Raw genomic sequence first — 53401 nt, 5'->3', positions numbered from 1 at the left:
ATCTTGAAGTTAGATTATGAGGCTTTCGGGTGTCTAGTAAAGTCTGGGAAGTCAAACTTTCCCCCCAATCAAAATAATTTTTACGACAGACCGGTATTGGTCAATTTATTGTTTTTCTCTTTATGGATGTAATAAAGCTAAATATCCGTTTTGGGCACTTTTCCGCCCTCACCCCACCTTCCCCAACAAAACCTCCAACAACAAATGACTCACCTTACCATCCACAACCATTTCATTATCCACCTGAAAATGCTGTATCGCTTTTATAGATTGTTTTCCCAAAACACCGTCAGGATTACCAGCGTTGTAACCAAGTTTGTTTAATGCGGATTGCGTTTCTAAAACCAATTTTTTATACGCAGCGAGATTGGTTTCTCGCATTTGGGAATTTGCAGGCTGGGTTTTTAGGGATTGTGGTCTTGTGGAATTTGTAGCTGCTGAATTATCCGATGCGCGGAAATTCTGAGTTTGAGGAATTGTGCCGCTGTTGTGGCAATAGTAGCCGCCGTTTTTTCTGTCGTTGTGGCATCCGTATTTATCTGTTCTGCCGCCGTGGGCGAGAACGAGTGAGGGGATTAGGAACAGGCAGAGGAGTAGTGCGTTTTTGATTTCCATAATTCCATCGCAGCAAAACAGAGCTTATCCAGATTTCCCTGATGCAATCCCTGCATTGCTGATACCGCTCTGGTCGATCCTGTGACTGGAGTCGCAGAGACTATGCAAACTGGAACGCCAAAAATATTACATGACATTACACGGGAAACAATGAGCGTTTAAGTAACACTTTGTTTTGGTGGTTTACCATTGAGCGGGATGACGTTGCACTACGCGGATTTGCGCTGGGCGAACCAGAGTGTGCGCTGGAGGTCTGTTAGAAAGTGATGGCGATAATGTGAGTCGTGGTGCTGATGATGCTCGATAGGAAAACCGGATATGTCCTTCGCAAAATTTAATTATTCACTGGATTACAAAAACCTGAATCTGCGTGAGCAACCAGAACTTTACCGAACCGGTGTTGGTGAACAAGGTGTGTTATTGGTTGAACCTTACAAAAGCGAAATACTGCCCTACTGGAAATTCAAAACGCCTGAACTGGCAAAAAAATCCTCACAGAAAATTTATACCTTGTTTAAACAATATTTAAGCGATGATGATTTTGTGGGTGCAGATATGGCCCGAAAATTTTTGCAAATGGGTTATACCCGCAGCCGCCGCTATGCCAACCATAAAAGTGGAAAAAAATATGACGGACCGGTACCGCAAGATAAAAAGGGACAAAGCGGTGCACATGGAAGGGAAATGTTGCCTCTTGTACCCGATGACGAAAAAGTCCGTAGCGCAGAAATTTTTTACCAATTTTGGCAAAAAGCAAAAGCCAACAAAAAATACCAATCCCTGTTAACCACACATAAAAATTTATACAAAACAATATAAATTAATACATGGCTGGCTCGACCCGGATGGTTAGTTCACATTGTCCATCTATCCAGATAATGACGATTTTTCCGCTGAAAATGAACATAATATGAACGGTGGAATCCAAATTGGACGCATTTTTTTAGCATTTTTTATTTACAAATACCGAAAATTTAATTTTTTGGGATTTGGATCTCCTTCGGATTTGAATTTCTGGCAATCAACGCAATCTATACCATTGTAAGCGCTTTCGTTACACCGGCTCATGTACAACCCGGCCCCCGTAACATCCAGAAAAAGGAAACAAACATGGTTACTCAAAATACTGTGAGCAAAGATTTTATCTCTACCGGTATCCCCGGCCTTGACCATATTCTGGGCGGTGGCCTGACGAAAGAACGGCTCTATTTGCTGGAGGGTGACCCCGGTGCAGGCAAGACCACCATGGCCATCCAATTCCTGATTGAAGGTGCGAAGCAAGGTGAGAAAGTTTTATATATCACGCTTTCCGAAAATGAAGTTGAACTCCGCGCGGTTGCACAGGCGCATGGTTTTTCATTAGAGGGCGTGACTATCCATGAAGTTATTCAAGAAGCTAACTTGCTCGATCCCGCTGAACAATACACAGCATTACATCCGTCAGAAGTTGAACTGGGTGAGACAAACAATCTTATCCTTGAAATGATTGAGCAAATGAATCCAACGCGTGTTGTGCTGGATTCATTGTCAGAACTGCAATTGCTATCCGGCAATCCTTTGCGTTATCGTCGGCACGTATTGGGTTTGAAACAATATTTTGCGAATCGTTCTTGCACTGCGCTATTGTTGGATGATAAATCGTCCGTGCGACAGGATTTGCAGGTGCGCAGCATTGCGCACGGCGTTATTTCGTTGCAACATTTTGATTCTGATTACGGCGCTGAGCGGCGTGTAGTGCGTATTCTGAAATATCGCGGAATTAATTACCGACGTGGCCCACACGATTACAGTATTATCACTGGCGGTATTGTGGTGTACCCGAATGTGATTGTTGCTGAATCACGACACCTGGCAGAACGCAATCAGATTCGAAGCGGGCTAGCAGGATTCGATGCGTTATTGGGTGGCGGTATTGAAGAAGGTTCAAGCACGTTTATTTCAGGGCCACCCGGTACCGGTAAATCCAGTTTGGCTTGCCAATTCGTAAAATCGATTACAGCACGCGGCGAAAAAGCGGCCATCTTTTTGTTTGAAGAATCGCTGAATACACTGCTTAACCGCAGCAAAGGAATAGGCCTTGATTTACACGAGCCCTATGAATCCGGTTTGTTAACGGTTAACCAAATTGATCCCGCTGAAATGTCGCCGGGAGAATTCACGCACAGTGTGCGAGCACTGGCCGATAACGGCGCGAAGGTGATTGTCATTGATAGCTTAAATGGATATTTGAACGCGATGCCGGATGCACGTTTCCTAGCAACACATTTACACGATGTGCTGACCTATCTGGGGCAACGCGGTGTATTAACGTTCCTTATCGGTGTGCATCAAGGTATTGTGGGGCCTATGTCAACGGGTATCGACGTCAGTTACATGGCGGACAATGTATTGATCCTGCGCTACTTCGAAGCGCGTGGAGCCGTTGAAAAAGCAATTTCTGTATTCAAAAAACGCGGTAGCGCGCACGAAACCGCATTGCGGCGTTTTGAAATTACCTCGCAGGGAATTACTGTGGGTGCAGTGCTTAATAATTTCCAGGGAATATTAACCGGCGTACCCAGTTTTATAAATGCGTCGGATGTTCATATTCAGCATCAGGTTCCATACCAAAGTCCGTTGGAGTAAATAAAATTTTATTTAATTATATTGATGGCCTATTAGAAGCGGTTGCGTAAGGCGTGATGAATATGGGAATGGAAAATCGTTTACTAATTTACGCACCCACTGGTAAGGATGGACGGCTCCTGGCCGGCGTTCTGGAACGTGCACAAATGACTTGCCAAGTGTGCACGCACATTAATGAAACCTTTGAAGAGATAAATAAAGATGCCGGAGCGCTAATTGTTGCGGATGAGGCGCTTACACATGAATTCTTAAAACGGATTCGTCCATTTCTGGAGAGCCAGCCCAGCTGGTCTGATTTTCCATTTCTGGTGCTACGACAAATAGCACCCGATACCCCCGATATGCGCAGGCGCTACGCATTATTGGGAAATATCACTTTATTGGATCGACCTGTTAGCACGGTAACGTTAGTGAGCGCGGCAGCCTCTGCGTTGCGAGCGCGAACACGGCAATATGAAATGCGGGAAATTGACCGACGTAAAGATGAATTCCTTGCAATGCTTGCGCATGAATTACGCAATCCACTCGCACCGATTAGCGCCGCGTCCGAATTACTGCGTGTTCCAACACTGGATCGAAAAAAAATCCAGCAGACCAGTGAAATTATTTCGCGGCAAGTGCGCCACATGACCGGCCTTATTGATGATTTACTGGATGTATCCAGGGTCTCGCGCGGTCTGGTTACACTGGATGAAGGCGTGCAGGATGCATGGCAAATTGTCGCGAGTGCCGTCGAACAAGTGCGGCCATTAATCGATGCACGGCAACATCAGTTAACCGTACTGGATTTACCCTTAACCGCATCCATTTTTGGCGATCAAAAACGATTGGTGCAAATCATCGCCAATATTTTAAATAATGCCGCTAAATATACGCCGCCCGCAGGACAGATCTCCCTCAGCGTTGTAGTCGATGATACCAACGTTATTTTTTCGGTGACGGATAATGGAATTGGTATGGAGCCTGAAGTGCTCGCCCATGTTTTTGATATGTTTGCGCAAGCGGAAAGGAGCTCAGACCGCGCACAAGGTGGTTTGGGAATTGGGCTCGCTATTGTCAAAAGCCTGGTAAATTTACACGGCGGCCAGGTAACCGCACACAGCGCGGGCTTGGGCAAAGGCAGCACGTTTACAATAACGCTGCCGCGCGTTACCGAGGCACCGGCATCAACCCAAACCGTTTATTCTGAATTGAAATCCGTGAAGACACCGCAACACATTATGATTGTGGACGATAATGTTGACGCAGCGGTAACACTGGGGACAATCCTGGAAATAGCAGGATACAAAGTCAGCATCGCGCACAGCGCTAAAGCGGCATTGGATCAGGTTAGCATTAACGCACCGCGCATTTGTTTACTCGATATCGGTTTACCCGATATGGATGGAATTACACTGGTAAAACTATTGCGCAACCACAGTGAAACTTCAACCGCGCTGATTATTGCGATTACCGGGTATGGGCAGGATAGCGACCGGAAAAAATCATTACACGCCGGCTTCGATCATCATTTGGTAAAGCCGGTCGACCTCCAGGAATTACTTGGAATTTTGGCGGCGTTGTAACAACAATTAAAATCCAGCCATACCTGAATGTTTTTGTAATCAATGCCTGGGAATTTTCATACACTTTCACACCAACGCGATATGTATTCTTTAATCTTGTTTGTGCGTGAAAGGCAAACATAACGTAAAACATGCACCGGACCCCGGTGTATTTCTGACAGTTAATTTCCCACCGTGGGCTTCTGCCAATTGCCGTGCAATGTATAGCCCCATGCCCAGCCCTTCTTTCACCTGGTTGTTACCCAGGCGTTCGAACTTTTCAAATATACGCTGCTGTTCACTTTCGGGAATACCTGCGCCCTGATCCTGAACATGAATTTCTACATAATCATCGGTTAATGAAAAACTGATTTTTACCGGTTTGCCACCACCATAGCGCAACGCGTTAGTGATGAGATTAACCAGCACTTGTTCAACACGGAATTCATCCCACTCACCAATAACTTCCGGGACGGGATCGAGCCTGAAACAACAGCCGGCCAGATGCGCTTGCTGGGAGAAATCACCGACGATACGCGTTACCAGTTGCGCGAGGTTAACGCTGCCGGGGCGGATGGACAGTGTACCGGTTGTTGCACGGGAGACGTCCACCATGTCATTGATCAAACGAATCATGCTTTGGATTTGGCGGCTATCACGCTCCACCATCGAATTTAATGATTCCTTATTAAATGCAGCGATATCTTCGCGTTGCAACCGCACGCGGCGCACCTGGGTTTCCAGATGCAAAGTATTCAGAGGTGTCCTTAATTCATGTGCGACCAATGACATAAAATCATCGCGCATTTTTAACGCCCGCTCTAACTCAAGCTGGGTTGCATGTAGTTCACGCTGGCTTTGTTCCAGGGCTTCCACTTGTTGTTTTACTTTAATCCGTTGTTGGTAGAGCGAAACAAACACATTCACTTTGCTTTTGACCGCAGCAATATCCAATGGCTTGTGGAGAAAATCTACCGCGCCGGTTTCATAACCTTTGAATGCGTAATTTAATTCCTTGCCGCCGGCGCTGACGAATACGATGGGAATATGGCGGGTTTTTTCCGTGCCACGCATTAGCTCCGCCAATTCAAAACCATTCATATCCGGCATCATGACGTCGAGAATTGCTAATGCAAAATCGTGTTCAAGCAATAATGCCAGCGCCGCTTCGCCGGAAGAGGCTTGATAAATTTCACGATCATCCTGTTCGATAATCCGCGTCAGTGCCAGCAAGTTTTCTCGCAAATCATCAACAATGAGTAGCTTGGTGCGTTGCATCAAGATATCTCCAATTTAAATATTAGCTGCCGGATTTCTTCCAACGGCAAAACGAAATCCGGCGTAAATAAATCAAGCGCTGCTTGCGGCATAATTGCCATTTCCGCTTCATGCGGGTCCTGGATAATCGTGAGCCCGCCAGCCTTATTAATACAGGCCATACCTTCTGCGCCATCCTGGTTGGCCCCGGTTAATAAAATACCCGCCAGTGATGCGCCGTACGCGTCCGCCGCCGATGACATTAAGATATCAATCGAGGGCCGCGAATAATGTACCGGCTCTTCACAACTCAGGGAAAAGCTGCGGTCGCGCTCAATCGACAAATGATAACCGGACCCGGCAAAATAAATATGCCCCGGTGCAATACGGTGCTTGTCCTCCGCCATCCTAACAGCCATCGCAAAATGATGCTGGAAAACTTCCGCCAGGCGCGACTCCCGCGAGTCCGGCATATGTACAACAATAATAATCGGCACCTGACAATGCGCCGGCAAGGTGCCGAGGATTTTCATCAATGCCCGGATACCGCCTGCTGAAGCGCCAATCACAATGGCATCGATGCGCCGATTACCTAACTTTTTGGTGAGCGTATCGACACTCAGTGTGCGATCAAAAAATTTTCCGGAGTACGCGTTAGCCATAGCAATGACGCCTTAACATTTGCGATAAATGCGCTGGGGTTTTACCAAAGGCTCAAAATGATTTGCATGGCTGGAAAAATCAATGCTCTCCTTGCTGCCCAGGCCAAGGAAGCCACGATGGCACAATGATTCATGAAATAACCCCAGCGCCCGCTCTTGCAGTGCAGGGTTAAAATAAATCATGACATTGCGGCAACACACCAAATGCGTTTCAGAAAATACACTATCGGTCGCGAGGCTGTGATCGGCAAAGCTCACGTTTTCACACAAACTGCGATCAAATAACACTCCATCGTATGCCGCAGTGTAGTAATCCGAAAACGATTGTTTGCCACCGGCGGCCTGGTAATTCGCGGTGTAATTACGCACGCGCTCTAACGAAAAAATTCCCTTCCTGGCTTTTTCAAGTGAATGAGGATTAATGTCTGTGGCATAGATAATACTGCGCTCCAGTAATCCCTCTTCTTTTAACAGTATCGCCATGGAGTAAAGTTCTTCACCGGTGCTGCAACCGGCAATCCAGATTTTTAATGACGGATAGGTTTTTAAAAACGGCACGACATGTTCGCGTAATGCGAGGAAATATTCCGGATCGCGGAACATTTCGGTCGTCGGGATCGTGAGGTATTGCAGCAACTCCATAAAGGTATCAGGGTCGTGCAATACTTTTGCCTGAAGCTCTGAAATCGATTCACAGTGCAATTGCGTCATCGCATGAAAAACGCGGCGCTTTTGTGAAGCGCCAGCGTAATCGCGAAAATCGTAACTGTATTTCAGATAAATCGCTTCGATTAATAACTTCAGTTCGATGTCAATACTGGTAGGGTTATTCATTAATCAGGCTCATCTCTAGATACGATCCATAGTGGGCATCCACACCCGTAATAATGAATAGAGCCTGTCAATATCAATTGGTTTCGCCAGATAATCCGATGCTCCCGCTTTTAAACATTGCTCCTGGTCATCTTTCATCGCTTTGGCGGTGATCGCAATAATCGGTAACTTCTGGAAACGCACATCCGTGCGGATGCGACGCATGGCCTCAAGCCCGTCCATTATCGGCATCATCACATCCATCAATACCAGATCAATTTCCGGAACTTCATTCAGTTTTTCAAGCGACTCCAACCCATTGCGCGCAATTTCCACAATTGCGCCTTTTTGTTCGAGCGCACCGGTTAACGCAAAAATATTGCGCATATCGTCATCCACCAGCAGCACCCGACGACCTTCCAATACACGGTCACGGCTACGCACGGTTTTCAACATACTTTGGCGCTCACTGGATAATTCCGATTCAACCTTGTGCAAGAACAACGTGACTTCATCTAACAAGCGCTCCGGCGAGCGTGCACCTTTGATAATGATCGAACGGGAATATTTCAGCAGTTCATTTTCTTCCGCGCGCGTCAGGTTGCGGCCGGTGTATACAATCACTGGCGGGAAACAACAAATATCTTCCGTGGACATGCGTTGCAACAATTCATGGCCTTGCATATCCGGCAATTTCAAATCGATGATCATGCAATCAAAAATGGTGGTGCGTAATAACTCAATGGCTTCTTCGCCCAACTCAACCGCCGTGATATCAATATCTTCATCGCCAATTAATTTCACTACGCTCTGGCGTTGTAACGCATCGTCTTCCACCAGCAGTACACGTTTTACTTTGCGCGTGAGTTTGTCTTCCAGTTTATCGAATACGTCTTTCAAACGATCGCGGGTTGTAGGTTTACTCATATAACCTACCGCGCCCATCTGCAAGGCAGCTTCACTGCGATCCGCCGCAGACACAATGTGCACCGGTATATGGCGCGTCAGCGGATTTGCTTTTAATTTTTGCAACACATTCAAACCCGAGGTATCCGGCAAGCCGATATCGAGCAATATCGCATCAGGGATAAAATCACTCGCAATCTGTAAACCTTCCCCTGCGGTTTCTGCTACCAGGCAACGATATTGCAATTCGTGCGCAAGGTCATAAAGAATGCTGGCGAAATCCGCATCATCTTCAATGATAAGTACACTGCGAGTGGCATCGGTGTTTTTATCGCGATCATCATTAAAGAAACGTTTTTCGGTTGATGGCTGTTGCACTTTATTGTCAGCAATTTTTTCTATCGCTGGAGTAGCAGCCTGTGGTTTTTCTGGCACGGGTGTTGGAACGGGCTCATCAAGCGCAAGCGATAATTCCGCCGGCAATACCAGCGTAAATGTACTGCCCACTCCCGGTGTGCTGCTCACGCTGATACTGCCGCCCAGCAAACTGGCGAGGTCACGCGAAATCGATAACCCCAAACCGGTGCCACCGTAGCGACGACTGATGCTGCCATCCGCTTGCTGGAAGGCTTCAAATATTAAGGTTTGATGCTCGATGGCAATACCAATTCCTGAATCGGTTACTGCGAATGAAATTCCATTATCCGGCGCGGGGGCGATAGCAATACTGATTTTGCCCTGCTCGGTAAATTTGATGGCATTGGAGAGCAAATTTTTAAGGATTTGTTCAAGGCGTTGATGGTCGGTAAAAATCGACGGCAATGTGCCCGCTTCAATCGCGGCCGAAAACTCCAGTTTTTTTTGCGTCGCTAATGGTTCAAATGTGAGGCGCAATGAATCGACCAAACGCTGGATTGGAATCACCTCTGGAGCCAATTCCAGTTTACCGGCTTCGACTTTGGAGATATCAAGGATGTCGTTAATCAAATTCAGCAAATCATTGCCAGCAGAGTAAATACTGTTGGCGAACTGTACTTGCTCCGGATTGAGGTTGCCCTTGGCATTTTCGGCCAGCAATTTTGCCAGGATCATCGAGCTGTTTAATGGAGTGCGCAATTCGTGCGACATATTGGCCAGGAATTCAGATTTGTATTTACTTGCGCGTTGCAGCTCGGCCGCACGCTCTTCCAATTCCACCTGGATGGTATTGAGCGCAACATTTTTTTGATCCAGCACGACAGCCTGGTCCAATAATTTTTCGTTGGTTTGTTCCAATTCTGCTTTTTGGTTTTCCAACAATGCCTGCGACTCTTCCAATATCCGCGATTGTTCTTCAAGTTCTTCATTGGCGGTGCGCAATTCTTCTTGTTGTACTTGCAACTCTTCGTTGAGTTGTTGTGTCTCTTCCAATACATCCTGCAGGCGACGGCGATTAATCGCCATTTCCAGCGAATTGCCGATATTCGGGGCAACGAGTTTCAGGAATTCAATATCGCGTGTTGCCGGCGCATGCAAAAAACCTAATTCAATAACACCGTTGGTTTGATCATCGTGGGCCACCGGCACCATCACAATATGGCGCGGTACAGCTTCACCCAATCCGGAATTAATTTTTACGTAATCCGCAGGTACATCGTTTAATTCAATTATGCGGTTGGATAACAGAGCCTGTTCCACCAGACTCTCACCCGCTTCCAGGGTTTGCTGCGCATCGGCCATATCATGGCGGAAACCGTAGCTCGCGATCCGTTGCAATGCATGGTGACCGCTGCGGCGCGAATAAAAAGCGGCAGCCGATGCACCCAGGTAATGGACAAGGAAATCCAGGATGATTTGCCCCAGCGCGCCCATGGAAGCCTGGCCAATACTTTGTTCCGCAAGGCGTGCCTGCCCTGCGCGCTGCCAATTTTGTTGTTCAAGTGTTTCGGCATGGCGGCGACGCTCTTCAAGGGAGTCGTTGTAGGTATTGGAAAGCTGGACTAACTCGCGACGCCCCAAATAACTTAATAATCCCGTAACCACCACCATCACGGCCAGGTAAACAATTATCGAAATAATGGTTACATTGCGCGCATCTTCGCGGCGCTCTATCAGAAAATTATTTTCCATATCCTGGAAATCAGTAATTTCGCGGCGAATTTCATTAAATTCCTGTTGCCCGCGACTGCTCACCAGCTTCGCGTAATCACCATTATTACGGCGCATCTCGATGGCGCGCTCACTGTAGGCAACCCATTCAGCATGCATCGCTTCAATGCGTAGCAAGCGCTCTACCTGAACTTTGTTATCGCCAACCATTTCCTTCAGCATGGTTAACTCAGGGCTAACCTTGGGGCGCGCAAGCCGATAGATATTCAAAAACGGTTCTTCACCGGTAATAAGGAATCCGCGCATTCCAGTTTGCATATCTACCATCAACCGCGATGATTCATGGGATTTAGCCAGTACCGCCTCTGTGTGTTCAACCCACCGGAAGGCATTGAGTAAAAACAGAATCAGCACAATAAAAACGGCGGCATTAATCAAGCCGAATACCAGGGGGAAGACGATATTGCGCGCGAGGATGCGACGGAATGTGCTTTGATCAACAGGAGATGAAGGAGCCATTGTTAGTCCATGAGTTAAGGTGTCGATTTTTATCGTTTTAAACCAGCGACATTGATAAACAAAACGAAATTGCTAAGCAACAGAAGTCATTAGCACGAGCCGCGCCAACGTTTTTATAATCTGAAACCGGGAAAGAATCGCCTTAAATGCTGATTTTTCCAACATCCAGCGGTAGCAATACACTTTTTTGTCGAATATTCGATCATGCGATTGTCGCCAAAATTGCAAATTTAACAATTTTGCAAATTTGACAAAATTGCTGGCATATAAGGGGATCGCTACGAAAAGGCTGCTCAAAAATGCTATAGTGCGCGCCCAATTTTTGCCTTGCGCCCTGCCTTCGGCGTTGACTTCTGACTGTTACAGGTTGTAATCCTATGACTCAATCATCCCGTAAGATTCTCGTTACCAGTGCATTACCCTATGCCAACGGTTCGATCCACCTCGGCCACCTGGTGGAATATATCCAGACCGATATTTGGGTGCGCTTCCAGAAAATACGTGGGGTGGATTGTACTTACGTCTGTGCCGATGATGCCCACGGCACTGCGATCATGCTTAAAGCCGAGCAGTTGGGTCATTCAGCCGAACAGCAAATCGCCAATGTCAAAGCCGAACATGAGGCTGACTTTGCAGCGTTTAATATCAATTTCGACAACTACCATTCAACCCATTCGGATGAAAATCGCGAGCTGTCCAACCTGATTTACAGCCGTTTGAAAGCCAATGGTCATATCGCCACCCGCGCCATTACCCAAGCCTATGACCCGGAAAAGCAATTGTTCCTCGCTGACCGTTACATCAAAGGCACTTGCCCCAAATGTAAAACCGAAGACCAATACGGCGATAACTGCGAGAAATGCGGTGCAACTTATTCACCAATGGATTTGATCAATCCAAAATCAGCGATTTCCGGTGCGACGCCGGTAGCGAAAGATTCCGAACACTTTTTCTTCACCCTGCCCGCGTTCAGCGATTTCCTGAAAACCTGGACGCGCGCCGGTCACTTGCAGGATGAAGTTGCCAACAAAATGGCCGAATGGCTGGATGCCGGTTTGCAGGAATGGGATATCTCCCGCGATGCACCTTATTTCGGTTTTGAAATTCCCGGTGAACCCGGCAAATATTTTTATGTGTGGCTGGATGCCCCCATCGGCTATATCGCCAGTTTGAAAAACCTGTTAGATAAAACCGGTGGAGATTGGCAGGAATATTGGAAGCTGGACTCCACTGCCGACGTGTATCACTTTATCGGCAAGGACATCGTAAATTTCCACGCGCTCTTTTGGCCGGCGATGCTGCACTCCGCCAATTTGCGCACGCCGACCAAAATTTGCGTGCACGGATTTTTAACCGTGAACGGCACCAAGATGAGTAAATCGCGCGGTACTTTTATTAATGCGCGCACTTACCTCGACCATTTGAATCCGGAATATTTGCGTTATTACTTTGCCGCAAAACTCACCAGCAATGTGGATGATATCGATTTGAACCTGGAGGATTTTATCCAGCGCGTGAATTCGGATCTGGTTGGTAAAGTAGTGAATATCGCCAGCCGCACGGCGAAATTCATTAACAATGCTGGTGGTGTATTGGCAACTGAAATTGCTGATAAGGCGTTGTGGCAACAATTTATCGATGCGGGCGAAACTATCGCCAACTATTATGAAAGCCGCGACTACAGCAAAGCCATGCGCGAAATTATGGCGCTGGCCGATGCCGCTAACGAATACATCGCCACACAAGAGCCATGGAAACTTGCCAAGCAAGCAGGCGCCGAAGCGCAAACGCAAGCGGTATGCACACTCGGCATTAATATGTTCCGCGCGTTGCTGACCTATTTGAAACCCGTGTTGCCGGCATTAACAAAAGACGCAGAACAATTCCTTGGTGAAACATTAAGCTGGAATGCGCCCATCAGTTTCCGCTCTGGTGGAAAAATTAACGAATTCAAACCACTGTTAACGCGCGTGGAAAAAGACAAAGTGGATGCGATGATTGAAGCGGGTAAAGAATCTTTAGCCGCAGCTGCCCCGGCAAAAACATCGGCAAAAGCACCTGCTGCTGAAAAATCCGGTGAACCCATCGCAGCAGAAATTGAATTCGATGATTTCGCTAAAGTAGATTTGCGTATCGCCCTGATTGCGAATGCAGAACATGTGGAAGGTTCAGATAAATTATTGCGCCTGACGCTGGATCTCGGTGGCGAAACCCGCAATGTGTTTTCGGGAATCAAAGCAGCGTATAAACCGGAAGATTTGGTAGGCAAACTCACTGTGGTTGTTGCGAACCTCAAGCCGCGCAAAATGAAATTCGGTATGAGTGAAGGCATGGTGTTGGCGGCAGGCCCTGGCGGTAATGAATTGTATTTACTGGAGCCGCACAGCGGTGCGAAGCCAGGGCAACGGGTGATGTAAATCCCCATAAATGTTTGGGGTTCGCTCCTTGTCGGAATACACCGCTATTGTAGGTTGGCGGTGAGGAACGAACCCCAACATGCCCATCGCCCCGCGCAAACCGAAAGCCCGATCCTTGCGATTGTGATTTAAAATACATTGTGCCGCTTGCGAGGACGAATGTTGCGGTTCGTTCCTCACCAGCAACCTACAATTTATAACACCACAAACAACCTCGTTTATTCCCGGCAGAACACATCATGACTCTTAGCGAATTGGCCATCATTCTGCTTAGCACGGTACTGGTGAACAACTTTGTGCTGGCACAGTTCCTTGGCTTGTGTCCATTTATGGGCGTTTCCAACAAACTGGAAAGCGCTATCGGGATGGGCGGCGCAACCATGTTTGTGATGACCCTTGCCTCTATTTGCAGTTATCTGGTGGATACCTGGATTCTCGCCCCACTGGGTTTGCAGTATTTGCGTACTATCGCGTTTATTTTGGTTATCGCCGCCGTCGTGCAATTCGTAAAAATGTTTATGGAGAAAACCAGCCCGCTGCTCTATCGCATGCTGGGAATTTTTCTTCCGTTGATTACTGTGAATTGCGCGGTACTTGGTGTTGCATTATTGAATACCCAGAAAGCACATAATTTCTTTGAATCGACGCTCTACGGTTTCGGCGGCTCACTGGGATTTGCAATGGTGCTAATCCTGTTTTCCGCCATGCGCGAACGCCTTGCTGTTGCCGATGTGCCAGCACCGTTTAAAGGTGCATCAATCGGGATGATCACTGCCGGCCTTATCGCCCTTGCCTTTCTCGGCTTTGGCGGATTGGTCAGTGCACAGTAATTCCGGGCCAGCATCATGATCGACGTTATCCTGCAAAACCCGATTCTCAGCGCGCTCCTGGCGTTAGGTGGATTATCCGCTGCCTTCGGGGCGATCCTGGGTTTTGCGGCGGTAAAATATAAAGTGGACGGTGACCCACTGGTCGAGCGCATCGATGCGTTGTTGCCACAAACCCAATGCGGCCAATGCGGTCATCCCGGTTGCAAGCCTTACGCACAAGCCATCGTTAACGGCGAAGACATCAATAAATGTCCACCCGGCGGCCAGGCGACGATTAATGCCCTCGCCGATTTGCTTGATGTACCTGCCCCGTCACTGGACACTGAGCACGGCGAATATTCCGAGGTCAAGAAAGTCGCGTTTATTCGCGAGGAGGAATGCATAGGCTGTACTAAATGTATCCAGGCCTGCCCAACGGATGCGATCCTCGGCGCAGCTAAACAAATGCATACGGTAATCGCCGATGAATGCACGGGTTGTGATTTGTGCGTGGAGCCCTGCCCGGTGGATTGTATCGATATGATTCCAGTGCAAACCGATCTCAATGCCTGGAAATGGACGCTGCCCACCACTAACCAGAAACCGCTATTCCATGTAGTGGCCAACGAGCTCAATTTGATCGCTTCTGACCGCCGCAACAGCGACGACGAAAAGGCCGCGTAATGACCAGTTTAACCAGAGTTTGGGATATTCCCGGCGGCATTCATCCACCGGAAAATAAAAACCAGTCGCTGCAATTACCGCTGGGCGAAATTCCCCTGCCGCCGCTACTAGTCATCCCATTGAACCAGCATATGGGCACCCCGGCCCAACCGGTGGTGCAGGTTGGCGATTCAGTGTTAGCGGGGCAATTAATCGGCGCTGCCGATGGCACTTTTAGTGCGAATACCCACGCCTCCACTTCTGGAACGGTGATCGCGATTGAAGACCGGGCAATTCCCCACCCTTCCGGAATTGCCGCGCAATCCATTGTGATCCAGCCCGATGGTTTGCATGCGTGGATTGAAAAAGAAGAGTGCGCTGATTTTCGCGCGCTGGATCGCCTGGAATTGCTCGATAAAATTCGCGCTGCCGGAGTGGCCGGATTAGGTGGCGCCGGTTTTCCCACCGCCGTAAAACTTGCCCCGAAATCCACACAAGTCATTGATACATTAATTCTCAACGGCGCCGAGTGCGAACCCTACATCACCGCTGATGATATGTTGATGCAAGTACGCGCCAATGAATTAATTGCGGGCACGTTATTGCTTAGCCATATTTTGCACCATCCCGAAAAATTATTGATCGGTGTGGAAGACAACAAACCCAAGGCCATCGCCGCGCTAAAAATGGCAATCGCGGCGGCAGCGGTGACTGATCCCGAAGCAAAAAAAATCCAGGTCGTTTCTTTCCCGACAAAATATCCGTCGGGCGGCGCAAAGCAAATCATCCAGATATTAACCGGACGCGAAACACCGAGCGGACATCACTCGGCGGATATCGGTGTGATTTGCGTTAACGTCGCAACCGCAGTTGCCGCATGGCGCGCAGTGCGCTACGGCGAACCGATGATTTCGCGTGTGACGACGATTGTGGGTGAAGCATTGCAAACCCAACGCAATATTGATGTGTTATTCGGCACTCCAATTAGCTACGTATTAGAGCAACACGGTTTTGATGCGAATCGCGCGTCACGCGTCGTAATGGGCGGCCCGATGATGGGTTTCACGTTGTTGGATCTGGATGCGCCGGTCATTAAAACTACCAATTGCATTCTCGCACCGGGAAAGCAGGAATTGCCGCCGCCCGCACCGGCACAAGCCTGCATTCGCTGCGGCCTGTGTGCAGAAGTGTGCCCCGTCAGTTTGTTACCGCAACAATTATTCTGGTATGCACAAGCAGAAGATTTTGATCGACTGGAAACACACAATTTATTTGATTGCATTGAATGCGGTGCATGTTCCTACGTGTGTCCAAGTTCGATTCCGCTGGTGCAATATTACCGCGCCGCCAAAGGCAGCATTCGCCAGCAAGAAATAGAAAAAGAAAAAGCGGATCGCTCTCGCCAGCGGTTTGAATTCCGTCAGGCGCGTATCGCTAAAGAAGAAGCGGAAAAAGAAGCCAAACGTTTGCTTCGCCAAAAAGCAGCAGAAGAAGCGAAGAAAAAACTGGCGGAAAAAACTATCGCTACTTCTGAGCCGCTGGAAGCGCTTGCAACAACAACTGACATTGTTGCTGCGGCAGTTGCCAAAGCAAGTGCAGTACAAATATCTGCTGACGAACAAAAGATAAAACTCGAACGCATGGTCAATGCGGCGAAGAGCACACTTGAGTTTGCGCAAAAACCCCTGGTGCCAAATAAAACCAATCCGGTAATCAGCGAGGAACAACTTGTTAAACAGCAAGTGCGTGTTAAACAAGCTGCATTAAAACTTGCTGAAGCCGAGAAAAAACTGGCGGACTTTATAGCGACCCAACCGGAGCTAGCTGCCCCGGAACCATTACCAACTGCCACCACACCTGCAGTGGCAACCACCACCGCAATAGACGATCCGATTGCAGCGGCGATCGCGCGTGCACAAGCAAAACTGGCAATTTCACCTGCCGATAGAATTCGTAGCAACATCGAATCCTTGCACTCGCGTTTGGCTAAAGCCGAAGAACGCGTTGCTGAAGCAAAAGCTGACGGCAGTATCAATGTGGCCGCGCTACAGCAAGGTGTGGACAAACTGCGCGAAAAAATTGCTGAAACAGAAGCGCAATTGACGGAACCCGGTGCAAATGAGCCAGTAGCGGTGAAAGCGGAAAAAACTGCCGCGCAGATTGCCATCGAAAAAGCCAGACAAAAAGCTACAGCCATGGCAAACAAAAGTGATGGGCAAAAACGGGCCGAACAAATCCAGGCATTGCAATTGCGCCTGCAAAAAGCGCGCGAGCGTTTGGCTCAAGCCGAAGCAGAAAATGATCCCAACATTGAAGCCTTCCGTCTTGGCGTCACCAGGCTGGAAGAAAAACTGAACGAGATTGCCTGATGGCATTATTAAATATCACCTCCCCCCACACCCACGGGGCCAATCGCACCGGGCGCATTATGCGTTTGGTTGTCTATGCCACATTTCCCGGCATAGCGGCGCTTACACATTTTTTTGGCATCGGTGTATTAATCAATGTTTTTTTAGCAAGCATCACCTGCCTCGCATTTGAAGCAGCAGTGATGAAGCTGCGCCAGCGCCCGATTATGTTTTATTTGCGCGATTGCAGCGCATTGGTAACAGGAATTTTAATCGGTGTTTCATTACCGGCTTATTGCCCCTGGTGGTTAGTGATCAGCGCAAGTTTTATTGCGATTGTACTTGCGAAACAATTGTATGGCGGCATGGGTTTTAATCCGTTTAATCCAGCAATGGTCGCTTATGCGTTATTACTAGTTTCTTTTCCTTTGCAAATGAGCGCATGGCCAACACCATTACCTTTATTGTCTGATGGTCAAACGACACCGAGCCTCGTTGCGGCACTGGAAAAAATATTCTTCGGCACACACATTGATGGTTACAGTTCGGCAACGGTGCTGGACATCATGAAACAAAATGCCGGTTTAACGCTGGACGATTTATACAAAAAAGAAGCTGTATTTAATGGCCGTTGGGCTGGCGCCGGTTGGGAATGGGTGAATATTGCGTTTTTGATTGGCGGTATTTATTTGCTCTACAAAAAAGTATTTACCTGGCACGCACCAATTTCCATGCTCGCCGCACTCGCCATTATGGCCACACTCTTTTATGACAGCGGCAGCTCCAACTCCAGTGGCTCGCCGATTTTCCATTTGCTATCCGGTGCAACCATGCTCGGTGCATTTTTTATTGTGACCGATCCGGTGACATCAGCGGTCAGTAATAAAGGGCGTGTCATTTACGGCGCGCTGATTGGCGTTTTGATTTATGTGATTCGCAGTTGGGGTACCAGTTATCCTGACGGTGTTGCTTTTGCGGTATTACTGTTAAATTTCGCGGCACCGTTTATCGATTACTACACCACACCGCGCACCTATGGCCACAAAAAACCGCGCCGTGCGACCGATAGCACACCGCGCGATGGCCATTGAGCCGATGTGAAATAAACAAAGAGCAAATCATGCTTGGTAGATCCATCAGCAAAAACAGTTTAATTCTCACCGCCTTTGCGCTTGCCACGGCAGGGGCACTGGCATTGACCAATCTCGGTACGCAAGATCGAATTGCCAGCGCCGAACGCGCGGCACAACAACGCGCGCTCTATGAAATTATTCCGCTCAGCCAACACGATAACGATTTATTAACCGATACCATTCCCGTTCCGCAATCCGGGTGGAGCGATTTGGGGGTGGATGCCACCGGCAAAATCCATCGCGCACGCCGTAACGGTGAAATATCTGCATTGATTATTCCCGCAGTAGCACATGATGGCTACTCGGGTGATATCAGTATGATCGTGGGGGTGAACCGCGATGGGACTATTGCCGGTGTGCGCATTTTATTGCACAAGGAAACACCGGGGTTAGGTGATAAAATCGAATTGAAAAAGAGCCAGTGGATTTTAAATTTCGATGGCAAGAGTTTGCAGGTGCCAGTCATTGAAGAATGGAACGTTAAAAAAGACGGCGGCACTTTTGATCAATTTGCCGGGGCAACAATTACACCGCGTGCAGTTGTCGGCCAAATAAAACGCGTGCTGGAATTCGTCGCATTGAATCAGGAAAGTTTATTTAGCAGCGTACAACCCCCGGCAACAACATCGTCAACCGGTGAATCCCATGAGTGACGTTAATTACAAAGATATTATTGAAAAAGGCATCTGGAGCAATAATGCGGCGCTGGTACAAGTGCTCGGCCTATGCCCCTTGCTCGCGGTTAGCTCCACGGTAGTCAATGCCCTGGGTCTTGGCCTGGCAACATTACTGGTGTTAACCACTACGAACTCGGCAGTATCGCTGTTGCGTCATTATGTTAGCGATGCTATCCGCCTGCCCGCGTTCGTAATGATTATCGCCTCTGCCGTAACTTGTATTGAATTGTTGATGAAAGCATTTACTTACGAGCTTTATCAAATCCTCGGCTTATTTATTCCATTGATCGTCACCAACTGCGCGGTGCTTGGTCGCGCCGATGCATTCGCCAGCAAACATAAATTAACACCCGCGGCTGTCGACGGTTTTATGATGGGCCTTGGTTTCTTGCTGGTGCTGGTATGCGTGGGAGCGGTGCGCGAATTACTGGGTACTGGCCATATTTTTTCTGATATGCATTTACTATTTGGCGAGCCAGCGCGTAACTGGCAACTGAATGTGTTTGGGGCCGATTATCCCAATATGATTTTTGCGCTCTTGCCGCCCGGGGCATTTATTGTGGTGGGTTTTTTGATTGCATTGAAAAATATCATCGATGCGCAAATCAAAAAGCGCGTCGAATCACGTAAGACAGAAACAGTAAAAGGCAGCAAGCGCGTTCGCACTACCGGTTCAGTTGCCTGATTCAATCCTGTAATGCCAGGGTCATACCCTGGCTTTAGGATTAGTCGCAAAATTCTATTTCCCATTTAATGCAATTATGGATATGAGGTTGCCCATGTTTGGTATCGAAGAAGCTAAAATGATTGTTATCTACGACAAGTTTATTGTGCCGTGGAGTTTGAAAATCCTGGTTGCATTACTGATTTTTCTGATCGGTCAATTAGTAGCAAAAATTATCGCGCGCGTATTAGGCAAAGTATTAAGGCACACCAAGCTGGATAAAATCCTGGTGGACTTTATCCAATCATTAGTGAATGCCCTGTTACTGGTATTTGTGATTGTCGCCGCGCTTGATCAGCTTGGAGTAAATACCAATTCGGTTATCGCGGTATTGGGTGCGGCCGGCCTGGCAATTGGTTTGGCGCTACAAGGTTCCCTGCAAAATTTCGCCGCCGGATTTATGTTATTAATTTTCCGGCCGTTTAAAGATGGCGATTTTGTAGAAGCAGCAGGAACGTCCGGCATTGTGGAAAAAATCGGTATCTTCTCCACCACCTTGCGCACCGGGGATAACAAAGAAGTCATCATTCCGAATGGTTCTATTTATAGCAGCAACATTACTAATTATTCCAAGCGCGCTACCCGCCGTATCGATATGATTTTCAGCATCGGTTACAACGATGATATCCGTCTCGCTCGCGATGTTATCGCGGCAATCATTAAAACCGAATCACGTATATTGTTTGAACCGGAGCCACAAATTGTAGTTGGGGAATTGGGCGCAAGCAGTGTGAATTTCTTCGTCCGCCCCTGGGTAAAAACCGACGATTATTGGGATGTACGATTTTCCCTGAACGAAAAAATCAAAATCGCATTTGATGAACACGGCATCACGATTCCGTTCCCGCAAATGGATGTGCATTGGAATAAACAACAAACAGGAAAAGCCTTATTGGCAAAACAGGAAAAATGAAGCTTGACATAAAACCAGTGCATCTTTAGGCTCTACGGTGAGTCGGGAGTGCTGACCTTTTCGCAGTGCGCCTGGAATATTTATTCCGCCTGGCTTACCAATTTACACAGGCCGCCTTAATGGCGGCCTGTTTCATTCAAATGGAATTGAAAATATGCATCTGATGTATGTTGATGAATCTGGCTCAGTCAGCGATCCCGCCCAAAAATACTTTGTTCTTGCCGGAGTTTCTATTTTCGAAAGAAGAACCCATTGGATCGAACAAAACCTTAATGAAATAGCAAAACAATTCTCGCCTGAAGATCCTCACCTAATCGAATTACATGGATCACCTATGCGTTCCGGACGAGAAGGCTGGAAGGCGTTCTCATTAATTGATCGATTAACTGCAATCAAAACAGCATTAAAAGCAGGTATTGCAGATTATCATTCGAAGGGGGTTAACTTGTTTGGTGTGGTTATTAGGAAACAAATTCTGGTTGGTGTAGATCCTGTCGAATATGCATTTGAACAGCTATCGAGCAGGTTTGATTTGTTCCTTAAACGCCAGCATAACAAATACAACGATCCGCAACGAGGCATAATCATTTTCGATAATTCCACTACTGAACAGCGCATTCAGACCTTGGCCAGGGAATTCAAATACACTGGTCACACCTGGGGGAAAACCAGTAATTACGCTGAAGTGCCAGTATTTCTTGATTCAAAAGCCTCAAGGTTAATTCAATTAGCAGATTTGGCAGCCTACGCGTTATTTCGATTTTATGAATATGAAGACCCATCTTTCTACAATGTGATTAAACATTGCTTTGACTCTGAAGGCGGTGTTTTGCATGGGTTACACGTTAGGCAATAGCGCACCCATTTGCCCCACAGTGGTGCACTTGAGGCGTCGTCAAAAATTGCCTTGACGCTGATTTGGCCTGCTCTTAACCTAGGCGCCCTTTTTTCTCCGAGCTCCGGTTGTAGTTATGACCTATTGTGTCGCCATCAAAGTCAACGCAGGTGTCGTTTTCTGTTCCGATTCCCGCACTAATGCGGGTGTCGACCAGGTCAGCACCTATAGCAAGATGTATCACTTTGGTATTCAGGGCGACCGTCAGCTGGTGATCAACTCCGCCGGAAACCTGGCTACTACCCAGTCAGTTATCGCCAAGATCCGCAAAGACATTAAAGATGGGGCAGATGTAAGCCTGGAAACCGTAACCAGCATCCATGATGCCGCCGACTATGTAGGCGAAATCAGCGTGGCGATCCAGGAAAAACATGCCCAGCACAACAGCAACGTGAGCTTTGAAGCCAGCTTCCTGCTGGGAGGTCAAATTGGCCTGGATACCCCGGCCGTTACCTTGATTTACCCCCAGGGGAATCACATCACCACCTCGGACCAAACTCCCTACCTGCAAATTGGCGAGAGCAAATACGGCAAGCCAATCCTGGATCGCATTATCAAACCGGAAACTGCGCTGGATACAGCATCACTTTGTGCGCTGGTTTCCATGGATTCCACCATGCGTTCCAACCTCACTGTTGGCCCGCCGATTGAATTGGTGGTTTATGCCACCGATAGCGGCGCGATTAAACACAGTTCGTTCTCTGCTGATAATGAATATCTGCGTAACCTGACCAAATCCTGGGATCACCAGATAGTACAAGCGTTCTTACAATTACCTCCGCCGCCGCAGAGTTAATTGCATAACATCTCAAAAAAAACGCCGCAGCCTTTGCGGCGTTTTTGTTTCTGCGCGACTTAAATAAAAACGGCGCAGTGCACTCATGGTGCAGATATTGCCTTACCTAACCTGAACCACGAAAAGGTCAGTTAACCCGCATGAAATGTGAATGTCACAGCATCACAACGATTACGGATGATAATAATTTGCCCTTTTCCCGACCTGATGCACACTTGAGTGCACCAGCATGGTCCACATTACGGTTACTGGAAGGAAATTTTTATGGCTATTCGTGTTGCCATTCACCATAAGACTGAATACCACTTTGATCGTTTAACGAATCTTTTTCCCCACGTACTGCGCCTGCGCCCGGCACCCCATAGCCGCACCAAAATTCATAGCTACTCATTGAAAGTTGAGCCCGAACATTTTATTAACTGGCAACAGGACCCGTTCGGCAATTTCCAGGCGCGCCTGGTTTTCCCCGAACAATGCACGCATTTAAAAATTGAAGTGGAAGTTATCGCCGAGATGGCATCCATTAATCCGTTTGATTTTTTTGTAGAAGATTATGCGGAGCACGTGCCGTTTGAATATGACCCTCAACTCAAACGCGAATTAATTCCCTACCTGGAAATCAGCGAAGCCGGCCCATTGTTAAGCAAGCTGGTGAATAAAATCAAAACCGAAATCCGCCATCGTCAGGTCACGGAAAAGCCCTGGCACATTAACGATTTTATGGTGAGCATCAACCAACAATTGCAACAGGATATTGGTTATGGTGTACGCCTTGAACCAGGGATACAAACCTGCGAAGAAACATTAACGCTAGCAAAAGGCTCATGCCGCGATAGCGCCTGGCTGCTGGTACAAATTTTTCGTCACCTGGGTTATGCCGCGCGTTTTGCGTCGGGGTATCTGGTGCAACTAACAGCCGATGTAAAAGCACTTGATGGCCCCAGCGGCCCGGAAAAAGATTTCACTGATTTACACGCATGGACAGAAATTTTTGTACCCGGTGCCGGCTGGGTTGGCCTCGATCCCACCTCCGGTTTATTAGCGACTGAAGGGCATATTCCACTCGCGTGCACACCTGATCCCATTTCCGCCGCACCTATCACTGGTGCCACCAGTAAATGCGAAGTGGAATTCAGTTACAGCAACGATGTGTTTCGTATCCTTGAAGATCCACGCGTAACCAAACCTTATACCGAAGAACAGTGGGCGACCATTAATGCACTGGGCGCAGCAATCGATAAAGAATTAATTGAACAGGATGTACGCTTAACTACCGGCGGCGAACCCACATTTGTTTCTATCGATGATATGGAATCCGAGCAATGGAACACCGGCGCACTGGGCACCGATAAATTACACCTCGCTAAAGATTTATTACTGCGCATGCGCAGCACCTTTGCGCCTAATGGTTTATTACATTATGGACAAGGAAAATGGTATCCCGGTGAAGAAGTACCGCGCTGGGCATTAGGTTGTTTCTGGCGCACTGATGGTGAAGCCCTGTGGCGGAACCCGGCGTTAATCGCACGTGTGGATAAAAATTATGGTTTAACACATCTGGATGCAAAAAAATTCGCGCACGCGCTCTGCGATAAACTGCAAGTAAACAGTGAGCACATTATTCCCGCATTTGAAGATACCTTGTACTACTTGTGGGCTGAACAAAAATTACCGGCCGATATAGATCCATTAAAAGCAGATTTAAAAGATGACCTGGAACGGCGCCGTATCGCCAGGTTATTATCGCGTGGATTAAATACCGAATCCGGTTATGTATTGCCGCTTGAATGGAATTATCTGCAACAAAACTGGCTCACGGGCCGCTGGAAGTTACGTTCGGAAAATTTATTATTGATTCCCGGCGATTCACCACTCGGTTTGCGTTTACCGCTTAATTCGCTGGAGTTTCCCGAGCATGAGTACGAGCGTTATCACCCGGAAAATGATCCGCTGGAAATTCGCGCACCGCTCGCGCCCAGTGGCCAGCAATACACGCAATTGATTGCCGAAAAAGCATCGGCATCACCAATAACCAATCCCCAACCGCAAGCAGTGCAAACAGCGTCGAAAAAACTTTATACCGAAGCCGGTTATGTCATTCGCACTGCGTTGTGTTTTGAAGTGCGCGATGGTCGCATGCATTTATTTATGCCCCCGCTCACCTACCTCGAACATTATGTTGCCTTGATTGAAGCAATTGAAGACACGGCGTCGGCCCTGGGAATACCGGTCATTATTGAGGGTTACGAACCACCGAAAGATTATCGTTTGAAGAAATTTTTAATTACACCTGACCCGGGCGTTATTGAAGTGAATATTCATCCGGTAGAAACCTGGAATGATCTGGTAAAAAATACCGAAGCACTTTATGAAGACGCGCGGCAATGCCGTTTGGGTACCGAAAAATTTATGCTCGATGGCCGCCACTCAGGTACGGGGGGCGGTAACCACGTCACCTTTGGCGGTTCAACACCGGCGAATAGCCCGTTTTTGCGTCGCCCCGATTTATTGCGCAGCCTGGTAACTTACTGGCAACACCATCCGGGTCTTTCCTATTTATTTTCCGGATTATTTATCGGGCCAACGAGTCAATCACCGCGTGTCGATGAAGGCCGCGATGAAATGCTCTATGAATTGGAAATTGCGTTTAAACAAATGCCCGATGGTATTGTAGAGCAACCCTGGTTAGTCGATAGATTAATGCGCAATTTATTAATTGACATTACCGGCAACACCCATCGCTCGGAATTTTGCATCGATAAACTATATTCACCGGGTAGCGCCAGTGGCCGCCAGGGCATTCTGGAATTTCGCGGTTTTGAAATGCCGCCCCACGCGCGGATGTCGTTAGTGCAAATTTTATTGTTGCGCTGTTTGATTAGTCGCTTCTGGAAAAATCCGTATCGCCAACCGTTAGTGCGCTGGGGTACGTTATTGCACGATAAATTTATGTTGCCACATTATGTATGGGAAGACCTGCGCGATGTCGTGAATGATTTGAATGAAAATGGCTATCCATTTCAACTTGAATGGCTCGCCGCGTTTGAAGAATTTCGTTTCCCCCATTATGGCCGCGTACAACTGGATGATATCCAGATTGAATTACGCTGGGCGATCGAACCCTGGCATGTGTTGGGCGAAGAAATTAGCAGTTTTGGTACATCGCGCTATGTGGATTCTTCCGTAGAAAGATTGCAAGTCAAAGTCAGCGGTTTAACGCCAGGCCGTTATGTGCTCGCCTGCAATGGTCGTCGCGTTTGTTTAAGCCCCACAGGAAAAAACGGGGAATATGTTGGTGGCGTACGCTATCGCGCCTGGCAACCGCCATCGGCATTGCATCCAACTATCGGCATTCATTCGCCGCTGGTATTTGATTTGATTGATACCTGGAATGGCAAAAGTATTGGCGGTTGCAGCTATCACGTCAGCCACCCGGGTGGACGCAGCTATGACCGATTCCCTGTGAATGCTAACGAAGCAGAGTCGCGCCGTGGTAATCGTTTCTTTGATATTAACTATACGCCCGGTGCATTACCTATCACACCAGCAGGGAAAATATTGCGCGAATTTTTTGAGCATAAACATCCACCGCGCCCTATGGCCCCGCCACCGGAGGAACCGGCGGATGAATACCCGCACACCCTGGATTTGCGCCGCTGATGAACCCTTCACCGCTTAACATTGTCACAGGTTGCACGCCATGCAATCTGTGACAAATATTCAAGGCAGCAAATCGCGTTACAATAATCGCGTTGATAACAACAACGGCTCAACACCAACGAACCATCACCAACCAGATAAATGCAATGAATTCCACACTTATGGAAACCCGGGTCGATACCAGCCAAGGTGCTTTTAGTTATCCATCACCACAACAAGGGGTGGATGAAGCCTACGATGCAGAGGGACAAATTCGTCCCTACTGGCGATATTTGTTGCACAGCTTGGAAAGCCTGGGGCACGACACCATTGAAGAGCGCCAGAAAAAAGCACGGCGGATTCTGCGCGATGATGGTGCCACCTATAAAATTTACGACGAACCTGATGCAAACCAAAGTTGGCAACTCAACCCTATTCCACTGCTCATTAATAGTGAGGAATGGAATCAAATCGAAACCGGTTTGATTGAACGCGCCGAATTATTTAATTTATTACTGCAAGATATTTACGGTGAACGTAAATTAATTCGCCAGGGAATTATTCCGCCGGAATTATTATTTTCCCATCAGGGGTTTTTGCGCCCTTGCCACGGGGTGAAGTTGGCCGGTGCCCACCAATTAATTTTACACGGTGTCGATTTAGTTCGCGCGCCCGATGGTCAGATGCGCGTGATGGGTGACCGTACCCAGGCGCCTTCCGGTGCGGGTTATGCGTTGGAAAATCGCACAGTGATGAACCGTGTATTTCCCAGTTTATTTCGCGATAGCCATGTGCATCGGTTGTCATTATTTTTTGCGCGTTTACGTCAACGCTTGCATGAATTAAATCCGAATGGTGGCATTGCACATATCGTGGTACTCACCCCGGGCATCTATAACGAAGCCTATTTTGAGCATGCCTATCTCGCTAATTATTTGGGATTTCAATTAGTGCAAGGCAGTGATTTAAGTGTGCGCAATGGTTACGTGTGGATGAAAGCGCTGGATGGATTAAAACGTGTCGATGTTATTTTACGTCGCGTTGATGATGTGTACTGTGATCCGGTGGAATTAAAAGGGGACTCCCGTTTGGGTGTACCCGGATTATTGGAAGTTGCGCGTATCGGCCATGTAGCAATTGCGAATCCGCTCGGCTCCAGTGTGTTGGAAAATCCGGCACTCTTGCGTTACCTGCCTGCAATTGCGCGCACGTTTTTTGGTCGCGAGTTACAAATACCCTCAGTAAAAACCTGGTGGTGCGGCAATCCGGATGACCTTGAGTATGTGTGTGCAAATTTAAAAGATTTATTGATCAAACCAACCTATCGCCGTCCCGGTTTATACGAAGCCTACGGTGCCGATCTGGACGAAACCAAACTGCTGGCCTGGCAAAATCGCATTCGCAAAAATCCTTACCAATTTGCTGCACAGGAATATGTTGCCGGTGCGCAAACACCTACCTGGCACCAGGGAAAAATTTTACCGCGCGCGTCAGTGTTGCGGACTTTTGCCGTTGCGAGTGAAAGCTCTTATGCGGTAATGCCCGGCGGGCTCACGCGCGTTAACCTTGATACCGGTAAAAAAATTATTTCCAACCAGCGCGGTTCCGTTTCCAAAGACACCTGGGTACTTGCATCAGAGCCGGAAAAACAAATTAGTTTACGCCCTGTCGATGTACAACCGATCAACGAATCCGGCAGCGCACTGCCCAGCCGTGTGGTAGAAAATTTATTCTGGATGGGTCGCTACGCAGAGCGTGCTGAATCCGCGTTGCGTTTATTGCGCACGGTATTTATCCAACTCAATCGCACCGAGAAATTACCCGATACTGTACAGCGCACCTTGCTCAGCGCCGTCACGCATGTAACGTCAACCTATCCCGGCTTTACCAGCTTGCAACCAGCGTTGTTGAAAAATCCGGAACCGGAAATGATTTCAATTATCCTGGACCAGCAACGCATGGGCAGTGTTGCCAATAACCTGACTGCGATGATCAATTCTGCTGAACAAGTGAAAGAACAATTATCCAGTGACACCCAGCGCGTAATTAATGATATTGGCGATGAATTGGAGTTGCTGAAAACCACCCTGGAACCCAATGCATTATCTGCACCGGAAGAAACGCTTGCGCCCCTGATTACTACGTTGCTCGCCTTTGCGGGTTTAATCCATGAAAGTATGACGCGCGGCAACGGTTGGCATTTCATCGAAATTGGCCGCCGCCTTGAGCGCGCATTGCAAATCACCAGTATGTTACGCTCGATGTTAACCGCGCGCCTTGATGAGGTTGACCAGGAGAGTTTAATTGAGTCCAGCTTGTTATGCGGCGAAGCATTAATTCCTTATCGTCGTCGCTATCAAAATGGAATTCGTATCGACCAGGGTTTGGAAATGATTATGCTGAACCCCAGGAATCCACGTTCACTGATTTACCAATTAATCCAATTGGAGCATCATTTTGCTGAATTACCGGACGATCACGAAACCTTCAGTACCGAACAAAAATTATTATTGGAGGCCACCACAGCATTGCGGCTGAGCAATATAAAAACACTGGTAAAAACTACTAGCGGTATTCGCGCAGAATTGGATCAACTGTTATCGCGGACACAATATTTAATTTCCAGCATAGCCAAAACTATTGGCCAACGCTATTTTGATCACACCGAGGGCCCACAATTGCTGGTAAAAAATACTCACTGGCAGGATCAACTCTAGGGCGCTCATTATGAAATATCGAATTCACCATAAAACCCGCTACCAATACACACTGCCCGTGAGCCATTGTTACAACCTTGCATATGTATTGCCGCGCGCAACTGAACGCCAGCGAATTGATGACATCAAGATTGAGGTATCACCAAAAGTCAGCACTCGCGTCCAGCACACTGACTATTTTGGTAATCACTTTTTGCAATTTTCGATTGAAAAAGATCACAGCGAATTGGAAGTCAGCATCACCAGCGAGTTATCGATTAAAGATAACACCGGCAATATTAATCTGGACTTTGGGACACCCTGCGCCTACGTAAAATACTTACTGCAAAATAGTAAAGATTGGGAGACCTTGTGCGCGCGTGAATTCATGCTCGACTCACCCATGGTGCAACAACATCCGGATCTGGCCGACTATGCAGCATCCAGCTTTAGCGATGATCGCCCGTTTTTATCGGCGGTTATGGATTTAACCCAACGGATTTATAAAGATTTTACCTACGACCCGCAATTTTCCGACGTCGCCACCCCACTTGCCGATGTATTAAAACATAAACGCGGCGTATGCCAGGATTTTGCACATCTCGCGATCGGTTGTTTACGTTCCCTGGGTTATCCGGCACGTTATGTGAGCGGCTACCTGGAAACCCTGCCACCACCCGGGCAAGAAAAATTAGTAGGGGCAGATGCTACACATGCATGGTTTGCCGTTTATTCACCGGGCGAAGGCTGGTATGAGTTTGATCCCACCAATAACACCATCACCGGTGCGCAACATATCACTACTGCCTGGGGACGGGATTATTCGGATGTCACCCCGTTAAAAGGCGTTATTTTTGGCGGAGGCCATTTACCGCAGTTATTGGTATCGGTGGATGTGCAACGAATAGCAGATAATTACATCTTCGGTTTATAAAAAAGCAGTGGTTTTTTTGCGTCCACTGCTGTTTCAACATTTCAAAAAACATTATCCGGTCTAAAAATTAGCCGCCATTGCGGAGCGCCGCAGCATTAAATTTTTTGCAGCCCGTACTGTTTAATCTTGTTAACAATTTCGCGGTGCGTTGGCAGGATCTTTATAACCTCGTTAGTCTTTTTATGATTCGCCCTGAAAAATCCATTCGCCCGCTCAAGTGTTTCCGGATTCACTTTTTTAGTGGCTGGCCGCTGTGCAGTTTCGTAACCCATTCCATAAAGAATGTATTGGAAACTCGCTAACGGAAACAATTCCTCTGAATGAACTTCATCGTAGAACCAGGGCGCCTGGTATTTCCATAACGCTTGCAGCTCCTGCAAGCTTTGCGGGATGCTGGTGGGATCACGATGATCAAGCCAATATTGGGAGCTTGTGCGCTTACTCAATACGTAATGCAACTTTAAGAAATTAATAATATGGTTCCAGCGATAGGTAAACACATCATTAAACCGTTTTGCCACAAGGGTCATTGCAGCCCTATCTGCCGGTAATTGTTCGCTAATCATTCTCGCGGAAAGCTCAATCAAAATGATGGCGGATGCTTCCAGCGGCTCAATAAACCCCGCTGCCAGGCCCACAGCAACACAATTATTTTTCCAGAATACTTCGCGATGCCCGGGTGTAAATTTAATTTTCTGGAACTCGGTTGCATCAGCTTTTTCGCGGCCAATTGTCAGAGTCAAATAATCGCGGAATTCCTTATCCGCTTCTTCATCGGAAATGTGGGTGCGCGAATAAACATAGCCAACACCGCGGCGGGTTTGCAAACCAATATCCCACACCCAACCGGCAGACTGCGCAGTAGAAATAGTATTGGATGAAATCGGGCACTCAGGATCCAGATAAGGAACCTGCGCAGCAAGTGCTGCATCATTAAATAAGAATTGTTTTTTGCTGACCAATGGCACCTGGTAGTGTTTACCTAACAGTATTGACGCTAGCCCGGTGCAATCAACAAACAAATCGCCATGAAGCTCGCCGGTATTTTGGGTCGCCAGTGAATGGATATCACCATTCCCTGCTGAATTGATGCCGATAACATTATCGGTAATATGTTTGACACCCAGTTTTTCTATACAGTGTTTACGCAGGAACTGTGCAAATTTGGCTGCATCCAGATGATAGGAATAATTGGCTATAGCTTCAAATTCCGGCGTGCTAATCAATTTTGGTCCCATATGGTTTGCGCAAATCCGGCTTTGGATACAAACCGCATCGGAAAAAGATATTTCGTTGCGATGTGCTTTCCAATACTCAGCCAGGTTCAAATCGCGATAACCTACCGGTAACGTAAAGGGATGGTAATACTCATCGTCGTCCTCACCGGTAGTCCATTTGCAAAATTTGGATGCCTGTTTGAAAGCAACATCGCACTCACGAACAAATTCTGTTTCTGAAATGCCCATTTTTCTGATGGTGCTGCGCATGGTCGGCCAGGTGCCTTCACCTACCCCGACCAATTTAATATCTGGCGATTCAATCAAGGTAATTTGCACACCTTCATCACCATTACCATGCTCGGCGGCGAGTGTTCCGGCTACCAACCACCCGGCAGAGCCTCCGCCAACAATAACGATGTGTTTGACTGCTGTATTCATGGTGTTTTCCACTTATTATTTATTAATGTAAACCGAAAGGTGCCGTAGCTTGCCTGCCACATATCCATTAAGCTATTCGCTTTCCATTAATTTTCTCTATTGCACAATGGCTAAAAACCGATGGAATACATGTTGATGGTCACCCATACTGATTTGCGTTTCACTGCCTGTGCCTTCGCTCTTAAGGAAAAATAATGAACCGTTTTCTTGCCGCCTTATTAATTGCTTTTTCCAGTACATCGGTATTTGCATTGGATTTACCGGTTGTATTACAGGTGAAATATTCGCCATGGGGCGGAATAGATGCCGATGAAGACCAATTCGAAACTGATGAAAATTTCAGTCAATACGACATGACGTTTAATAACAGCTATAGCGGGCGCGCGTTAATCGGCCCTGTGTATATCTCCCATCAAAAAAGCAACGCCGATATTAAAGGTGACAATAATGTTGAGGTAAAAACCTTTGCAATTGGTTTGGCAGGCATCAATTATGATGCGCTTGACAGTCAATATAATGCTTACCTGATAGGCGGTATTGGTATAGGCAGGGGCACATTCCGGTTTAATAATAGTACCGAAACAACAGAGGATATGTTCGAGGCCAGTGCGGAAATAGGCATTAAACCTGCGGAACATTTAATGCTTGGTGCGGGCGTGGATTTTCAACATTTTGGGGAATTTCGCGAGAGCAAAGCATCCTCATGGACTTTTTACATCAGCAGTGGGCTAACTTTTTAAATGACACATATATCTATTCCATTAAAAGACAGTTACAAATTATTTAACCATGGCCCGGTCAGTATCATCACCAGTGCCCATGGTGAAAAACGCAATATCATGGCCGCCGCCTGGACAATGCCGCTGGATTTTTCACCCGCCAAAGTGGCAGTAGTGATTGATAAAAATACATATACCCGTGAATTAGTAGAGGCAAGCGGCGAATTTGGTTTGCAATTTCCCATGCGCAAAATTGCCAGGCTCACACTGGATGTTGGCGATATTTCCGGGCGCGATGCGGATAAATTTTCTCGTTTTAATATCAGTACATTTCCCGCTACGAAAATCACTGCGCCTTTTATTGAAGATTGTATCGGGTGGCTGGAATGTAAAGTTATCAAACAAGGTGCAGAAGAGATGGATCTAATTGTTGGCGAAGTTGTAGCTGCTTATGCTGATGCGGAACAATTCCTCAATGGTCGCTGGAGTTTTTCTGATGATCCGCAAAAGCGGAGTATTCATTACATGGCGGGTGGAGAATTCTATGCGACCGGTGACGCATTTCATGTCCCTGATAGTCCTTCAGAATAATTGATTAGGGGTTTTACTGATCTACTTTGAAATAAAATAGTCATTTAAAACATGAACAGATCAATGATTAACACGCGTGTGACTATCCTCAATGAAAAACGCCATTAAAAATAATGAAAACCTATCTGCCAAAAGACTGTTGATTTTTAAAAATAATAATAGTCAATTGTCGCCATAATCATAAAAATAAATTCGTTAACATTTTGGCATAAAAAATAACAATTAAAATACCATGTTCACAAAGCCGCAATAAATCCTGCGTATTAAGATGCCTTTGCCTGGTATCAATAAAAAATAAATTGGAATTGCATTGCAAAAAATCATAAAAAACTAATTCCAGCTATTTACTTTTTCCAACATAAAAATATGATCACCAGGATTTTTTCCTAACCAGGGTTGTGGATGCTCGTTAAAACACATCTACCACCACAGACATAAGGATAATTTATGGCTGTTGAATACAGGATTGATACGCCAGGGAATATCACTGAATACCTTGACCTGCACGCAAGGTCACAACCATTTTCCCTTGCATTCACATTTTTAGAAAAAGACGGTGTTGAGCAATCATCCGTTACGTTCGGTGAGCTGGATTTTTCAGCACGAAAAATTGCGTGGGCATTAAGTTACCTTCCATTCCAGTCCAGAATTATTCTAGCATTACCATCAGGGATTGAATTTATCCAGGCATTTATGGGATGCCTTTACGCGGGGATGGTTGCTATACCAGCCTATCCACCTGAAGGATCACAAAAAAGAAATCGCCTTTACGCTATTGCAAAAGATAGCGACTCAGAACTACTTATTACCTCCCGCACCATCAAAAATAAATATGAAAATCGCGTTGATGATACCGGATTAAATAGCGCCCAATCGCTAAAAAAAATACCCTGGATCGCGATTGAAAATTTATTACAAACTGTACCACTGCAACAAACGTCACTACCTGTTTTAGCACCACAAAATGCTGCTTTCCTCCAATATACATCAGGTTCAACAGGTTCCCCTAAAGGGGTTGTGATCAGCCATGAAAATTTATTAGCCAACCAACACATGATTGCGGAAGTATTCCAGCACAATAAAAACACTGTATTTGCTTCGTGGTTACCGTTATTCCATGACATGGGATTGGTCGGAAATATTTTACAGCCGTTATATTTGGGAATCCCCTGTTACTTTATGAGCCCGTTGACTTTTATCGAAAAACCGGCTCGTTGGTTAAACGCAATATCCAAATACAAAGTCACCACAACCGGGGCACCCAATTTTGGTTACGACCTGTGCGTAAAGCGTATTACAAAAGAACAATTTGCATCGCTGGATTTAAGCAGCTGGACTATCGCCTATAACGGTGCCGAACCTGTTAAAGCAACAACTATTGACACATTTTCTTCCAAATTTCGCGACTGCGGATTTTCCCGTACTGCCATGTTTCCGGTGTATGGTATGGCCGAGGCAACGTTATTAATCAGTGGTGGGAAGCCTTGTACAGAACCGGACATTCGCTATGTCAATAAAAGTGCACTGGCCGCGAATCGGTTTGAATGGATGGCCCGCGATAACAATGTTGGCGATGTGAATTACCAGGCATTAGTAGGAAATGGATATGCAGCAGATGGCCTCACTATAAAAATTATTGATCCTGATACATCCATTGAGTGCGCTGCCGACACTGTTGGCGAAATCTGGCTAAAAGGCAAAAGTATCTCTACTGGTTACTTCAATAAAAGCGATGTTAACTCCAAATTTTTTAAGCAACATATTGTTAACGGCAATATAGACCAGCAGTATTTTCGAACAGGAGATTTGGGAACCTTAAGTGGTGGCCAGCTTTTTATTACCGGCCGCCTGAAAGATATTATTATCGTTCGCGGAAAAAATTATTATCCGCAGGATCTGGAGCAAACGATAAGCACATCAGCAAGTGAATTATGCCTCGATGGTTGCGCCGTTTTTTCATGGAACAATCAAGGAACGGAGCGAATTATCGCGGTCCAGGAAGTTGAAAAGCGCTGGGTTCGCACCTTCAATACAGACCTCACAACAATAAAAATCCAGAATGAATTGCACGATGAACATGGTCTTCACCTGGATGCAATATTGTGGGTAAAACCAGCCACCATACCACGCACGACAAGTGGAAAAATTAGCAGGACATTATGCAAACAAAAATATCTTACAGGACAATTACATTATTTTTCTGTTTCCTGTAATGCCAACGTCCGGGTAATACCTGAACAGGAAAAGGGCTTATGTTAAACGATACGGCAATACCAGCAGATAATTCGCTTGCAAATATCACCACTATGGATGATGGGAACAAATACATATCCAGTTATGTGATAAAGAACCATGGACTGGATGTATTTCAAAAAATCCATGCAACAGCCATTATCGTTTTACCATTTATTGGTTTTATTGTCGCTTGTGCATTAATTCCTGTTTACGGATTTAGCAACCTGACATTCATCCTGTTTTTGGTATTTTATTTCATGACCATGGTATTGGGCATTACGGTTGGCTTTCATCGCATGCTCGCACACCGAAGTTTTACCACATCCAATAGTATTCGTGCACTACTCACGGTATTCGGTTGTATGGCGGCGCAAGGCTCACCAGTTTATTGGGTCAGCAATCATCGTCGCCATCACCAATTTAGTGATAAACCATTGGATCCGCATTCACCACATTACAACCAGGAAAAAAACCTCACACATTGGCAAGGATTTTTTCACAGCCATTTTGGCTGGATGTTTAATCACGATTTAACCAATAGCGCGCGTTATGCCAAAGATATCCTGAAAGATAAAACGGTTATGTCAGTGGGACGGCACTATTTTTTTTGGGTAGCACTGGGCATTTTACTACCACCAGCAATCGCAGGAGCAATTGAAGGAACGTTATCTGCAGCCATCATGGCATTTCTATGGGGCAGCATGGCGAGATTGTTTTTATCGTTCCATGCCACCAGCAGTGTTAATTCAATTTGCCATTTAACCGGCCATCAACGCTATAAAACAATGGATGGCAGCCGGAACAATGCCTGGCTATCTATCATCACTGGCGGTGAATCATGGCATAACAACCACCACGCCTTTCCATATTCGGCGCGTTTTGGGTTGCGCTGGTATCAACTGGATATTGGATATTTATCAATAGTGCTAATGGAATCCATTGGCCTTGTTAGCAATGTAAAACGTGTTAAATAACTGTCATTAATTTTTATCGTTCAAAAGGAAAATTCTATGAGTGATTTGCTAATTGATACCCCTGCACCTGGAGCCGAAGCGATTCAGAATTGGCTGTACGATTATATTGAGAATGTATTGGATTTTAATAAAGCAGACATAGTTTCTGATGTTCCATTGCAAAATTTGGGTTTGGATTCTTCTTCTGCTGTCGGATTAATTTCCGATTTGGCTGCATGGTCGGGAGTTCCCCTCGGGGTGAAAGTGCTCAGAACGCACAATTCGATTAAATCCCTGGCTGAATATGTAGCCCGGAACCACTAATAGGAAAGCAAAATCCTGGGGAAGTGTAATGAACACAAAACTATCTGATCCAATTCAATCCGTACCGGAAACAGCATTTGAAAATCCACGGGAAAAACGTGTTGTGCGCGTCACGTTAAATGATCCCGACGTAATATTTGCTCAAAAAATACTTGCTTCTGCCACCATTGTTTTACCTTTCCTGGGTGTAATTGCCGCGATTTATTTAATGGTTGTCGACGGTGGCGTGAGTGCATTGAATGTCGGCTTATTAATTGGAATGTATATATTAACTAACCTTGGTATCGAAATGGGATACCATCGATTGCTGGCTCATAGAAGCTTCCAAACAAGTTCATTTTTAAAATACCTGTTAACTATTCTTGGACAAATGGCTGGCGAAGGCGGCGTTATTTATTGGGTAGCAACTCATCGCCGTCATCACATTCATAGTGATACCGAACTCGATCCACATTCACCACATGTTCGCCACACCCACGCAAATCCGGAAAACCTTGGATTGGCAAAAGGGTTGTTGCACGCACATCTCGGCTGGATGATTAACGACAAAGTGACCAATAGCAGTGCCTTCGCCAAAGATCTCATTCAGGATTCTACTTTAAAAAAAATTAATGATTTGTATGTTCCGATTTTGATTCTTGGATTAATTATTCCCGGTGTTATTGGTGGACTTGCAACCCAGACATGGATGGGTGCATTAACAGGATTTATCTGGGGTGGCCTTGTGCGTATGTTTTTAGTGACCCAATCAACCTGGCTCAATGGTTCATTTGCGCATCGTTATGGTAGTAAGCCATATGAAACCGGAGATCACAGCGCCAATAATATGTGGTGCGCATTACCAACCTTTGGGGCCTCCTGGCAAAACAATCACCATGCTTACCCCACCGCAGCAAAATTGGGTTTTAAATGGTGGCAGGTGGATATCGCCTGGTATTTTATTTTTGTGTGCAAGAAAATCGGACTCGTCTGGAATGTAAAACACGTTGTATTAAGTTCGTTAAAACCCCGGCAATAAGGAGAATGGTAATGAGCAATACAACCAATTTTTCAATACGTATAATTTCCGGCGCTATTCCACAGGGTTTATATGAATTAAGGCGAGATATTTATTCTATTGAAAAAAAGTTCCTCAAAGAAGAATCACTGATTTGCCAGGAGGATTATGATGGGCAACACATTTGTATTTATCACAATGACAAATTAGTGGCCTCCATGTTTGGAATTGATGCACAACGATCGCCTTTTCCCACTTATACCGGCGTCCCTTTATCCGATTTAAAAAATTGTTACTATTCAACGCGCGGGATGATTCACCGTGATTATCGCAGCCGCCATAATTTGTGGGCATTGATTACCTACCTCACTTTTTTGACAGGAATAAAACTGGGATTTATTAATAACGTCAGCTTATTTGAAAATAAAGTCTTTGTTGAACTCATTATGGATGTGGAATGGATGGAAAATATTCCACGTGTCCTGGTGGAAGGTATTGATAAGCACTACGAAGTAATGCCTGCAATTGTTAATTTACGCTATGGATGCGCATCGGCATGGGAGCAATTGGATGAAGATGTTAAGCATTTATTGTCTGAACAGGATCTGCTGGTTCCTGAACTATCCCAAGCTGAATTAATTTAAATGAATACAGTCGCAAATAGTATCCAGCTTTTTATTACTGCTGTTCAAGATATCAACGACTCACCGGTTATTGTGCAAGGTGATGCACTGGTATCGTTTCAACAAAATACATTGGGTTTGTTACGCAAATTACAGGCGGTAATTAAGGTTACCAACCCGCACCAGATAGTTGCCATTGTCCGCCTCGCCAACTTTTATAAAATTGCACTTTATCCTGTAAGCACTGGAAAAAATTGGGGATTAGGTTCGCGCACGCCTGTCACCGACCATTGTGTGTTATTGGATATGCATGCAATGAACAAGGTTTTGGAGATTAACACTGAATTTGGTTACGCGTGTGTCGAGCCAGGAGTAACCCAGGCGCAATTAGCGCAAGCGCTGATTAATATTAACGCGCCCTTTTTTATTGATGTAACTGGCTCAGGGCGGGACACAAGTATTATCGGTAATACCCTTGAGCGCGGCACAGCTTATAATTCCTTGCGCGTTGAAACATTGATCACGATGGATGTAGTTTTAGGGAACGGAGATACCATCACCACTGGATTTGACTCCGCATTTAAGGTTGCTAATTTATATCCTTATGGTATTGGCCCGGATATGCTGGGTTTATTTTTACAATCCAATTTCGGTATATGTATTTCCGCTTGTGTCAAATTGCAGCCGAAACAGGAATCCCACACGGCGTTTATTGCCAGTGTGAACACCCGGAACGAATTAACACAACTGGTTGAATATTTGCGGGAATTATTTGATGCAAAAACGTTAAGCTGCGTAGTCCATATTGGCAATGAGCGCCGCAGGGATATATCCCTTACGCCGATTATTTTCAACCAGCTTAAGAATGACAATGCGCTTCAGCCCAGGGAAGTAGTGGAAAAAGTGGTGCGGGAAGAGTCCCAGGGAACATGGTCCGCCGTCGGATCAATTATGGGAACCAAAGAGCAGGTTAGACTCACGCAAAAAATCCTGAAAAGGACACTGGGTAAAACTGCAAAAGTATCCTTTATGGATGAAAAAAAATATTTATTATTATCATCCATTGCCAAGTGGTTATCGCTCCACCGGAAAACCTGGTTCTTGCAAGCCATAAAACCATTAATCGGGCTTACCCGGGGTATACCAACCGACGAAATGCTACGCAGCATTTATTGGCCCACACGCGACACTGAAGAAAAATGGCTTACCCCTGATAACAGCGATAACGGGATTTATTTTTGCGCTCCAATATTACCAATGAATGCAACCGCGATTAATACAGCGTTAAAAATAATTGAACAACATGCAAAGGAGTTTGCGGTCCAACCGGCGGTAACAATGAACACCTTGCGCGGTTGTGTATTGGAATGTGTTATCAGTATCGACTTTATAAAATCTGTGGATGCATCAAGGGATTCTGCCCATCGCTTTATCAGTACTATTCTGGATAACTTTATCGCTGCCGGCTTTCCCCCTTACCGGATTGATATTGGTAATATGGATAAAATTTTTACTACCAATCAATCTCTCTACCCGATCACTCGCCAATTAAAATCCATTTTTGACCCTAATAATGTTATTTCGCCAGGACGTTACAATTCTCTGTAGCCCTGGTTGTTTTCCTGCAAGCGAGCGCAGCACCGCCTGATTCTCGCTCATATTCTTCAGTCTTCGGCCATTTACTGCAGGCTTAAAAGCGAATGTAACCCAACCTTATTCAGCACCCATAAAGCCTACTGTACTACTATTAAACTCGAATACACCCGACAAATGTATTTTCCCCTCTGGTACTCATCAAGGATTTAATCTGGACTATGCGTAAATTAATCATTTCAGGTTTGACCTGCCTGCTTTTAGCTTTCAGCCTGAGCGGCTGTGAATACAACAGCGACAATAAAGCCGTGGAAAGCCCAACCGCCATGATGAAAGCTGGCTTGATTGCACAACGCCAAACTAACCCCTACCTTTCCTACGAACATAATTTAAGTGTAGAGCTGGCCAAGGAAGCACTTGACGCAAGGTATAAAGTGTTGACAGATTATTGTGCTGCCGACAGGGATAACAACTGTACTATCCTGGAATCCGAGCTTTCGGCGGGTAACTATAGCTACGGCAAAATCCGGGTGCGAATCAAACCGGCAGGTGTGGAGAAGTTTCTCGCACTTGCAGGTACTGACAGTGAAATTACCAACGAATCCACAGTAGTAGAGGATCTTTCAACACAGATTTTCGATACGGAAAAACGCATCAAGTTATTGCAATCCTATCAGGAAAATTTGCTGGATCTGCAAAAGCAAGCAAAGGGTGATATCGAATCGCTTATTAAGGTTTCACAAGAAATTGCCAACACACAATCGCAATTGGAGGATTTAAGCGGAAATAACAAAGCGCTAATGCAACGTGTAGAAATGGATATTATTAATATCCGATTATCCAGCCGTAGTGAAAACTCTTTCTGGCAACCTATTACCACTGCACTGGATGAGTTCAAAACTAATTTCGCTGAGGGCATTGCCGGTGCAATTACTATTACGGCCTACCTGATTCCCTGGTTGATTATTTTTATAATTTTATTTTTTATCTTGCGATTTTTCTGGCGCAAGCTCAGGGCCAAATCGCCAAAGCCGTAATCGTTTTTTAGCAACAACAGAAAACAGCTATTAGATAGTTGTTTTCTGTTGCCTGAAATAAAAAAGGCCCGAACAACGGGCCAGGTCTCAGAGAGACAACACGCAAGACGGTTGTGCCGATTTATATCGACACCGTTAACTCAAAACATCAGGCAGACTTCTGTTCCTGGGCCATCACCACTGGCAGGAACCAGGTTTGGGCGATTTTGAAATGCAGGTTTCCAATTTCCAATTGTAGTTCATCAATGTATTCATGTAATCCGGATTGCAATAACTGGTCCAGGTTTGCTTCATCCAGCTTTTGTTGGATATTGACAATGGATGACAACACATTTTCACTATTGGGCAACGCCCACAAACATTGCTCCAGTTGTTTTAAACAATGGGCAACAGCGCGCGGAAAATCTTCGTTTTGCAACAGGAAAGTTACTACTGCATTGGAGTTAACACGATCGCGCACATGCTGGCGATACATTTGGTAAGCACTGAGCGAACGCAATACGCTCATCCACAAAATATTATCGTAAGGTTCCAGAACTTCGGTACCACCGATAGATAAATGCGGCAGTAAATTCACCAGGCCAACATCGACAATACGCGTACTCATATCAGCACGTTCAAGGTTGCGCCCGATGCGAATTAAATCGTAAGCATTGTTGTGACTCATACAACCCGCAAGCAGGCCGGTAAATTGCTGCACACTGCTAATCACATGCAACAGAATAATATTGCGATCGCGACGCGATGTAACTTTGTCAGCGCGATCGCGAATATAGTGGTACAAATCATTAATTAATTCCCATGCTTCCATGGGCATAATTTCGCGTGTAATACGCGAATTTTCACGGGCAAAACTGAGAGAATTAATTAAGGAAGCGGGATTGTTTTTATCGGCCAGCATAAAATGCACAACCGTTTTTTCATCGGCGAGTTGGGTATCGCGCTCAAAATATTTGCCAGTGCCGCTAATATCAATTAATGAGCCCCAACCAACACGCACACCGCTGGGCAAATCCAGTAATAAATTGGAGTTTACATTCACCAGGCGCGCAGTGTTTTCGCTGCGCTCCATATAGCGCCCCAGCCAATAAATTCGTTCTGCAACACGGGACAACATAATTTAGTCCTCCACCACAATCCAGGTATCTTTACTGCCACCGCCTTGCGATGAATTCACCACATAGGAACCTTTGCGCATGGCGACTCGCGTTAAGCCTCCTGGTGTAACGCAGTGTTCCTTGCCTTGCAACACAAATGGACGCAAATCAATATGCCGCGGTTCGGCATTGCCATTGGTTAAAATCGGCGCAGTAGATAATGAGATTAATGGCTGTGCCATGTAGTTACGCGGATTGGCTTTAATGCGCAACGCAAATTCTTCCAATTCTTTTTTGCTCGCTTGAGGTCCGATGATCATGCCGTAACCACCGGATTCATTTGCCGGCTTCACCACCAATTTATCGAGGTTGGCGAGCACATGGTCGCACTGTTTTTTATCGACACATAAATAACTGGGCACATTGGCAAGAATAGGTTCTTCACCCAAATAATATTTGATCATGTCCGGCACAAAGGTGTAGATAACCTTATCGTCAGCAACACCGGCGCCAGGCGCATTGGCAAGGGCAACATTTCCCTTCAACCATGCACGCATTAAACCACGCACGCCTAATACCGAATCCGGGTTAAACATTTCAGGATCTAAAAATAAATCATCGATACGGCGATAAATAACATCGACACGTTTTAATCCATCAATACTGCGCATATACACGCAGTCATCACTATCCACTACCAAATCACTGCCTTCTACTAATTCCACACCCATTTGCTGGGCGAGATAAGAGTGTTCAAAGTAAGCAGAGTTATAAATGCCAGGAGTGAGTACCACAATTTCAGGACGATCTGATTTACGCGGTGAGAGCGATGCAAGTGTGTCGAATAACTGGTTGGGATAATCCGTGACCGGAACAATGTTGTGATTTTCGAATAATTCCGGAAATACCCGCTTGGTTACTTTGCGATTTTCCAGCATGTAGGAAACACCGGAAGGCACCCGCAAATTATCTTCCAACACAAAAAATTCGCCGTGGTTATCGCGAATCAAATCGCTGCCACAAATATGCGACCACACACCATACGCGGGCTTCATGCCCATGCATTCCTTGCGGAAATTGACCGAATCCTCAAATAAATAAGAGGGAACGACTTTATCTTTGATAATTTTCTGGTCGTTGTAAATGTCGTTAATAAATAAGTTCAGCGCAGTTAAACGTTGGATTAATCCACGTTCAGTTTTTTGCCATTCGCGTTGCGGAATAATGCGCGGAATAATATCGAAGGGCCATTCGCGATCAATGTTGCCGGCATCGCTGTACACCGTGAAGGAAATGCCCATGGTTTTAATGGCCAACTCCGCCGAGAGCTTGCGTTCTTGCAACTCCTCTCCCGAGAGGGAAGCGAGATATTGGGTAAGGTGTTTGGTTTCAGATCGGGGTTTGCCGGGCGCACTGATTAACTCATCATAGAAATGGCCAGAATGGTAATTCTGCCAATCTATTTTCATTTCACTCATAGTGACTTCCTTTAACATGCGCGGCCTCGCTTATCGTTTCTCTGAGCATTTTTCATTGTTATAGTGCCTGCCGAAAAACGCTTCCCTGGTTTCCATTTCTCCCCTCCCGGAAGAATTTCAGCAAGCTACGCCCAGTATCTTGCAAAAGCATTGCCAACTGCCAAAACAACAATTGCCCGCTATTTATAATGTCCATTACCTCGTAAATACCACCAAGCCATCCAACCGCTTTTAAAATAATTCCTAAGGATTTATCGCCTAAAAATATTCAAGGATTAGGTCAATACACCTTTTCAATCGCCAAAAATATTACGCGTTAATCCGAAACCATCCAGCGATACTCTGGCGCGAATGTCGTGCAGGCAAAACCTCATGGGGAAAGTCTTCACTGAGAAACAGGATTAGCCTGCCGCATTCTGGTGCAACACGAACAAGTTCCTGCTCTTCTGCTTCATCATAGAGCACCAGTTCGCCACCCGCCGTTAAATCCCAATCCGGATTCAAATAAAAAACACTGGAGACCTTGCGCCCCGGCTTGCCTCGAAATGCATCCCTGTGCTTTTTATAGAATGCACCTGGTGCATAACTGGCGAAATGCGCCTCATAATCGGCCAAACCGAGATATAACCGTTCATTGAGTGCCTGCCGGAGTTTATCCATGGCAGATAAAAATTCTGTGGCAGCCGCATCTCCCGCTTCCAACCATTGGATTGCATCACCGCGCACCAAATCATTGAGCTGATAATTACCTTCACGGCCAATACCGGCGCGTTTCAATTGGCTTTCACGTTGCCCGATAAGTGCTACCAAACCCTGGGTAAGGCTCTCAGGAAAAACGTTGTCGAGGATAATAAAGCCGGGGCCCACTAATGCATCAGCTATTTCATCGTAACACTCTGGTAAAAACCGTGGGGTTGGTGAAAATGGTTTGGTGCCGGACATAAAACTCATCGCTATTTTCAAAAAGTCGCATCATCAATCGAAGTGGCCATTATAGGCTTGATCCATGTCAATTCGGTGAGACCAACAAGTTTTTACCATGGCGATAAGCAAGCCATAGGTTTATCTGACCATCACAGGAAAAGCGCCATGTCCATTTTTGAAAAACCCATTGAGTGGGATGAGCAACTTCTCCAACGTTATGATCTGGCGGGGCCACGCTATACGTCTTACCCAACCGCACCACAATTTTCAGAATCATTTAGCCAATCAGCGCTGTTTCGAGCCATAGTGCGCAGCAATCTCGCCCACCGGCCATTGTCGCTGTATTTCCATATCCCGTTTTGCGAAAGCCTTTGTTATTACTGTGGTTGCAATAAAATTGTGACTAACAATAAAGGCCGCGCCCTGCCCTATGTGCAACGCATGATCCAGGAGTTGTCGCTTTATGCAGACATGTTTGAACCCAATAAGGAGGTTCAACAATTGCATTGGGGCGGCGGCACCCCGACATTTATTAGCGATGAAGAAATGTCGCTTTTGATGAACGCGAGCCGCCGCTTGTTTAAATTTGCCGATGATAAAAGCGGTGAATTTTCGATTGAAATCCATCCCGGAAAAGTCAGTATTAATACCATGGGGCATTTACGCCAGCTGGGATTTAACCGCGTAAGTATGGGTGTGCAGGATTTTGATGCGCAAGTACAAAAAGCCGTTAACCGCTACAACACCTATGCGCAGGTAGCAGAACTCGTAACTTCATTGCGCAATCAACAATATCAATCTATCAGTATGGATTTAATCTACGGCCTACCGCTGCAAAGCCAACAATCATTGCACGAAACATTACAGCAAGTGATTGATTTGGGGCCTGATCGATTATCACTTTTTAATTACGCCCACATGCCACATTTATTTAAAAGCCAACGATTAATTCGCGCTGAAGATTTGCCCAGCCCGCCTGAAAAACTGGCAATGCTGCATTTTGCGATAGAAACACTGCAAAATGCTGGTTATATCTATATCGGAATGGATCACTTTGCAAAACCGGATGATGATTTGGTAATCGCGCAGCAACAGGGAAAGCTACAACGAAACTTCCAGGGTTATTCCACTCACGGCAATTGTGATTTGCTGGCGCTGGGTGTTTCTTCAATCAGCATGATTGATAACGTGTACGTGCAAAATGCAAAGGATTTAAACAGCTATCAACAAAAAATGGATATGGGATTATTACCTATCACCAAAGGTTTTACACTAAACCAGGAGGACTTGCTGCGTCGCTTTGTGATCAACCGTTTGATTTGTTATTGCGAATTGTCTTTCCACGAAATTGCGCGCGCATTTGATATTGATCCGCAACAACATTTTCGCCATGAGCTGATGCAATTGCAGCCGCTGGTTGAAGATGGTTTGATTTATATTGATAACGGTGGAATCAAGGTGCTCAACAAGGGGCGCCTATTGATTCGCCGGGTTTGTATGGTTTTTGATGAATACCTGCAAAAAGCGGCAAATAAAGTGCAGCCAATTCGTTATTCAAGAATCATTTAAAAAAATAAACTGATCAAGAAAGCGGAAGGTGGTCCGGTAATTTTTTTATCGTGTAGATGTCATATCGGCTGGATTTTCCTTCCAGTTGATAAGACGGTGTTTGGTTATTCAAGAAAGGAGCCTTGCGCGGGCGCTTGACGACTACACGGTAATTTACATGTGCCAACGCTAACGGCAACAACGCATCCGCGTCTTCATCTTTACCGACTATTGAATGAAATGCTGCCATTTCTTTTTTTACATCAGCGGTTTTTTGCCGCTCGGGAAACATCGGGTCAAGGTAGATAACGTCGGGAAATGTAGCGGGAGTTAGTGTTGATAAATATTCACGACTATCCTGAGTAACCAATATTATTTTTTGCAGTAACGAAAACAGTTCACCATCCTGCTCGCGCGCGAACTCCTGCGCACGCATCAAGCCATCTTTCAATAACACTTGAACAATAGGTGATCGCTCCAACATAGTTACATTGCAGCCAAGGCTCGCCAGCACAAAACTGTCTTTGCCAAGGCCTGCCGTTGCATCTAGAACTTGCGGATAACAGCCGGCTTTAATGCCCACCGCCTTTGCAATCATCTGACCTTTACCGCCGCCGAATTTACGCCGGTGATCGACAGCACCGTCGGTAAAGCCTGCACGAACCGGCCCCGGCGCCTTGCGCCCGGTTTGCTGCAAAACGACACCGTTTTTATCAAACAATACAACGAACTCAAATTCAGTAATTGCTTCCGGGGATTGTTCGCACAATAAAGAGACCTGCAGTTGGGTAGCAAGTAATTCGGCATCTGCACGCAACGATAAATCGTTACACAAAACGGCAATAGGTTGGATCATGGGCAATCACTGAACGAGAATTGAAACGGTATTATCCACGCTGCAGATAGTAGTCGCAATTACACTTTTCTTTACTACACTACAGCCAATAAAAAAAGCCGCTGCGGTCTCCCGAGCGGCTATTGTGAAACAGAATATTGCAGTTTGAATTAATTACTTTCGTTAGGGACCAATTCAAGTTCTACACGACGGTTTTGCTCACGGCCAGTTGCAGTATCGTTGCTCGCAACCGGGTAACGCGAACCGTATCCATAAGACTGAATACGTGCACTGTTAACTTTTTGGCTGCGCAGATACATTGCAACACTGTCAGCGCGACGCTCACTCAACGGCTGGTTAATTTTATCGCCGCCCGTTGAATCGGTATGGCCAGTGACACGAATTGAAGTCTGGTTAAACTCGGCCAGGACTTTGGCAACCGAATTTAAAACATCATAGAAATTGGAGCGGATATCAGCACTGTTAGAGTTAAAGGTAATGTTGCCAGGCATGATCAATGTCAGATTGTTACCATCGCGTTGGACCTGTACGCCAGTGCCTTGCAATTCAGCACGAAGCTTGGCTTCCTGACGGTCCATATAATTACCTACACCACCGCCAATTGCGCCGCCAATCAAACCACCCTTGAGCGCACGCTCACGGCGGTCTTTCGCATTATCACCGGTTGCTGCACCCAATACCGCACCAGCGATTGCGCCAATACCTGCACCCTTTGCTGTTTTACTGGTTTTTTGCTCACCAGTGTAAGGATCGTTGGTAGTACAACCTATTAGACCAACAAACAAAATCAAGGCAAGTAGATATTTCATAGTGAACCTCCAATGGAACAAACGTATTGTTTTTGTCAGACCAGTAAACATCATAAACGTTTACAGCAGGCAGCAAAATCATAGCTGGCATGGGTGGATTGTCGATGAGAACAACTGAACCCATACTGAATTATGGATTCTAACATTGCTGTATACAGCCCATCTGTTTAAAGTGAACACCAATTCACATTTTCGGGAATCGTCAGGATTTCTATTCCGGTAACCATAAGGTATGCATTATGCAAATTAAATTTTCTTTAATCGCGCTCACTTTCATCGGTAGCGCCTTTTTAACCGCGTGCAACAATTACTCTGTTAGCGTAAATGACAAAACGGTTTATACCCCCGCACCATTATTCAAAGATTACCAGTTGGCAGATGCAAAATTAAAAGATTGTGTGGAGCAAACTATTTCCGATTTGAATGTTACAAAAGCCGATGACTTGATTCGCCTGAATTGCAGTGATGCGGGAATCACTTCAGTTGCCGGGCTCGATAAATTTTTTGCATTGGCCGAACTTAATCTGGCTAACAATCAATTAAGCGATATCAATGAATTAGGGAATCTGGGGCGGCTGGAAGTATTGGTATTAAACAATAATCAGATTAAAAATCCTGCACCGCTACTGAGCTTATTACATTTACAGACACTTGATCTGACTAAAAACCCGAATATGGCATGCAAGGATTTATACCAACTCGCCCAAAATTTGAGCCCCAACAAACCACAATTAAAATTACCGGAACAATGCAATAAAGGTTAAGAGGAATTAAAGCGGTAAAGGAAAGATAGCGCCCCTTTACAGGGGCGATAACAAATATTAAATAGCGCCGCGCACAAACATTAAGCCAATCGTATTACGCAATTGATGCACAACACGCATACGCACAGGCTCCGCATTAATTGCACCCACCGCTTTTTTAAATTTCACTGATACCTCGGTACCTACGGGCGGGCAAACCTGATTTTCAATTTGCACCTGGGCACCACCATCGGAAATATCCTTGGCAAAACCAACAATAGTTCCAAAGCTCGGATGAGACATTTCCACACGCACCGAAGTAGAGGTACGTTCAAACAAGCGGCGTTCATTCACAGTCGATTCTCCATATTTGGAAAGCCTTACGGCTTGGCCAAGATTATTATTGAGTATAGATAGGATTCGTCAAAATTCACTACGGCATCTGATTACACATAACTCTTGTATAAAAAAAAGGGGCTATTGCCCCTTTTTTTTGCTGCCGCCGGGCAAATTAAAACGTTAAACCCAAACGCTGGCCGACCAGCTCATAGGATTCAACCACATTACCCAAATTCTGGCGGAAGCGGTCCTTATCCAGTTTTTCACGGGTGTCTTTATCCCACAAACGGCAGCCGTCTGGTGAGAACTCGTCCCCAAGAATGACTTCACCTTTATGAATACCAAATTCAACTTTGAAATCTACTAACAACATATTGCCAGCAGCAAACAAATCTCTCAGCACGGCGTTGATCTTGAAAGTTAATTCTTTCATACGCGCCAACTGTTCAGCGGTTGCCCAACCGAAAGATTGCACATGATATTCGTTAACCATGGGATCACCCAATGCATCGTTCTTGAGGAACAATTCAAATGTAGGTGGATTCAACTCCAAACCTTCCTGCACACCCAAACGGCGCACCAGAGAACCAGCAGCAAGGTTGCGCACCACACACTCCACCGGAATCATTTTCATGGTTTTTACCAATGACTCGGTATCGGATAGTTGTTTGACGAAATGAGTAGGAATACCGGCTTCTTGCAATTTGGTCATGATGAACGCATTGAATTTATTGTTCACCATGCCTTTGCGATCAAGTTGCTCTACACGTTTGCCATCAAACGCAGAGGTATCGTTGCGAAACAACATGATTACATGATCCGGATCATCAGTTCCGAAAATAGATTTGGCTTTGCCAGCGTAGAGTTGTTCGCGCTTTTCCATTGATAGACCTGCTGTATCTGAAAGATAAATTTAAAAAACGGATAACCAGTCGAAACCCTGGTTCTGGCACGCAAAGGTTATTTGTTTGACCTCTGCCGTGACAGGTGCCAAAGCGGCCTGGGCCAGCTCCAGCGAATTATTTTGTTGGCTGATATGTGCCACTACCAAATGCTGCAACCGGGCACAGTTCAAGCGCTGTAAAAAACCGGCTGCCTGCTGGTTACTCAAATGCCCCCACAAACCACCCACACGCTGCTTTAATGAAGGTGGATAAGGGCCGGACGCAAGCATAAAAGGATCGTGGTTAGCCTCGAGCACCATCGCATCCAGATCCTGGTAATGTGATTCTACATGAGCGGTAATACTGCCCAAATCGGTCAGCACCCCCAGGCGAATTCCGGTTCGTTCAAAAATAAACTGGGCTGGCTCCCGCGCATCATGGGGGACAGCCACCGGGATAACGTTAAGTTGATCCAACTCGAAGGCGGCGTAGCCTTCTATTAAACGCAAATCCGGTAGCTCACCTAAATTACGGCTTTGATAGGTGCCAGGCGTCATATACACCGGCAAACCGTAACGGCGTGCGAGCGGGGCAACCCCTTTGATATGATCGGCATGCTCATGGGTAACCAATATAGCCGTCAAATCTTCCGCTCGCCTTCCCAGTCGCTCCAGCCGCTGGTTTGCCTCCTTGACGCTGAAACCACAATCAATAAGCAGCATCCCTGAATCCCACTCCACCAATGTCGAATTGCCCCGACTACCACTTCCCAGTGAAGCAAAACGCAGTGACGCCATCATTTAAATCAGGTTTTTACGCAATACAGTCAACAACTCTCGCGCCTCATGGGGCGTCAAACGCTTGCCATAGGGATCGCGGACACGCACTACAAAATTATCCTTGGAACCGGTAACTACTAACAGATAACCTGGTGCATCAGGGTTAACTTTCTCTTTGTCCCGATCTGAGCGAGGCGCCTTGTCAAAAGCCTCATCAGTGGGCAGCTGCGCTTTTAATTGCTTTAGAGAATAAGGTGTAGTTGGTGGCTTGGGATTCAAACCAACACGAAACAAGCGCTTCAACCAGCCCGGCTTGTTTTCCTCCGGGTTCAGGTATTCAACGTAATAAAGGCCTGCATCGCCATCAACATCAAAGGTAGTGAAACCATCTTTTTTGGCAGCATAACTAATGGTCGCCAGAGCACGCACCCTATCCAGTTTGATAGTCATCAACGGCTCGCCGCTGAGCATACTCAAATTAGCCTTTACCGAACCGCCAATATCCTGTGCCAGCAGGGAAGTACCACCTTCACTGGTCTCACTGGCCAATGTCGCTGCCAGCTCATCCAGCAACCATTTTTCACGCTCGGCATTTACAGAGCGCTGCGGCCAGGGCATATCCGCTTGTGGCTTTTCAGCCGTAGGGACGCTCATGTGGGTGATGTGAATTTCTGTGGTATCCGGTTGTACACCCTGATCGATTTGCATGCGATAACGATCATAAGTGGTTAAATCAGTTTTAAATTGCAGCCAACTGGTTTCAATAATACCTTTGCCGATATCCGCCTTGCTGACCGCCAGGGTATTTACATTGAGGAAGTTACGAATACGCGGCCAAACTTCTCCCGGTGCGGCATTGATCAGAATCCAGCTTTCTCCACCTACGCGTTGGATCTTGACGTTTTCCTGCTCCGAATTGGCCGCTAACGGCATAGGGCGCGGCACTTCATAGTTCGCATCGGGATCATAACCAAAATCTGAAGCGGTGATAGGGGGAATAGGATACAACTCACCCATGGATTCGGATTTCTTACCAGCCGGTAACACCAGTGGCGGAATATTATCTGCCTTCAGGTAATCAGCTTCGCGATTACGGAAAGCACCTTCTTCACCAAAAAATATGCCGCAACCGGAGAGGGATAACCCCAACCCCATAATGCATGCCAGCAAAAGAGGACGCGAAATAACCGAAGAATTCGTTGTTGTTATAGCCATTGCTTTAATAGGACTCATGAATCATCTCATCGACAGCAGCAGAACAGATGTTTTAAATCGTTGCTGCCTGCATAGCTGCTTTAACCTGTTGGTGATACTGCTCTGACAAACGCGTCAACGGCAGGCGAATACCCGATTGGATCAGGCCCAGTTGCTCAACGGCCCACTTCACTGGAATCGGGTTGGACTCCACAAACATGGCAGTATGTAAAGGTAACAAGCGCTCATTAATTGCACGAGCTTCATCGGCCTTACCTGCCAGTGCCAATTCACACATACGTGCGATGGCCGCAGGTACGACATTCGCAGTGACAGAAATATCCCCTTTGCCACCTAAAAGAATCAGGTCAACCGCAGTGGCATCGTCACCAGAGATAATGGCGAAGCCTTCAGGTGCGTTTTCGATCAATAATTTTGCCCGTTCCAAATCACCAGTTGCTTCTTTAATACCGATGATATTAGGAACAGAAGCCAGGCGCAGGACGGTCTCCGGCTTCATATCAACACCGGTGCGGCCAGGTACGTTATAGAGGATTTGGGGAATAGCGACTGCGCGCGCGATATGGGTATGGTGCAACACCAAGCCTTCCTGGGTTGGCTTGTTGTAATACGGCGTTACCAATAAACAGGCATCCGCACCAATGTCTTTAGCAGCTTGGGTCCACTCAACCGCTTCCGCTGTAGAGTTGGCTCCAGTCCCGGCAATAACCGGAATACGGCCATTCACTTGATCAACTACTTTTTTGATAACCGCCAGATGCTCATCAACATTCAATGTTGGCGACTCACCGGTAGTACCCACAGCAACAAGTGCATGAGTGCCCTGCTCCAGATGCCAGTCCACCAATTTATGCAGTGCGGCCCAATCGAGGGAATTATCTGCATTCATCGGGGTAACCAGGGCAACCATACTGCCTTGAATCATCGGGGGACTCCATTAGCTAACCACAACGGCTAGCGATACAAAAGAAAGTGGATAATCAAATTAACAAGGGCGCAATGGTACTGAGTGGCCCCGCGCGAAACAAGCAAAACCCCATCAGGATACGCGAATACTTATTTCCTGAAATCCAGCATACGCTGCAAGGGAATCATCGCCCGCTTGCCCAGCTCGGGGTCCACATGGATTTCATTGTCGGCCCGGTCAAATACTGAAGCGAGATTATCCAGCACATTCATTGCCATCCACGGGCAGTTAGCGCAAGAACGGCAGGTAGCTCCACTGCCAGCAGTCGGTGCGATATGGAAAATTTTATCGGGATTGACCTGCTGCATCTTGTAGAAAATACCCTGGTCAGTTGCAACGATAAATTCGCGATTAGGCAAGGTTTGCGCAGCTTTGATCAACTGGGAGGTAGAACCTACAACATCAGCCAACTCAACCACAGCCCTGGGTGATTCCGGATGTACAAGCACTGCAGCATCGGGATACAACACTTTCAGGTCTTCAACACCTTTAGCCTTGAACTCTTCGTGAACGATACAAGCGCCATCCCACAACAGCACATCTGCGCCTGTTTTTTGCTGCACATAAGCCCCCAGGTGCTTATCTGGTGCCCATAGGATCTTTTTGCCCTGGCGATCAAGGTAATCAACCACGTCCAACGCGATACTGGAAGTCACCACCCAATCAGCACGCGCCTTTACCGCCGCCGATGTATTGGCATAAACAACGACGGTACGATCAGGATGCTGGTCGCAAAATGCCGAAAATTCATCGATGGGGCACCCTAAATCCAGCGAACAAGTCGCCTCCAGGGTCGGCATTAGCACACGCTTTTCGGGGGTGAGGATTTTCGCCGTCTCCCCCATAAATTTAACCCCGGCAACAATCAACGTATCTGCCGCGTGATTTTTACCGAAGCGCGCCATCTCCAACGAATCGGAAACACAACCACCAGTTTCCTCAGCCAATGCCTGAATTAACGGATCAGTGTAGTAGTGCGCAACCAGTACCGCGTTGTGCTGCTTGAGCAAGAATTTAATTCGGTTCTTATAATCGGCTTCTTGCTCAGGCGTATATTGAGGAGCGCTCCAGGCGCGAGCAAGATGCTGCTTAACGAGATCTTGCGCCGCAGAATCGCGTGCAGCCAAATTAATAAATTCAGACATGAAATCGCCTCAGGAAAGACACATTCGCATAGAGTAAAAAAGCCAATGCGTTAATTTGCACGCAATTTTATCACACCCGCATTGAAGGCATGACAGCTTGTAACATCGCCCGATAAATAATCAACCATACCGAACCAACAAACACCCGATAAGCAGCCAATAAAAAAGGGCACTTGGTAAAGTGCCCTTTTAGTTGGAGTTATTACTCCGTATA

44 protein-coding genes are annotated in these 53401 nt (G+C 46.4%); 27 read left to right on the top strand and 17 right to left on the bottom strand.

Annotation, left to right across the window (positions count from 1 at the left end; translation table 11 throughout):
- Nucleotides 1–168: 168 nt before the first annotated feature.
- Nucleotides 169–615 (bottom strand): peptidoglycan-binding protein, encoded by a 447-nt coding sequence (locus tag A596_RS20615; protein ID WP_039918416.1) that lies wholly within the window; start codon nucleotides 613–615, stop codon nucleotides 169–171.
- Between the two features lie 318 nt (nucleotides 616–933).
- Here A596_RS20615 and A596_RS20610 point away from each other — a divergent pair, with 318 nt between their 5' ends.
- From A596_RS20610 to A596_RS20595, 3 genes are all read left to right on the top strand, one after another.
- Nucleotides 934–1434 (top strand): DUF4385 domain-containing protein, encoded by a 501-nt coding sequence (locus A596_RS20610; RefSeq protein ID WP_039918413.1) that lies wholly within the window; start codon nucleotides 934–936, stop codon nucleotides 1432–1434.
- Between the two features lie 291 nt (nucleotides 1435–1725).
- Nucleotides 1726–3240, top strand: coding sequence for an ATPase domain-containing protein (locus tag A596_RS20600; protein WP_039918409.1), 1515 nt, complete (start codon nucleotides 1726–1728; stop codon nucleotides 3238–3240).
- Nucleotides 3241–3386: 146 nt separating this feature from the next.
- The gene (locus tag A596_RS20595) at nucleotides 3387–4805 is read left to right on the top strand and encodes a hybrid sensor histidine kinase/response regulator (RefSeq protein ID WP_200882980.1); all 1419 of its coding nucleotides are present in this window, start codon (nucleotides 3387–3389) and stop codon (nucleotides 4803–4805) included.
- A 90-nt stretch (nucleotides 4806–4895) separates the two neighbouring features.
- Here A596_RS20595 and A596_RS20590 read toward each other — a convergent pair whose 3' ends face one another.
- From A596_RS20590 to A596_RS20575, 4 genes are read right to left on the bottom strand one after another with little or no spacing between them, the layout of a single operon-like run.
- Nucleotides 4896–6062, bottom strand: coding sequence for a hybrid sensor histidine kinase/response regulator (locus A596_RS20590; RefSeq protein WP_039918404.1), 1167 nt, complete (start codon nucleotides 6060–6062; stop codon nucleotides 4896–4898).
- Complete coding sequence (locus A596_RS20585) at nucleotides 6062–6703, bottom strand: chemotaxis protein CheB (RefSeq protein ID WP_084128732.1); 642 nt, start codon at nucleotides 6701–6703, stop codon at nucleotides 6062–6064. Before A596_RS20585 ends, A596_RS20590 begins: the two co-directional genes overlap by 1 nt.
- Before the next feature lie 12 nt (nucleotides 6704–6715).
- A complete protein-coding gene (locus A596_RS20580; protein ID WP_039918402.1) occupies nucleotides 6716–7537 on the bottom strand; it encodes a CheR family methyltransferase in 822 nt (273 codons plus the stop codon).
- Between the two features lie 15 nt (nucleotides 7538–7552).
- Nucleotides 7553–11029 carry a response regulator gene (locus A596_RS20575; RefSeq protein WP_039918400.1) on the bottom strand — a complete coding sequence of 1159 codons (3477 nt, stop codon included), beginning with the start codon at nucleotides 11027–11029 and terminating at the stop codon, nucleotides 7553–7555.
- A gap of 377 nt (nucleotides 11030–11406) precedes the next feature.
- Here A596_RS20575 and metG point away from each other — a divergent pair, with 377 nt between their 5' ends.
- The 13 genes from metG (at nucleotide 11407) to A596_RS20510 (ending at nucleotide 29673) form a co-directional block, all read left to right on the top strand.
- A complete protein-coding gene (gene metG / locus A596_RS20570) occupies nucleotides 11407–13446 on the top strand; it encodes a methionine--tRNA ligase (RefSeq protein ID WP_039918398.1) in 2040 nt (679 codons plus the stop codon).
- Nucleotides 13447–13685: 239 nt separating this feature from the next.
- Nucleotides 13686–14276, top strand: coding sequence for an electron transport complex subunit RsxA (rsxA, locus tag A596_RS20565; RefSeq protein WP_039918396.1), 591 nt, complete (start codon nucleotides 13686–13688; stop codon nucleotides 14274–14276).
- Between the two features lie 15 nt (nucleotides 14277–14291).
- Entirely contained in the window at nucleotides 14292–14939 is a 648-nt protein-coding gene (rsxB, locus tag A596_RS20560) for an electron transport complex subunit RsxB (RefSeq protein ID WP_039918394.1), read from the top strand.
- Nucleotides 14939–17287 (top strand): electron transport complex subunit RsxC, encoded by a 2349-nt coding sequence (gene rsxC / locus A596_RS20555; protein WP_039918392.1) that lies wholly within the window; start codon nucleotides 14939–14941, stop codon nucleotides 17285–17287. Before rsxB ends, rsxC begins: the two co-directional genes overlap by 1 nt.
- A complete protein-coding gene (gene rsxD / locus A596_RS20550) occupies nucleotides 17287–18357 on the top strand; it encodes an electron transport complex subunit RsxD (protein ID WP_039918389.1) in 1071 nt (356 codons plus the stop codon). Before rsxC ends, rsxD begins: the two co-directional genes overlap by 1 nt.
- A 29-nt stretch (nucleotides 18358–18386) precedes the next feature.
- Nucleotides 18387–19052, top strand: coding sequence for an electron transport complex subunit RsxG (gene rsxG / locus A596_RS20545; protein ID WP_039918387.1), 666 nt, complete (start codon nucleotides 18387–18389; stop codon nucleotides 19050–19052).
- Nucleotides 19045–19761, top strand: coding sequence for an electron transport complex subunit E (locus A596_RS20540; RefSeq protein ID WP_039918384.1), 717 nt, complete (start codon nucleotides 19045–19047; stop codon nucleotides 19759–19761). The genes rsxG and A596_RS20540 overlap by 8 nt, the downstream gene beginning before the upstream one ends.
- Before the next feature lie 94 nt (nucleotides 19762–19855).
- Nucleotides 19856–20713: a mechanosensitive ion channel family protein gene (locus tag A596_RS20535; RefSeq protein WP_039918382.1), complete on the top strand. Its 858-nt coding sequence runs from the start codon at nucleotides 19856–19858 to the stop codon at nucleotides 20711–20713.
- Between the two features lie 154 nt (nucleotides 20714–20867).
- Nucleotides 20868–21569, top strand: coding sequence for a DUF3800 domain-containing protein (locus A596_RS20530; RefSeq protein WP_084128729.1), 702 nt, complete (start codon nucleotides 20868–20870; stop codon nucleotides 21567–21569).
- Between the two features lie 115 nt (nucleotides 21570–21684).
- Nucleotides 21685–22404, top strand: a complete 720-nt coding sequence (locus A596_RS20525) for a proteasome-type protease (RefSeq protein WP_039918379.1) — start codon at nucleotides 21685–21687, stop codon at nucleotides 22402–22404.
- A 264-nt stretch (nucleotides 22405–22668) separates the two neighbouring features.
- Nucleotides 22669–26064 carry a transglutaminase family protein gene (locus A596_RS20520; RefSeq protein ID WP_039918376.1) on the top strand — a complete coding sequence of 1132 codons (3396 nt, stop codon included), beginning with the start codon at nucleotides 22669–22671 and terminating at the stop codon, nucleotides 26062–26064.
- A gap of 146 nt (nucleotides 26065–26210) precedes the next feature.
- Nucleotides 26211–28760 (top strand): circularly permuted type 2 ATP-grasp protein, encoded by a 2550-nt coding sequence (locus A596_RS20515; protein WP_039918373.1) that lies wholly within the window; start codon nucleotides 26211–26213, stop codon nucleotides 28758–28760.
- Between the two features lie 10 nt (nucleotides 28761–28770).
- Entirely contained in the window at nucleotides 28771–29673 is a 903-nt protein-coding gene (locus A596_RS20510; protein ID WP_039918371.1) for a transglutaminase family protein, read from the top strand.
- Nucleotides 29674–29768: 95 nt separating this feature from the next.
- Here A596_RS20510 and A596_RS20505 read toward each other — a convergent pair whose 3' ends face one another.
- Entirely contained in the window at nucleotides 29769–31331 is a 1563-nt protein-coding gene (locus A596_RS20505; protein ID WP_039918368.1) for a tryptophan halogenase family protein, read from the bottom strand.
- A 194-nt stretch (nucleotides 31332–31525) separates the two neighbouring features.
- Between A596_RS20505 and A596_RS20500 the strand changes: the two genes are divergently transcribed.
- The 9 genes from A596_RS20500 to A596_RS20460 all read left to right on the top strand — a co-directional run bounded on the left by A596_RS20500 (nucleotide 31526) and on the right by A596_RS20460 (nucleotide 40403).
- Nucleotides 31526–32071, top strand: a complete 546-nt coding sequence (locus A596_RS20500; RefSeq protein WP_039918366.1) for a hypothetical protein — start codon at nucleotides 31526–31528, stop codon at nucleotides 32069–32071.
- The gene (locus tag A596_RS20495; protein WP_039918363.1) at nucleotides 32072–32641 is read left to right on the top strand and encodes a flavin reductase family protein; all 570 of its coding nucleotides are present in this window, start codon (nucleotides 32072–32074) and stop codon (nucleotides 32639–32641) included.
- Nucleotides 32642–33088: 447 nt separating this feature from the next.
- A complete protein-coding gene (locus tag A596_RS20490) occupies nucleotides 33089–34900 on the top strand; it encodes a fatty acyl-AMP ligase (RefSeq protein WP_052417752.1) in 1812 nt (603 codons plus the stop codon).
- A complete protein-coding gene (locus tag A596_RS20485) occupies nucleotides 34894–35850 on the top strand; it encodes an acyl-CoA desaturase (protein ID WP_052417751.1) in 957 nt (318 codons plus the stop codon). Before A596_RS20490 ends, A596_RS20485 begins: the two co-directional genes overlap by 7 nt.
- A gap of 36 nt (nucleotides 35851–35886) precedes the next feature.
- The gene (locus A596_RS20480) at nucleotides 35887–36153 is read left to right on the top strand and encodes an acyl carrier protein (protein WP_039918360.1); all 267 of its coding nucleotides are present in this window, start codon (nucleotides 35887–35889) and stop codon (nucleotides 36151–36153) included.
- A gap of 28 nt (nucleotides 36154–36181) precedes the next feature.
- Entirely contained in the window at nucleotides 36182–37171 is a 990-nt protein-coding gene (locus A596_RS20475; protein ID WP_052417750.1) for an acyl-CoA desaturase, read from the top strand.
- 11 nt (nucleotides 37172–37182) lie between these two features.
- Entirely contained in the window at nucleotides 37183–37794 is a 612-nt protein-coding gene (locus A596_RS20470; protein WP_052417749.1) for a hypothetical protein, read from the top strand.
- Entirely contained in the window at nucleotides 37795–39381 is a 1587-nt protein-coding gene (locus A596_RS20465; protein WP_039918357.1) for an FAD-binding oxidoreductase, read from the top strand. It begins immediately after the preceding gene.
- A 206-nt stretch (nucleotides 39382–39587) separates the two neighbouring features.
- Complete coding sequence (locus A596_RS20460; RefSeq protein WP_052417748.1) at nucleotides 39588–40403, top strand: DUF4349 domain-containing protein; 816 nt, start codon at nucleotides 39588–39590, stop codon at nucleotides 40401–40403.
- 148 nt (nucleotides 40404–40551) lie between these two features.
- Here A596_RS20460 and A596_RS20455 read toward each other — a convergent pair whose 3' ends face one another.
- From A596_RS20455 to A596_RS20445, 3 genes are all read right to left on the bottom strand, one after another.
- Nucleotides 40552–41520, bottom strand: coding sequence for an alpha-E domain-containing protein (locus A596_RS20455; RefSeq protein ID WP_039918354.1), 969 nt, complete (start codon nucleotides 41518–41520; stop codon nucleotides 40552–40554).
- A 3-nt stretch (nucleotides 41521–41523) separates the two neighbouring features.
- Nucleotides 41524–42969, bottom strand: coding sequence for a circularly permuted type 2 ATP-grasp protein (locus tag A596_RS20450; RefSeq protein WP_039918457.1), 1446 nt, complete (start codon nucleotides 42967–42969; stop codon nucleotides 41524–41526).
- A 318-nt stretch (nucleotides 42970–43287) separates the two neighbouring features.
- A complete protein-coding gene (locus A596_RS20445) occupies nucleotides 43288–43920 on the bottom strand; it encodes a 2OG-Fe(II) oxygenase (protein ID WP_039918351.1) in 633 nt (210 codons plus the stop codon).
- A gap of 147 nt (nucleotides 43921–44067) precedes the next feature.
- Here A596_RS20445 and hemN point away from each other — a divergent pair, with 147 nt between their 5' ends.
- Complete coding sequence (gene hemN / locus A596_RS20440) at nucleotides 44068–45471, top strand: oxygen-independent coproporphyrinogen III oxidase (RefSeq protein ID WP_039918349.1); 1404 nt, start codon at nucleotides 44068–44070, stop codon at nucleotides 45469–45471.
- 13 nt (nucleotides 45472–45484) lie between these two features.
- On the opposite strand, the gene A596_RS20435 is transcribed toward hemN, so the two are convergent.
- Together A596_RS20435 and A596_RS20430 are read right to left on the bottom strand one after the other, a co-directional pair.
- The gene (locus tag A596_RS20435; RefSeq protein WP_039918346.1) at nucleotides 45485–46306 is read right to left on the bottom strand and encodes a class I SAM-dependent methyltransferase; all 822 of its coding nucleotides are present in this window, start codon (nucleotides 46304–46306) and stop codon (nucleotides 45485–45487) included.
- Between the two features lie 149 nt (nucleotides 46307–46455).
- Nucleotides 46456–47115, bottom strand: coding sequence for a YiaD family glycine zipper/OmpA-like lipoprotein (locus A596_RS20430; RefSeq protein WP_039918343.1), 660 nt, complete (start codon nucleotides 47113–47115; stop codon nucleotides 46456–46458).
- Between the two features lie 239 nt (nucleotides 47116–47354).
- Here A596_RS20430 and A596_RS20425 point away from each other — a divergent pair, with 239 nt between their 5' ends.
- Nucleotides 47355–47879 carry a leucine-rich repeat domain-containing protein gene (locus A596_RS20425; protein WP_039918340.1) on the top strand — a complete coding sequence of 175 codons (525 nt, stop codon included), beginning with the start codon at nucleotides 47355–47357 and terminating at the stop codon, nucleotides 47877–47879.
- A 57-nt stretch (nucleotides 47880–47936) separates the two neighbouring features.
- Here the strand turns inward: A596_RS20425 and A596_RS20420 are convergent, their stop codons facing one another.
- The 6 genes from A596_RS20420 to nadA all read right to left on the bottom strand — a co-directional run bounded on the left by A596_RS20420 (nucleotide 47937) and on the right by nadA (nucleotide 53187).
- On the bottom strand, nucleotides 47937–48212 hold the full coding sequence (locus A596_RS20420; RefSeq protein ID WP_039918339.1) for a PilZ domain-containing protein: 276 nt from the start codon (nucleotides 48210–48212) through the stop codon (nucleotides 47937–47939).
- A 157-nt stretch (nucleotides 48213–48369) separates the two neighbouring features.
- Nucleotides 48370–49080, bottom strand: a complete 711-nt coding sequence (gene purC, locus A596_RS20415) for a phosphoribosylaminoimidazolesuccinocarboxamide synthase (RefSeq protein WP_039918336.1) — start codon at nucleotides 49078–49080, stop codon at nucleotides 48370–48372.
- Nucleotides 49081–49110: 30 nt separating this feature from the next.
- Entirely contained in the window at nucleotides 49111–49881 is a 771-nt protein-coding gene (locus A596_RS20410; protein WP_039918334.1) for an MBL fold metallo-hydrolase, read from the bottom strand.
- Nucleotides 49882–51093, bottom strand: a complete 1212-nt coding sequence (gene bamC / locus A596_RS20405) for an outer membrane protein assembly factor BamC (RefSeq protein ID WP_235425800.1) — start codon at nucleotides 51091–51093, stop codon at nucleotides 49882–49884. It abuts the gene before it with no gap.
- 34 nt (nucleotides 51094–51127) lie between these two features.
- Nucleotides 51128–52000, bottom strand: coding sequence for a 4-hydroxy-tetrahydrodipicolinate synthase (dapA, locus tag A596_RS20400; RefSeq protein WP_039918333.1), 873 nt, complete (start codon nucleotides 51998–52000; stop codon nucleotides 51128–51130).
- Nucleotides 52001–52131: 131 nt separating this feature from the next.
- Nucleotides 52132–53187 (bottom strand): quinolinate synthase NadA, encoded by a 1056-nt coding sequence (gene nadA / locus A596_RS20395; protein WP_052417747.1) that lies wholly within the window; start codon nucleotides 53185–53187, stop codon nucleotides 52132–52134.
- Between the last annotated feature and the right edge of the window lie 214 nt (nucleotides 53188–53401).

It is taken from the genome of Cellvibrio mixtus subsp. mixtus J3-8 (assembly GCF_000766945.1).
GTDB lineage: Bacteria > Pseudomonadota > Gammaproteobacteria > Pseudomonadales > Cellvibrionaceae > Cellvibrio > Cellvibrio mixtus_A.
This window is presented reverse-complemented; position numbering and strand designations above follow the sequence as displayed.

What these genes read in the sequence shown, in the direction of transcription:
- A596_RS20615 (WP_039918416.1), bottom strand. Translation starts at nt 615, where the DNA reads ATGGAAATCAAAAACGCACTACTCCTCTGCCTGTTCCTAATCCCCTCA.
- A596_RS20610 (WP_039918413.1), top strand. Translation starts at nt 934, where the DNA reads ATGTCCTTCGCAAAATTTAATTATTCACTGGATTACAAAAACCTGAAT.
- A596_RS20600 (WP_039918409.1), top strand. Translation starts at nt 1,726, where the DNA reads ATGGTTACTCAAAATACTGTGAGCAAAGATTTTATCTCTACCGGTATC.
- A596_RS20595 (WP_200882980.1), top strand. Translation starts at nt 3,387, where the DNA reads ATGACTTGCCAAGTGTGCACGCACATTAATGAAACCTTTGAAGAGATA.
- A596_RS20590 (WP_039918404.1), bottom strand. Translation starts at nt 6,062, where the DNA reads ATGCAACGCACCAAGCTACTCATTGTTGATGATTTGCGAGAAAACTTG.
- A596_RS20585 (WP_084128732.1), bottom strand. Translation starts at nt 6,703, where the DNA reads ATGGCTAACGCGTACTCCGGAAAATTTTTTGATCGCACACTGAGTGTC.
- A596_RS20580 (WP_039918402.1), bottom strand. Translation starts at nt 7,537, where the DNA reads ATGAATAACCCTACCAGTATTGACATCGAACTGAAGTTATTAATCGAA.
- A596_RS20575 (WP_039918400.1), bottom strand. Translation starts at nt 11,029, where the DNA reads ATGGCTCCTTCATCTCCTGTTGATCAAAGCACATTCCGTCGCATCCTC.
- metG (WP_039918398.1), top strand. Translation starts at nt 11,407, where the DNA reads ATGACTCAATCATCCCGTAAGATTCTCGTTACCAGTGCATTACCCTAT.
- rsxA (WP_039918396.1), top strand. Translation starts at nt 13,686, where the DNA reads ATGACTCTTAGCGAATTGGCCATCATTCTGCTTAGCACGGTACTGGTG.
- rsxB (WP_039918394.1), top strand. Translation starts at nt 14,292, where the DNA reads ATGATCGACGTTATCCTGCAAAACCCGATTCTCAGCGCGCTCCTGGCG.
- rsxC (WP_039918392.1), top strand. Translation starts at nt 14,939, where the DNA reads ATGACCAGTTTAACCAGAGTTTGGGATATTCCCGGCGGCATTCATCCA.
- rsxD (WP_039918389.1), top strand. Translation starts at nt 17,287, where the DNA reads ATGGCATTATTAAATATCACCTCCCCCCACACCCACGGGGCCAATCGC.
- rsxG (WP_039918387.1), top strand. Translation starts at nt 18,387, where the DNA reads ATGCTTGGTAGATCCATCAGCAAAAACAGTTTAATTCTCACCGCCTTT.
- A596_RS20540 (WP_039918384.1), top strand. Translation starts at nt 19,045, where the DNA reads ATGAGTGACGTTAATTACAAAGATATTATTGAAAAAGGCATCTGGAGC.
- A596_RS20535 (WP_039918382.1), top strand. Translation starts at nt 19,856, where the DNA reads ATGTTTGGTATCGAAGAAGCTAAAATGATTGTTATCTACGACAAGTTT.
- A596_RS20530 (WP_084128729.1), top strand. Translation starts at nt 20,868, where the DNA reads ATGCATCTGATGTATGTTGATGAATCTGGCTCAGTCAGCGATCCCGCC.
- A596_RS20525 (WP_039918379.1), top strand. Translation starts at nt 21,685, where the DNA reads ATGACCTATTGTGTCGCCATCAAAGTCAACGCAGGTGTCGTTTTCTGT.
- A596_RS20520 (WP_039918376.1), top strand. Translation starts at nt 22,669, where the DNA reads ATGGCTATTCGTGTTGCCATTCACCATAAGACTGAATACCACTTTGAT.
- A596_RS20515 (WP_039918373.1), top strand. Translation starts at nt 26,211, where the DNA reads ATGAATTCCACACTTATGGAAACCCGGGTCGATACCAGCCAAGGTGCT.
- A596_RS20510 (WP_039918371.1), top strand. Translation starts at nt 28,771, where the DNA reads ATGAAATATCGAATTCACCATAAAACCCGCTACCAATACACACTGCCC.
- A596_RS20505 (WP_039918368.1), bottom strand. Translation starts at nt 31,331, where the DNA reads ATGAATACAGCAGTCAAACACATCGTTATTGTTGGCGGAGGCTCTGCC.
- A596_RS20500 (WP_039918366.1), top strand. Translation starts at nt 31,526, where the DNA reads ATGAACCGTTTTCTTGCCGCCTTATTAATTGCTTTTTCCAGTACATCG.
- A596_RS20495 (WP_039918363.1), top strand. Translation starts at nt 32,072, where the DNA reads ATGACACATATATCTATTCCATTAAAAGACAGTTACAAATTATTTAAC.
- A596_RS20490 (WP_052417752.1), top strand. Translation starts at nt 33,089, where the DNA reads ATGGCTGTTGAATACAGGATTGATACGCCAGGGAATATCACTGAATAC.
- A596_RS20485 (WP_052417751.1), top strand. Translation starts at nt 34,894, where the DNA reads ATGTTAAACGATACGGCAATACCAGCAGATAATTCGCTTGCAAATATC.
- A596_RS20480 (WP_039918360.1), top strand. Translation starts at nt 35,887, where the DNA reads ATGAGTGATTTGCTAATTGATACCCCTGCACCTGGAGCCGAAGCGATT.
- A596_RS20475 (WP_052417750.1), top strand. Translation starts at nt 36,182, where the DNA reads ATGAACACAAAACTATCTGATCCAATTCAATCCGTACCGGAAACAGCA.
- A596_RS20470 (WP_052417749.1), top strand. Translation starts at nt 37,183, where the DNA reads ATGAGCAATACAACCAATTTTTCAATACGTATAATTTCCGGCGCTATT.
- A596_RS20465 (WP_039918357.1), top strand. Translation starts at nt 37,795, where the DNA reads ATGAATACAGTCGCAAATAGTATCCAGCTTTTTATTACTGCTGTTCAA.
- A596_RS20460 (WP_052417748.1), top strand. Translation starts at nt 39,588, where the DNA reads ATGCGTAAATTAATCATTTCAGGTTTGACCTGCCTGCTTTTAGCTTTC.
- A596_RS20455 (WP_039918354.1), bottom strand. Translation starts at nt 41,520, where the DNA reads ATGTTGTCCCGTGTTGCAGAACGAATTTATTGGCTGGGGCGCTATATG.
- A596_RS20450 (WP_039918457.1), bottom strand. Translation starts at nt 42,969, where the DNA reads ATGAAAATAGATTGGCAGAATTACCATTCTGGCCATTTCTATGATGAG.
- A596_RS20445 (WP_039918351.1), bottom strand. Translation starts at nt 43,920, where the DNA reads ATGTCCGGCACCAAACCATTTTCACCAACCCCACGGTTTTTACCAGAG.
- hemN (WP_039918349.1), top strand. Translation starts at nt 44,068, where the DNA reads ATGTCCATTTTTGAAAAACCCATTGAGTGGGATGAGCAACTTCTCCAA.
- A596_RS20435 (WP_039918346.1), bottom strand. Translation starts at nt 46,306, where the DNA reads ATGATCCAACCTATTGCCGTTTTGTGTAACGATTTATCGTTGCGTGCA.
- A596_RS20430 (WP_039918343.1), bottom strand. Translation starts at nt 47,115, where the DNA reads ATGAAATATCTACTTGCCTTGATTTTGTTTGTTGGTCTAATAGGTTGT.
- A596_RS20425 (WP_039918340.1), top strand. Translation starts at nt 47,355, where the DNA reads ATGCAAATTAAATTTTCTTTAATCGCGCTCACTTTCATCGGTAGCGCC.
- purC (WP_039918336.1), bottom strand. Translation starts at nt 49,080, where the DNA reads ATGGAAAAGCGCGAACAACTCTACGCTGGCAAAGCCAAATCTATTTTC.
- A596_RS20410 (WP_039918334.1), bottom strand. Translation starts at nt 49,881, where the DNA reads ATGATGGCGTCACTGCGTTTTGCTTCACTGGGAAGTGGTAGTCGGGGC.
- bamC (WP_235425800.1), bottom strand. Translation starts at nt 51,093, where the DNA reads ATGAGTCCTATTAAAGCAATGGCTATAACAACAACGAATTCTTCGGTT.
- dapA (WP_039918333.1), bottom strand. Translation starts at nt 52,000, where the DNA reads ATGATTCAAGGCAGTATGGTTGCCCTGGTTACCCCGATGAATGCAGAT.
- nadA (WP_052417747.1), bottom strand. Translation starts at nt 53,187, where the DNA reads ATGTCTGAATTTATTAATTTGGCTGCACGCGATTCTGCGGCGCAAGAT.